Source organism: Lishizhenia tianjinensis (assembly GCF_900116425.1).
Classification (GTDB): domain Bacteria; phylum Bacteroidota; class Bacteroidia; order Flavobacteriales_D; family Crocinitomicaceae; genus Lishizhenia; species Lishizhenia tianjinensis.
In genome coordinates, this window is sequence record NZ_FPAS01000003.1 from 115,344 (window position 1) to 173,014 (window position 57,671).

48 protein-coding genes and 1 pseudogene (2 of these 49 cut by a window edge) are annotated in these 57,671 nt (G+C 38.0%); 27 read left to right on the forward strand and 22 right to left on the reverse strand.

Going from position 1 to position 57,671, the window contains the following annotated elements:
• From BM327_RS10255 to BM327_RS10300, 10 genes and pseudogenes are all read left to right on the forward strand, one after another.
• Nucleotides 1–538: the 3' portion of a hypothetical protein gene (locus tag BM327_RS10255; RefSeq protein WP_090249127.1), read on the forward strand. Its footprint begins 311 nt before the window's first position; 538 of the gene's 849 nt are visible here — the last part of the coding sequence; the start codon falls outside the window, past its left edge; its stop codon occupies nt 536–538.
• A gap of 250 nt (nt 539–788) precedes the next feature.
• Nucleotides 789–1,397: a 7-carboxy-7-deazaguanine synthase QueE gene (locus BM327_RS10260; RefSeq protein WP_244526212.1), complete on the forward strand. Its 609-nt coding sequence runs from the start codon at nt 789–791 to the stop codon at nt 1,395–1,397.
• A 5-nt stretch (nt 1,398–1,402) separates the two neighbouring features.
• On the forward strand, nt 1,403–3,391 hold the full coding sequence (locus BM327_RS10265) for an OmpA family protein (protein WP_090249129.1): 1,989 nt from the start codon (nt 1,403–1,405) through the stop codon (nt 3,389–3,391).
• Nucleotides 3,391–4,335, forward strand: coding sequence for a geranylgeranylglycerol-phosphate geranylgeranyltransferase (locus BM327_RS10270; protein WP_090249131.1), 945 nt, complete (start codon nt 3,391–3,393; stop codon nt 4,333–4,335). Before BM327_RS10265 ends, BM327_RS10270 begins: the two co-directional genes overlap by 1 nt.
• 2 nt (nt 4,336–4,337) lie before the next feature.
• On the forward strand, nt 4,338–4,907 hold the full coding sequence (locus BM327_RS10275; RefSeq protein WP_170853735.1) for a Maf family nucleotide pyrophosphatase: 570 nt from the start codon (nt 4,338–4,340) through the stop codon (nt 4,905–4,907).
• 237 nt (nt 4,908–5,144) lie between these two features.
• A pseudogene (locus BM327_RS10280) lies at nt 5,145–6,431 on the forward strand (MFS transporter); the annotation flags it as partial.
• A gap of 123 nt (nt 6,432–6,554) precedes the next feature.
• On the forward strand, nt 6,555–7,103 hold the full coding sequence (pyrR, locus tag BM327_RS10285; RefSeq protein WP_090249133.1) for a bifunctional pyr operon transcriptional regulator/uracil phosphoribosyltransferase PyrR: 549 nt from the start codon (nt 6,555–6,557) through the stop codon (nt 7,101–7,103).
• Nucleotides 7,096–8,025: an aspartate carbamoyltransferase catalytic subunit gene (locus BM327_RS10290; protein ID WP_090249135.1), complete on the forward strand. Its 930-nt coding sequence runs from the start codon at nt 7,096–7,098 to the stop codon at nt 8,023–8,025. The genes pyrR and BM327_RS10290 overlap by 8 nt, the downstream gene beginning before the upstream one ends.
• Nucleotides 8,026–8,082: 57 nt before the next feature.
• On the forward strand, nt 8,083–8,424 hold the full coding sequence (locus BM327_RS10295; protein WP_090249138.1) for an STAS domain-containing protein: 342 nt from the start codon (nt 8,083–8,085) through the stop codon (nt 8,422–8,424).
• A 4-nt stretch (nt 8,425–8,428) separates the two neighbouring features.
• On the forward strand, nt 8,429–9,343 hold the full coding sequence (locus tag BM327_RS10300; protein WP_090249140.1) for a ribonuclease Z: 915 nt from the start codon (nt 8,429–8,431) through the stop codon (nt 9,341–9,343).
• Nucleotides 9,344–9,346: 3 nt separating this feature from the next.
• Here BM327_RS10300 and murQ read toward each other — a convergent pair whose 3' ends face one another.
• Nucleotides 9,347–10,156, reverse strand: coding sequence for an N-acetylmuramic acid 6-phosphate etherase (gene murQ / locus BM327_RS10305; protein WP_090249888.1), 810 nt, complete (start codon nt 10,154–10,156; stop codon nt 9,347–9,349).
• A 157-nt stretch (nt 10,157–10,313) separates the two neighbouring features.
• Between murQ and BM327_RS10310 the strand changes: the two genes are divergently transcribed.
• A complete protein-coding gene (locus BM327_RS10310) occupies nt 10,314–11,549 on the forward strand; it encodes a hypothetical protein (RefSeq protein ID WP_090249141.1) in 1,236 nt (411 codons plus the stop codon).
• A gap of 318 nt (nt 11,550–11,867) precedes the next feature.
• On the opposite strand, the gene BM327_RS10315 is transcribed toward BM327_RS10310, so the two are convergent.
• The gene (locus BM327_RS10315) at nt 11,868–12,410 is read right to left on the reverse strand and encodes a hypothetical protein (RefSeq protein ID WP_090249143.1); all 543 of its coding nucleotides are present in this window, start codon (nt 12,408–12,410) and stop codon (nt 11,868–11,870) included.
• Between the two features lie 236 nt (nt 12,411–12,646).
• Here BM327_RS10315 and BM327_RS10320 point away from each other — a divergent pair, with 236 nt between their 5' ends.
• The 11 genes from BM327_RS10320 to BM327_RS10370 all read left to right on the forward strand — a co-directional run bounded on the left by BM327_RS10320 (nt 12,647) and on the right by BM327_RS10370 (nt 31,641).
• A complete protein-coding gene (locus tag BM327_RS10320) occupies nt 12,647–13,762 on the forward strand; it encodes an efflux RND transporter periplasmic adaptor subunit (protein ID WP_090249145.1) in 1,116 nt (371 codons plus the stop codon).
• Nucleotides 13,763–13,765: 3 nt separating this feature from the next.
• On the forward strand, nt 13,766–17,134 hold the full coding sequence (locus BM327_RS10325; protein ID WP_090249147.1) for an efflux RND transporter permease subunit: 3,369 nt from the start codon (nt 13,766–13,768) through the stop codon (nt 17,132–17,134).
• A gap of 2 nt (nt 17,135–17,136) precedes the next feature.
• Complete coding sequence (locus BM327_RS10330) at nt 17,137–18,474, forward strand: TolC family protein (RefSeq protein ID WP_090249149.1); 1,338 nt, start codon at nt 17,137–17,139, stop codon at nt 18,472–18,474.
• A gap of 78 nt (nt 18,475–18,552) precedes the next feature.
• Entirely contained in the window at nt 18,553–20,022 is a 1,470-nt protein-coding gene (gene guaB / locus BM327_RS10335) for an IMP dehydrogenase (protein ID WP_090249151.1), read from the forward strand.
• A gap of 144 nt (nt 20,023–20,166) precedes the next feature.
• On the forward strand, nt 20,167–22,110 hold the full coding sequence (locus BM327_RS10340) for a peptidylprolyl isomerase (protein ID WP_090249153.1): 1,944 nt from the start codon (nt 20,167–20,169) through the stop codon (nt 22,108–22,110).
• Nucleotides 22,100–22,963 carry a hypothetical protein gene (locus BM327_RS10345; protein ID WP_090249155.1) on the forward strand — a complete coding sequence of 288 codons (864 nt, stop codon included), beginning with the start codon at nt 22,100–22,102 and terminating at the stop codon, nt 22,961–22,963. The genes BM327_RS10340 and BM327_RS10345 overlap by 11 nt, the downstream gene beginning before the upstream one ends.
• The gene (locus BM327_RS10350; RefSeq protein WP_090249157.1) at nt 22,938–24,305 is read left to right on the forward strand and encodes a peptidylprolyl isomerase; all 1,368 of its coding nucleotides are present in this window, start codon (nt 22,938–22,940) and stop codon (nt 24,303–24,305) included. The genes BM327_RS10345 and BM327_RS10350 overlap by 26 nt, the downstream gene beginning before the upstream one ends.
• A gap of 33 nt (nt 24,306–24,338) precedes the next feature.
• The gene (locus tag BM327_RS10355) at nt 24,339–25,292 is read left to right on the forward strand and encodes an AAA family ATPase (protein ID WP_090249159.1); all 954 of its coding nucleotides are present in this window, start codon (nt 24,339–24,341) and stop codon (nt 25,290–25,292) included.
• Nucleotides 25,293–25,352: 60 nt separating this feature from the next.
• Complete coding sequence (locus tag BM327_RS10360) at nt 25,353–27,995, forward strand: TonB-dependent receptor (protein ID WP_090249160.1); 2,643 nt, start codon at nt 25,353–25,355, stop codon at nt 27,993–27,995.
• 553 nt (nt 27,996–28,548) lie between these two features.
• Nucleotides 28,549–29,127 carry a hypothetical protein gene (locus BM327_RS10365; protein ID WP_090249161.1) on the forward strand — a complete coding sequence of 193 codons (579 nt, stop codon included), beginning with the start codon at nt 28,549–28,551 and terminating at the stop codon, nt 29,125–29,127.
• 150 nt (nt 29,128–29,277) lie between these two features.
• Nucleotides 29,278–31,641 carry a T9SS type B sorting domain-containing protein gene (locus BM327_RS10370; RefSeq protein WP_170853736.1) on the forward strand — a complete coding sequence of 788 codons (2,364 nt, stop codon included), beginning with the start codon at nt 29,278–29,280 and terminating at the stop codon, nt 31,639–31,641.
• 333 nt (nt 31,642–31,974) lie between these two features.
• Here the strand turns inward: BM327_RS10370 and BM327_RS10375 are convergent, their stop codons facing one another.
• The 6 genes from BM327_RS10375 to BM327_RS10400 all read right to left on the reverse strand — a co-directional run bounded on the left by BM327_RS10375 (nt 31,975) and on the right by BM327_RS10400 (nt 38,737).
• The gene (locus BM327_RS10375) at nt 31,975–32,895 is read right to left on the reverse strand and encodes a transglutaminase-like domain-containing protein (RefSeq protein ID WP_170853737.1); all 921 of its coding nucleotides are present in this window, start codon (nt 32,893–32,895) and stop codon (nt 31,975–31,977) included.
• A gap of 107 nt (nt 32,896–33,002) precedes the next feature.
• Nucleotides 33,003–33,452: a DUF1569 domain-containing protein gene (locus BM327_RS10380; protein ID WP_090249167.1), complete on the reverse strand. Its 450-nt coding sequence runs from the start codon at nt 33,450–33,452 to the stop codon at nt 33,003–33,005.
• A gap of 1 nt (nt 33,453) precedes the next feature.
• A complete protein-coding gene (locus tag BM327_RS10385) occupies nt 33,454–34,326 on the reverse strand; it encodes a diacylglycerol/lipid kinase family protein (protein WP_090249168.1) in 873 nt (290 codons plus the stop codon).
• Nucleotides 34,319–36,202, reverse strand: a complete 1,884-nt coding sequence (locus BM327_RS10390; protein WP_090249170.1) for an LTA synthase family protein — start codon at nt 36,200–36,202, stop codon at nt 34,319–34,321. The genes BM327_RS10385 and BM327_RS10390 overlap by 8 nt, the downstream gene beginning before the upstream one ends.
• Before the next feature lie 107 nt (nt 36,203–36,309).
• The gene (locus BM327_RS10395) at nt 36,310–36,516 is read right to left on the reverse strand and encodes a hypothetical protein (protein WP_090249172.1); all 207 of its coding nucleotides are present in this window, start codon (nt 36,514–36,516) and stop codon (nt 36,310–36,312) included.
• Complete coding sequence (locus BM327_RS10400; protein WP_090249174.1) at nt 36,506–38,737, reverse strand: TonB-dependent receptor; 2,232 nt, start codon at nt 38,735–38,737, stop codon at nt 36,506–36,508. The genes BM327_RS10395 and BM327_RS10400 overlap by 11 nt, the downstream gene beginning before the upstream one ends.
• A gap of 66 nt (nt 38,738–38,803) precedes the next feature.
• Between BM327_RS10400 and BM327_RS10405 the strand changes: the two genes are divergently transcribed.
• A complete protein-coding gene (locus tag BM327_RS10405; RefSeq protein WP_170853738.1) occupies nt 38,804–39,199 on the forward strand; it encodes a Fur family transcriptional regulator in 396 nt (131 codons plus the stop codon).
• Here the strand turns inward: BM327_RS10405 and rmuC are convergent.
• The 4 genes from rmuC to BM327_RS10425 form a co-directional block, all read right to left on the reverse strand.
• On the reverse strand, nt 39,196–40,524 hold the full coding sequence (gene rmuC / locus BM327_RS10410; protein WP_090249179.1) for a DNA recombination protein RmuC: 1,329 nt from the start codon (nt 40,522–40,524) through the stop codon (nt 39,196–39,198). The genes BM327_RS10405 and rmuC overlap by 4 nt on opposite strands.
• A gap of 87 nt (nt 40,525–40,611) precedes the next feature.
• The gene (locus tag BM327_RS10415) at nt 40,612–42,159 is read right to left on the reverse strand and encodes a protein adenylyltransferase SelO (RefSeq protein WP_090249181.1); all 1,548 of its coding nucleotides are present in this window, start codon (nt 42,157–42,159) and stop codon (nt 40,612–40,614) included.
• Nucleotides 42,160–42,370: 211 nt separating this feature from the next.
• A complete protein-coding gene (locus BM327_RS10420) occupies nt 42,371–43,936 on the reverse strand; it encodes a sensor histidine kinase (RefSeq protein ID WP_090249183.1) in 1,566 nt (521 codons plus the stop codon).
• Nucleotides 43,937–44,045: 109 nt separating this feature from the next.
• On the reverse strand, nt 44,046–44,627 hold the full coding sequence (locus BM327_RS10425; RefSeq protein WP_090249185.1) for a methyltransferase domain-containing protein: 582 nt from the start codon (nt 44,625–44,627) through the stop codon (nt 44,046–44,048).
• Between the two features lie 130 nt (nt 44,628–44,757).
• Here BM327_RS10425 and BM327_RS10430 point away from each other — a divergent pair, with 130 nt between their 5' ends.
• The 4 genes from BM327_RS10430 to arsB are packed head-to-tail and all read left to right on the forward strand — an operon-like array spanning nt 44,758 to nt 47,260.
• A complete protein-coding gene (locus tag BM327_RS10430; protein ID WP_090249187.1) occupies nt 44,758–45,084 on the forward strand; it encodes an ArsR/SmtB family transcription factor in 327 nt (108 codons plus the stop codon).
• Nucleotides 45,085–45,127: 43 nt separating this feature from the next.
• Nucleotides 45,128–45,610, forward strand: a complete 483-nt coding sequence (locus BM327_RS10435; RefSeq protein WP_090249189.1) for a DUF6428 family protein — start codon at nt 45,128–45,130, stop codon at nt 45,608–45,610.
• A gap of 11 nt (nt 45,611–45,621) precedes the next feature.
• A complete protein-coding gene (locus BM327_RS10440) occupies nt 45,622–46,206 on the forward strand; it encodes an arsenate reductase/protein-tyrosine-phosphatase family protein (protein ID WP_090249190.1) in 585 nt (194 codons plus the stop codon).
• A gap of 1 nt (nt 46,207) precedes the next feature.
• Complete coding sequence (arsB, locus tag BM327_RS10445) at nt 46,208–47,260, forward strand: ACR3 family arsenite efflux transporter (protein ID WP_170853739.1); 1,053 nt, start codon at nt 46,208–46,210, stop codon at nt 47,258–47,260.
• Between the two features lie 244 nt (nt 47,261–47,504).
• On the opposite strand, the gene BM327_RS10450 is transcribed toward arsB, so the two are convergent.
• The 10 genes from BM327_RS10450 to BM327_RS10495 form a co-directional block, all read right to left on the reverse strand.
• On the reverse strand, nt 47,505–49,013 hold the full coding sequence (locus BM327_RS10450; RefSeq protein ID WP_090249192.1) for a DUF262 domain-containing protein: 1,509 nt from the start codon (nt 49,011–49,013) through the stop codon (nt 47,505–47,507).
• A gap of 4 nt (nt 49,014–49,017) precedes the next feature.
• Nucleotides 49,018–49,599, reverse strand: coding sequence for a hypothetical protein (locus BM327_RS10455; RefSeq protein ID WP_090249194.1), 582 nt, complete (start codon nt 49,597–49,599; stop codon nt 49,018–49,020).
• A complete protein-coding gene (gene dcm / locus BM327_RS10460) occupies nt 49,596–51,806 on the reverse strand; it encodes a DNA cytosine methyltransferase (RefSeq protein ID WP_090249196.1) in 2,211 nt (736 codons plus the stop codon). The genes BM327_RS10455 and dcm overlap by 4 nt, the downstream gene beginning before the upstream one ends.
• 167 nt (nt 51,807–51,973) lie before the next feature.
• A complete protein-coding gene (locus BM327_RS10465; RefSeq protein WP_090249198.1) occupies nt 51,974–53,200 on the reverse strand; it encodes a metallophosphoesterase in 1,227 nt (408 codons plus the stop codon).
• A 125-nt stretch (nt 53,201–53,325) separates the two neighbouring features.
• Nucleotides 53,326–53,742, reverse strand: coding sequence for a hypothetical protein (locus tag BM327_RS10470; RefSeq protein WP_090249200.1), 417 nt, complete (start codon nt 53,740–53,742; stop codon nt 53,326–53,328).
• A 70-nt stretch (nt 53,743–53,812) separates the two neighbouring features.
• On the reverse strand, nt 53,813–54,370 hold the full coding sequence (locus tag BM327_RS10475) for a PhnA domain-containing protein (protein ID WP_090249202.1): 558 nt from the start codon (nt 54,368–54,370) through the stop codon (nt 53,813–53,815).
• A 54-nt stretch (nt 54,371–54,424) separates the two neighbouring features.
• Nucleotides 54,425–54,805: a hypothetical protein gene (locus tag BM327_RS10480; RefSeq protein WP_090249203.1), complete on the reverse strand. Its 381-nt coding sequence runs from the start codon at nt 54,803–54,805 to the stop codon at nt 54,425–54,427.
• Nucleotides 54,806–54,877: 72 nt separating this feature from the next.
• Nucleotides 54,878–56,260 (reverse strand): TolC family protein, encoded by a 1,383-nt coding sequence (locus BM327_RS10485; RefSeq protein ID WP_090249205.1) that lies wholly within the window; start codon nt 56,258–56,260, stop codon nt 54,878–54,880.
• Nucleotides 56,257–57,609, reverse strand: a complete 1,353-nt coding sequence (locus tag BM327_RS10490; RefSeq protein ID WP_090249207.1) for an HlyD family secretion protein — start codon at nt 57,607–57,609, stop codon at nt 56,257–56,259. Before BM327_RS10490 ends, BM327_RS10485 begins: the two co-directional genes overlap by 4 nt.
• 1 nt (nt 57,610) lies before the next feature.
• Nucleotides 57,611–57,671, reverse strand: the end of a protein-coding gene (locus tag BM327_RS10495; protein WP_090249210.1) for a peptidase domain-containing ABC transporter. 1,610 nt of this gene lie beyond the right edge of the window; 61 of the gene's 1,671 nt are visible here — the last part of the coding sequence; the start codon falls outside the window, past its right edge — the gene reads right to left on this strand; the stop codon is at nt 57,611–57,613.

Consider the following 57,671-nt stretch of genomic DNA (forward strand, 5'->3'; position numbering starts at 1 on the left):
CTACCCTGTTCCTTTACTGAATTTAGGTAATGCTGAGCATGGGGATACTTTAAAGGGTATAATTAATAGGATATGGGTTCACCAACCTATTGAATCACCCTTTACAGGAATGAACTATTCTGTTGGCAATATGACCGTCAAGGTTGGTGATACAGTTTTTAATAGCAAAAACAAAGTATTGCCCGAAGCATGTATTCGTTACCTTCAATTATTAAATGATACTACCTTAATTCTAATTTCTGCACATTACAAAGGACCCTTCAGAGAAGAAGGAAATATAAGTTCTACCTTCGTGGCGCCACCCTTTCTACCTACATACATAAGACCAACCGATTCGCGATGTGAGGGAGTCCTAGACGATTTAGACCATTACAAGTTTAGATACTCATTGAAAGTTAACGCTGAGCTATATTGGATTTACAGCATAAAAAGTATGAATACCGAAGATCTTACTCAAATATTGAAACGCTTACAGGGCGACGCAGAAATTGAAACGCTTGAAAACCAATTTGAAGTTAAAATTAGAACTCTAGAATAATCTCTTCCGCCTGGATAGTATGGATAGCCCACAGCAATGAGACCTTTGAAAAACAAGTGGTGCCAGCGACTTAAAGAAGCTGAGCAATGCTTGCTTTTTGAAAAGGTGGAAGGGCGAGGACTAGGAAGGATAGCCAGATTAGCGGCCAAAAAATACGGATACACTTAATAAATACCCCTGCATTAAATGTTGGGATTTCACCTAAACAACTAGGGATTATTTCTATTTTTGAAGGATGCAAAAACAAGAGATGGAAGTAGTTAAAAGTTTTCCGGTGATGGAAGAGTTTTACACCATACAAGGTGAGGGTTCTTACAGTGGTAGAGCAGCTTACTTTGTGCGTTTGGGTGGTTGTGATGTAGGTTGTGTTTGGTGCGATGTGAAGGAAAGTTGGGATGCGGAAAAACATCCTGAAACTCCCGTTGCTGCCTTGCTTGAAAAAATTACTGCAACCAAAACAGACTTTGTGGTTATTACAGGTGGAGAGCCTGCGATGTACGACTTAAGCTATTTTGTTGATGAATTGCACAAACTTGGAATAGAAGTTGCCATAGAAACCTCTGGGTGTTACCCTCTGAAAGGAGACATCGATTGGTACTGTTTTTCTCCAAAAAAATTCAAAGCTCCCGTGGAAGATGCTTACGCAAAAGCCAAAGAATTGAAGGTTGTGATTTTTAATAAATCTGATTTTCAATGGGCCGAAGACCATGCTGCTAAAGTAAATGATGCTTGCAAATTGTACTTACAACCCGAATGGAGCAAAGAGGCGAAAATGTTGCCTTTGATTATAGATTACGTGAAGGAAAATCCGCAGTGGAGAATTTCTTTACAAACGCATAAATACATGCAAATACCTTAAAATGTATGCTTAAAAACTTTTTAATACTCACCTTGCTTTTTGCCTTTACAGCAGCGTGTGGAACGGCACAAATGCAATACAGCAGTAAGGATAAAAAAGCGGTAAAACTTTTTGAAAAAGCCAGAACTGCTCCTGATGCAGAAAAAATTGAAATTTTGAACGATGCCTTGGAAAGGGATCCGAACTTTTTGGAGGCGCACGATTTAATTAGTCAGATTTACGCCGACCAAGGTGAATTTGAAAAATCTGTATACCACGAAAAAGAATTGTTGCGCATTAACCCCGCGCAAAACTTTAACGGTACGCTTTACATATCTATAGCCCAGAAGCAATTTGCTTTAGGAAATTACGAGGATGCGGTGAAATACACAGACATGGTGATTAATTACCCGCGCAGAACTGTGGCCGATGCCGTGATGCAAGAGGCCTACGAATTACAGAAATCGGCAAAATTCTCTATAGAAGCCATAGAAAATGCACGTGCCATTACGCCGATTAATATAGGTCCGGGAATAAATACTGAATACGATGAATATTTCCCAACGATTACCGTAGATGGTAAAGTGATGTTGTTCACTCGTAAAATTCCGGCCAACAACATGATGGGATTTCAGGAAGATTTCTTTGTTTCTGAATTGAGCGATAAGTTTATTTGGCAAATGGCAACAGCTATGCCTCCCAATATTAATTCTCCACTGAATGAAGGGGCTCCTACCCTATCTTCTGATGGAAAGTCTTTGGTCTTTGTAGCCTGTGAATCTCCAGCCGGAATTAAGGATTATGGTCCGACCAAAAAAGGTTATGGTAGATGTGATATGTTCTACACCAAGAAAATTGGGAGTCGTTGGGTGGACCCGATTAACCTTCCCGGTTATGCGAACACATCAAATTGGGAGTCGCAACCTTCTTTATCTTCGGATGGAAAAACGCTCTATTTTGTAAGAAGAACCGGACATGGATACGAGGCAAATTCTGACATCTATGTTACCTACAAAGATGATAAGGGATATTGGTCGAAAGCAGAACGATTGCCGGAAAACATCAACACCCCTTTCCAAGAAACGTCGGTTTTGATACACCCAGATGGTCAGACGCTTTATTTTGCTTCAAATGGTCACACAGGTCTAGGGGGATCTGATATTTTCATGTCCAAAAAGAATCCTGATGGAACGTGGGGAGATCCTGTAAACTTAGGCTACCCTATCAACACAAAAGCCAATGAAAACTCATTATTGGTAAGTGCAGATGGTGAGATTGCCTTTTTTGCATCCGATCGCGACGGTGGACAAGGTGGCTTAGACATCTATTACTTTGAAATGCCAGAAGAGTTGAGACCTACCAAAACCTTGTATTTTGATGGATTTGTGTACGATGCTTCTACCAGAAATCCTTTACCAGGAAAATTTGAGTTAATAGATATAGCCAATGATGAAGTGGTAATTACAGCAGAGGCGGATAAGGTTACAGGAGAATTCTTGGTGGCCCTACCTACCAACAGAAAATACGCATTGAATGTGAGTTACCCGGGTTATGCTTTCTTTTCTAAAAGCTTTGATATGACCTCTGGTGAGGACAATGAAGGTGTACACATGGATGTTCCTATGCACCCCTTGGCGCAAGAAAATGCCATTGTTGAATTAGAGAATGTATTCTTTGATTTGAACAAAACTACGTTGAGGAAAGAATCATTTACAGAGTTAGACAAATTATACAAGTTGTTGGCAGAAAACACAAGTTTGAAAATAGAAATTGGCGGTCATACAGATACACGAGGTGATGCTGCCGACAACCAAAAACTATCAGAAGGTAGAGCGCAAGCTGTTTACGATTATTTAGTAGACAAAGGTATAGCAGCAGAACGCCTAAAGTTTAAAGGCTACGGTGAAACACAGCCAAAAATCTCTGATGAGGAAATTGCTAAATTAGCAACAGATAAGGAGAAAGAAGCTGCCCACCAACAAAACAGAAGAACGGAATATAAAATCATAAAATAATGCACTTCATTAAGCTATTACGTCCGATTAACTTGCTGATTATAGTGGCAACCATGTTTGCTTTAGCCGCTTATTTCGACGCCTATTTTACGCGTTATGAAGGCGAGAGCTTGATGTTTAGTCACACCTTTATTTTACTCGTTGTTTCAACAGTTTTAATTGCAGGTGCAGGTAACATCATCAATGATTATTTCGATGTGGTGGCCGACAGAATTAACCGTCCAGAACGTTTGATCATAGATAAACACATCAAAAGAAGGTGGGCCATCGTTTCACACTGGGTGATTAATGTAATCGCTTTTGCCATTGCAGTTTATTTGAGTATTTACTTTCAGTCATTTTGGTATGTTTTTATTCATTTGGTGAGCATCAACATCCTTTGGTTTTACTCAAGTTATTTTAAACGCACCAAAGTTTTGGGTAATGTTTTGATTGCGCTTTTAACAGCCCTAGTACCGTTTTTAGTGGGGATATTCTACCAACATCAGTTAACTGGCAACCATCCTTTCATCTACCCTTTTGAACCTTTGGGAGATACACATTACTTGATTCTATATATGGCTTTGACACTAGGTTTCTTTGCTTTTTTCTTGAATTTAGCACGAGAAATCATCAAAGATATTGAAGACAAAGAAGGAGATAAAGAGCTACATGCACATACCCTTCCCCTTACAGTTTCAACAAAAAAGACGAAGATCATTAGTACGGTTATCTTGCTGATTCCTGCATTTTTCTCGTGCGCACTTTATTTCATATTAGCGGATATTCAAATCAAATTTATAGATGTTATTCCACTTTTAATATCTGCTTTCTTTGTGATATTGAGTATAATTTGGTTGTGGAAATCGAGTCAGAAAGCCAACTACCACACCACTCATTTATTAATTAAAGTAGCCATGATTTCTGGTTTACTTACTCCATTTTATTGGTTAATTATTGCCTAGTTATGCGCAACAACATCAAAATAATCATAGGTTCAAAATCTCCTCGTCGTCAACAGTTAATTAGCGGTTTGGGATTAGACTTTGAAGTAAGAACAAAAGAAGTTGAAGAAATTTACCCAAAAGATTTACCGGCGCATGAGGTAGCGGAGTTTTTAAGTAAATTAAAGTCTACTCCACTTTTGGAAACTTTGCAAGATGGTGAAGTTTTACTGACCTCAGACACTACCGTTATCATTAACAATACTGTTTTAGGCAAACCCAAAGATTTGAACGAAGCCAAAGCGATGATCGCTTCCTTGAGCAACAACAACCACGAAGTGGTTACCGGAGTTTGTTTGAGTAGTAAGGACAAACAAATAAGCTTTAGTGTGAGCACGCGTGTTTTCTTTAACGAACTCACCGAAGAAGAAATCAATTATTACGTTGAAAAATTCCAACCTTTGGACAAGGCAGGAGCTTACGGTATCCAAGAATGGATAGGTCAGATAGGCGTACAAAAAATAGAAGGTTCTTACTACAACGTAGTAGGTTTACCCATTGCCAGAGTTTGGGCAGAGTTGAAGAAGTTTTAAGTTAGAAAGGATTGTTATCGTTTGTTGTAATTTGAAAGATTTGTCTCTCGGCTGCCGCTCGAGAACCTAAGTTGCAACTTTAAAATTTTACACCTCTTCCACACTCACTTCTCTCCTCCTTACTCAAAACTCAAACTCAAAACTCTTATATTTACCCCCTTATAAATCTAGTATATGCAAAAAGGAGATAAGAAAACCATACGCGGTTGGGTGTTTTACGATTAGGCCAACTCTGTTTACAACTTAGTAATCTCAAGTGCGATTTTCCCTATTTTCTATAGCAACGTAACCAAGAATACATATTTGGAACGCTTTCCGGAAAGAGATGAATTGTTACCTGGAGAAAAAGTAATGGTTGATTTCTTTGGAATGGATGTGGAAAATCAATTGTTGATTACCTACATTTTGAGCTTCTCTTTCTTGGTTGTTTCTGTGTTATCTCCCCTACTTTCAGGAATTGCCGATGTAGTAGGGAGCAAAAAACGTTTCTTACAATTCTTCTGTTACTTGGGGTCTTTTGCATGTATGGGCCTCTACTTTTTTAACCAAAATATTTCGTTAGGAATGATTTCCATCTTCCTAGCAAGCATAGGTTTCTGGAACTCTTTGGTATTCTACAACGCTTATTTGCCTGAAATTGCAGAGCCAAAAGACCACGATAAAATCTCAGCTCGAGGTTTCTCCATGGGTTACTTTGGTGCCATGATTTTGCTGATACTTTCTTTGTACATGATCATGTCTTCTGATGAGACGAATGGACTCTACAATGTATCCATTGCTTCTTGGTGGAGGGTAGAATATTCTTTCATCGGCGTGGGTATTTGGTGGTTAGGATTTAGTCAAATTACCTTTAAAGCCTTGCCTTTAAACGTTTACAACCGCAAGAAAGAAAAAGGATATATCTGGAAAGGTTTTCAAGAATTAAAAGTTGTTTTTCAAGAGTTTAGAAAGACCAAACGTTTGAAAAGATTTTTGATGTCTTTCTTCTTTTTCAACACAGGTGTACAAACAGTAATGTTAATGGCCGTTTATTTTGCCAAAGAAGAAATTGAATGGGGTCCAGGCGGTGGAGACACAGGACTCATTGTTTCTATTTTATTGATACAAATCTTGGCCGCTGTTGGAGCTTTTGTAATGTCTCGCGCTTCTGGTCTTTTAGGAAACATCAACACTTTAAAAATAGTGGTTGCACTATGGTTTGTACTTTGTGTAGTGGCTTACTTCATTACCACACCGGTAGAATTCTACTTACTAGCAGCAGGAGTTGGATTAGTTATGGGAGGTGTGCAAGCCTTGGCACGTTCTACTTATTCCAAGTTTTTACCTGAAACAAAAGACCATGCTTCTTACTTTTCTTTTTATGATTCTACAGAAAAAATTGGAATTGTACTGGGGACTTTCTTTTGGGGATTGGTGTATGGAATCACGGGAGATTTAAGAGACTCTGTGATCTCTATTACCATCTTCTTTGCCTTGGGTATGATATTTTTGTTTTTTGTTCCACAGAAAGAGAAGGAAGCTTAAGGGCTCTGAAATTTACTTCTTCTTCTATTTTTTAAATTTTTAAATAAACGACCTCGGTCGTTGGTCAAATTTTTAAATAAAATTGAACTCATTTTTGGAGCGAATAAACTATATTTGTCCCCAATGGAAAAGCAAGTCATTCTCAATTCTAAGCATTTCGAATTAACGCTTAACAGACTTTGTTATCAACTCATTGAAAGTCATAACGATTTCTCAAATTCTGTATTAATTGGACTTCAGCCAAGAGGCGTAAAAGTTCTGGATAGATTAAAGGCGATGTTGGAAAACATCACAGGTCATTCTATTGCCTGTGGAACGTTGGACATCACTTTTTACCGAGATGACTTTAGAAGAAGAGAAAGACCTCCCATCCCAAGTGCTACCAATATCGACTTCTCAATAGAAAACAAACGCATCGTATTGATTGATGATGTTTTGTACACAGGAAGAACGATCAGATCTGGTTTAGATGCCCTTTTGGCTTTTGGTAGACCAAGTGAAGTTGAACTGCTTACATTAGTTGACAGAAGATTTAAACGTCACTTACCTATACAGGCTGACTATGTAGGTAAAACGGTTGACACACTTATTTCTGAGCGTGTTTCTGTTGAATGGAAAGAGATAGAAGGAGAAGACAAAGTAGTACTATATACACCGAACAATAATGGATAATCTTAGTGTAGACCATCTTACTGGAATAAAAGACTTAACCCCTCGTGACATTGAAATCATATTCGAAACGGCGGATAGTTTTAAGGAAGTGATCAACAGACCGATCAAAAAAGTTCCTTCATTAAGAGATATTACGATTGCCAATTTATTTTTTGAAAACTCAACGCGTACGCGTCTTTCTTTTGAGTTGGCGGAGAAAAGATTATCTGCGGATGTAGTGAACTTTAGTGCAGCATCCTCTTCTGTAAAGAAGGGTGAAACTTTGGTAGATACGGTAAACAACATTTTGTCGATGAAAGTAGACATGGTTGTGATGCGTCACCCCAACCCGGGAGCTGCCAAATTCTTATCAGAAAGAATCAATGCACGTGTAGTTAATGCCGGTGACGGAACACACGAGCACCCAACACAAGCTTTATTAGATTCTTACTCTATTCGAGAAAAACTAGGAAGTGTTGCGGGTAAAAAAGTAGTTATCGTTGGAGATATTTTACATTCGCGTGTTGCTTTGTCTAACATCTACGCCCTGCAAAAGCAAGGTGCTGAAGTTATGGTTTGTGGTCCTACAACCCTTATCCCAAAATACATTGGAGAATTAGGTGTAAAAGTAGAGCACAACTTGCGCAAAGCTTTAGAATGGTGTGATGTTGCCAACATGTTGCGTATACAATTAGAAAGACAGGACATTAAATATTTCCCTTCATTAAGAGAATACTCTATGTTGTTTGGATTGAACAAGGAGCTGTTGGATTCTCTTTCAAAGGAGATCGTTGTGATGCACCCTGGTCCTATCAACAGAGGAGTTGAAATCACATCAGACGTTGCAGACAGCAAGCAATCTATCATCTTAAACCAGGTAGAAAATGGTGTTGCTGTTCGTATGGCTGTAATCTATTTATTGGCCTCGAAAATTGAACGTTAAGAATAGCCTCTTTACTAATTAAGAAAATTATTACATTTACCGAAAGCTAAAACACATATGAACTTCGAAACTGCAGATTTTGATAACTATTCCGTAATTACCGCTAAGGTAGATAAGTTGAATGCCAGCAATGCGCCCGAGTTGAAAAGCGTATTGGTAAAAATCAATAACGACAGTGTCAACAACATGATTATTGATTTAAGCGCTACAAAATACTGTGATTCTTCAGGTTTAACTGCTATTCTTACAGCGAATAGATTGTGTAAAAATGGAAGTGGAAAATTCATCCTTTGTGGTTTAAATGAAGCGGTAATGAAGATGATTTCTATCGCTCAATTAGACAGAGTATTTACCATTGTTGAAGATTTACCAGAAGCTCAAATTAAGATAAACGCATAAGCCTATGCGTTTTGAAGTAACTGTTTTAGGCTCAGGAGCAGCCGTTCCTACCCTTGAAAGAGGCGCAACTTCACACTATGTAAACTGCAACGAACGCCACATTTTAATTGATTGTGGAGAAGGTACGCAGCTACAAATGCGTAAATACAAGGTTCGCTTACAAAAAATCAGTCATATTTGTATTAGCCACCTACACGGAGACCATTTCTTTGGTTTAGTAGGCTATTTATCTACCTTACAACTGTTGGGGAGAAATGAAGGATTGACGATTTACGGTCCGGAAGGATTGGAAAAACTCATCAGACAACAACTAGAAATAGGTGGAGCTCACTTGAATTTCAACGTTAAATTCGTCACCACCAATCCCAAAGAATCAGAACTCCTTTTCGAAGATAAATTAATAGAGATTCGTTCTATTCCTTTAAAACACAAGGTCCCAACTACAGGTTTTTTAATTAAAGAGAAACCAAAAGAAAGAAACTTGATCAAAGAAGAGTTTGATAAAACAGGCCTGAGTGTAGCCTATATTCCTAAACTTCGACAAGGAAAAGATGTAGAAAAAGAAGATGGAACTATCGTTAGAGCTGAAGACGTTACCCTTCCTCCAAAACGCACAAGAGCCTATGCTTTTTGCTCAGATACAGCCTACAAAGAAGATATAGTTCCATTGATTAAAGGGGTCGATTTATTGTATCATGAGGCGACTTTCACCAAAGATAAAATAGAACGTGCCAAAGCAACCAAACATTCTACAACCGAACAAGCTGCTACGATTGCCAAAATGGCCGAAGTAAGAAAATTAATTGTGGGTCACTTGTCTGCACGTTACAAAACCGTAGAAAAACATGAAGCTGAAACGCAAGCCATTTTTGAAAACACGCAAGTGGTAAATGATGGAGATAACTTCATCATCTACTAGAATTTACTCAGCTTTTCCCGCCTCAGTAGCTTTACGTACAGAACCATGTTTCAACAATAATTCTTTCGCTGCATCGTAAGCTATATTCAAGTTGTTAGAGACCATACGCGCTCCTCTATCTACTAACTTATCGTTGCTCAATTGCATGTCCACCATTTTGTTTCCTTTAACGTGACCCAATTTAATCATCACGCTTGTAGAAATCATATTCAAGACTAATTTTTGAGCCGTTCCAGATTTCATACGCGTACTCCCTGTTACGAATTCTGGTCCAACCACTGGCACCATAGCATGTTGGGCTATCTCAGCCATTTTGCTTCCTGGATTACAGGTAATCGCTCCGGTTACTGCTCCTATTTCATTAGCAGCTTTCAAACCACCTATCACATAAGGTGTAGAACCTGAAGCGGCAATTCCTACCAAAGTATCTTGTGCCGTAAACTTGTATTCTTTCAAGTCTTTCCATGCTTGATTTACATCGTCTTCGGCAAACTCTACTGCTTTTCGAATGGCAGTATCTCCACCAGCAATAATTCCGATTACCGTATTGAAATCAACACCAAAGGTTGGCGGACATTCAGAAGCATCTACCACACCTAAACGACCACTGGTTCCGGCACCGATGTAAAACAACCTCCCTCCTGCTTTCATCTTCTCGGCACAAGACTCTACAAATTCAGAAATTTCTGGAATCACCTTTTCTACTGCCAAAGCAACTTTTTGGTCTTCCTTATTCATGTTCACCAACAATTCTGAAGTGCTCATTTTCTCCAAATCGTTGTACAAACTATCGCTTTCTGTAATCTTGCTCATACCTTGAATTTTGGGCCAATTTACAAAAGTTCCGGTCATGTCAAATTTGTAACGTTTAAATAAATAAACATCTCAGTATGAAGAACTCCTTGACTATCGTTTCAAGTTTTAGTGATTTATGTGCATTTTTGCACAACAAAACCATTTTTCTGTTAAAATGAGATTTTATCTACTTGTATTTGCGTTAGTTACCCTGCAGTCTGTTTTTGGTCAAGTTCAAGACAGTACGCAAACGGTAAAAGTGTTTATTGACTGTCCTGGATGTGATAAAAATTACTTCCGTTCGAATTTACCTTATGCCACATTGGTAAGAGATAGGTACGTAGCAGATTGTCATATACAATTCTTCTCTCAACGCACAGGTTCAGGTGGCTCTAAATATGAGTTCCATTTTATTGGCTTAAACAAATACAGCAGCATAGTAGATACCATTCATTTTTCTGTACCCAACAATACCACAGCCCACGAGTTAAGAGAAAAGCAATTGCATTATTTAAAAATTGGATTGGTTAGTTTTTGGATTAAAAACAACACTACCGATCACATCGCAGTTCTTTTACAAAACAGTCCAGTAAAGGAAGAAAAGCCAAAAGACAAGTGGAAAAACTGGGTCTTTTCTATTAACACGAGTATTTACACGGATGGACAAGCCTCCTACACAAACTTCAGCAATAACAATTCTATTTCGGCCGAGCGAGTTAGAGAACAAGACAGAATTGACGTTGGAGGATGGTACAATTACCAACGTAAAAAATACATCCTGAATGATCCAGACACGATAGTTTACAACATTCAAAAATCCAATGCAGTAGATTTAACCTACACGCGTGCTTTGGGTAAAAAGCTCTCTGCTGGTGCCTTCACCAATGCTGGTTCTTCCATTTACAACAATTATGATTTCTACGGAACGCTAAAAGGTGCACTGGAATACAACATTTATGATTATGCAGAGTCTAACAACAAACAAATTCGTTTAGGTTATAAATTAGGTCCGCGTTTTAACGATTATATAGATACAACGGTTCACAACCAAATTGAAGAATTGCTATGGCAGCAAACGCTTAGTACCGACATGAAATTTAAAAAGCCTTGGGGAAACATTAGTTACTCTGTGAGCTGGAACAATTACATGAACGATATACAGCTCAATTCTTTAAACAACTGGGTTAGTTTAAACATTCGAGTATTCAAAGGACTCAGCTGGCGTATGAGTGGTAGTTTTAGAATCATTAAAGACCAAGTGAACTTAGAACGTGGTGAAGCCAGTTACGAAGAAGTACTCTTGCAACAAACCCAATTGGCAACAGCCTACAATTATTGGTTAAGTACAGGTTTGAGCTTCACCTTCGGAAGCATCTACAACGATGTAGTTAACCCAAGATTTGGTTATTAATAACTTACCGTTAAATCAATCAAATTATCCCTTAAGAGTTTATTCAAAAAATGGAAAGACTTCTATTGTATATTTGAGTTATACACAACGAATATCTGTAGTAAGTAATTTTCGTTTGTTTTTGGTTTTTAGTACATAGTAGTGCTTTTCCTGATTTGAATCTTGTATCGCTCAACATTCAGATCAGGTTTTTTTATGCCCTATTATTTCACAAAAAAAACGTCTGCATGGCAACACAGACGTTTGATTATTTGAGACAAGTATAGCAAGCAATAAGCTAAGGACTTATTGTTCCGATAATTCGATTGAAGGGGTAAATTAACCCACCATTTTGTAACGCTTAAAGAAAGCGTCCCAGTTCCAAACAAAACTATCCATTACCTCATCCATTCTTTTAAGGAACAAGGGGTTTGGACATTTCATTTTTTTAAAGTATCCATCCTGATAATCATTCAATTGATACTTATGGAACATACCCTTACTCATGGCATAGTGCATGTTTTTAGAGGGATGATTTACACGCGCCATAAACTTCTTGTAGTTGTTCAAGTGCTCATCAAAAACATCCTTCGTCATTCCAAAAATATCTGCAAACTTTTCTTTGATTAAGTTTTCCAAATCCGCACATTGCTGTGCATCGAAATGATCACTTAAAAAGCTCAAGTTGGCTACGATTACGATCATCGTAAAATGACCATCAGAATAATTCTCTAAATTAGGAACTGTAACAAATGCAGGGTCTTCTTTGATGAGCTCTACAACTTCATCAAAACCTTTATCCACACAATCCAGCATGGCATTAACAAATACATTTGCTAACTGCTCGTCTGAAAGTTTTCTTCTGAAAAGTGTTTTTAACATTGTGCTACGTTTACCTACGATTAAGACAAAGTTAAAGAAGAATGAAGCCTTTAAAATAAGGGGTTCCGCAACTTTATTAACGAAGTTATTAACAACTCCAAACGTTTATAACACGTTTTCTGTGTATAAGCCTAAAACCTCTTGAAAGCACTTTTCACCTTTGATAGAAAAAAACTAGGCACTTCATCACCGAATGACTTATTTTTAACACAAAATACTCACAACACAGCTTGAACATGAAAGCAAGAAACATCGTCCTTATTATCCTTGGATTATTACTAGTCGTTCTTATTTACGGACCCATACTTAGTAAAGGACAAGGGCCAAAAACCAAAACAAACACAGAATCGGCAACGATAGTACCTGTGATTAAGGCAAAAAACCAAACCGCTCAGGTAGATTTTGAAGCCTATGGTCAAGTTACCCCCTACACCGAGATCAATGTCGTATTCGAAGTTCAGGGAAAACTATTGCAAGGAGATAAAAAGTTAAAGCCCGGACATAGTTTTAAGAAAGGAAGTGTTTTGTACAGCGTTGATCAATCGGAAGAATTGTACGCCATTTACGCCCGTCGCTCTTCTTTCAACGCAATGTTGGTGAATTTAATGGCTGACATTGAATTAGACTTTCCGCAAGAATTAGAAAAATGGAAAAATTTCATTCGCCAAATAGACGATAGAAAAAACCTTCCAGAGCTGCCATCTTTCAACTCAGATAAAGAAAAACGTTTCATTAACAGCAGAAATATTGCTACAGAATACTACAGCATTAAATCGGCCGAAACTCGTTTAAGCAAATACATTTACCGCGCACCTTTTGATGGTACTATAGTTGAAACTTATGCCGAGGAAGGATCTTATGTTTCACCGGCAACTAGTATTGCTAAAATTGTGAAGACAGGAGACTACGAAGTTAAGGTCCCGATTAAAAAGGAAGAGTTAAATCACTTTACAAATGCTCAACAACTATGGTTCTTGGCTCCTAATAAAGACACTGTTGGTACGGGGAAAATTATTAGAACCTCAAACGTGGTGAACCAACAAACACAAAGTATAGACACTTACCTTTCTATAACGCCTATAAACGGACACAAAGTTTACCAAGGAGATTTCTTAAATCTATCCTGTGCAGAAAAATTAGAAATGCAGACCGTTACACTTCCCCACACTGCAGTTGTAGACAATAACATTCAAATTTTGGAAGACAGTTTATTGCAAACGGTGAACGTTAGAAATATGGGGTATAAAGGAGACAGTTTACTCATTGCGGGTATTCCGGAAAATGCTCAAGTACTTTGCTCTTTCCTTCAAAACGCAAGTACTGAAACGAAATACGAAGCTGTAGAAAAATAAGTCATGAGAAATATCATTAACTTTTTTATCAAAAAACCAATATGGGCCAATGCCATTATTGCGCTTGTATTGATGTTTGGATTGTGGTCTCTCTTTAGCTTAAACAGCTCCTTCTTTCCAGAACTCGACCCCAATCAGATTAATATATCAGTAGCCTACCCCGGTGCATCTCCCAAAGAAATGGAAGATGGTATTACCATAAAAATTGAGCAAGCTGTTAAAGGACTCCAGGACATAGAACACATAGACGCCAGCTCTTCAGAAAACTTTGCCACCATAAGCATACAGGCATATTCTGATGCAAACATGGACGATTTGTTGAGTGATGTTGAAAATGCTGTAAACTCCATAAACAGTTTCCCGGCAGGTGCTGAAAAACCTATCATCACACGTTTGAAAACCAATGGTATGTCGAGCGTAGTGGCCTTTGTTGGTGTTACGGCAAAAGACCCGAGTATTAAGCGAACGGACCTGGCAGAAATGGCCAATAAAATTGAGCGCGACTTACTCAACACGAAAGTCATTACTCAAATCACCAAGCAAGGTTTTCCTGAAAAAGAAATAAGTATCAACATCAGAGAAAATGACTTGTTGCGCTACAATATTTCCATGGAAGAAATTGCCGCAAAAGTGGGTGCTTTAAACAACGACATTACGGCAGGTATGATACGTGGCGGTGCTGAAGAGATGTCTATTCGTTACAACAGTAGAACTACAAACGTTCGAGAACTTGGCGAATTCATCATCAGAACGATGCCCTCAGGAGAATCTGTACGCTTAAAGGATATAGCCGATGTTACTTTAGGGTTTGCCGAAGATTCTCAAACCTCAACCTTCAACGGTTCTGCATCTATTTCCTTTCAAATTGAAAAAACCCTGGATGAAGATTTATCCATGATAGCCGAAGAGGTATACGCCTACAAAGACAAATTCAACCAAGAACATGAAGACTATTCTTTTGAAGTTTACTATGAATTTGACTCTTTACTAAAACAACGTATTGACCTCCTTACCGAAAACGGAATGTTCGGTTTAGTACTCGTACTTTTAGCTTTAGGACTTTTCTTAAATGTCCGCTTAAGTGCCTGGGTAGCCTTTGGTATTCCTTTTTCTTTCTTAGGAATGTTTATCCTTGGTATGACTTACGGCATTACCATCAACATGATTTCTTTGTTCGGAATGATACTCGTTGTGGGGATTTTGGTAGATGATGGAATTGTAATTGCCGAAAACATTTACAGTCATTACGAAAAAGGGAAATCTGCATCTAAAGCGGCTATAGATGGAACCATGGAGGTATTGCCTTCTGTTTTCACTTCCGTACTTACAACCATAGTTGCTTTCTCTGTACTTCTTTTTGTAGAAGGATTAGAAATGATGCGAGAAATGGCCTTTGTTGTAATTTCTTGTTTGGTCTTTTCTCTCGTTGAAGCCTTCTTTGTTTTACCCTCTCACTTGGCTTCCAAAAAAGTACTTAATGATAAAAATGAAACCAGCATCAAACTTCCTTTTGGAATTCTTTTGATGGTATTAGGAGTTGTACTTATTTATTTCGGATCTTACCTTTTACCAAGTGAGGTAAGTTATGCAACAGGACTTATACCGTTTACCTTAATGATATTGGGTGCAGGTTTGTTCTATTATGCCTACACGAAATCGCCTGCAGAAAATGGTGTAAGAAAAGGAATCAACCTGTTTATTCGTTTTATCAGAGACAAGGCCTTTGCCGATATGCTACAAATGTTCATGGGTATGAAATGGAAAAAAGCCTATCGTTTAAGTTTCTTTTTCCCTTTCGCCTTTGTGATAAGCGTGATTATATTATTTAATTCAGGTAAAATTGCCTTTACCTTTTTCCCCAATATTCCACCCGACTTTTTTAATGTCGAGGTAGCTTATACTCCTGGAGATAATAAAGCACAAACCGATCAATTCTTAAAAACTGCAACACAAATTCTTTTGGAAGAAAACGAAAGAATCATTGCAGAAACTGGCGATACGATGTTAACCTATTACACAACCAATATAGGTGCAACGATGAACATCGGTCAAGCCGGTAACCATACAGGAATGTTGAGTATCTATTACGAAGGTGAGGATGCAAAATACCCGGTAGACACCCTTATGAATCGCATCACGCGCAGAGTGAGAGCAACAGACATAGGTAAATTAAGCAATGAAATCTTCGTAGGTTCCTTTGGGCGTTTTGGTGCTGATATAGAATTTGGACTTTCTTCGCAAGACAATGCTGAATTGGAAATGGCCAAAGAAATGTTCCGTACAGAATTGGAAAACAAAAAAGGAGTTGCCAATGTGAAAGACAACATGCCTCCAGGACGACAAGAGGTATTTATAGAGCTTCTTCCTCAAGCAGAAATTTACGGCATTGGAAAATCTCAAGTGATTGCCCAAATTAGAAATGGATTCTTCGGTAGAGAAGCACAGCGTATCATCATAGGAAATGATGAAGTGAAAATATGGGTGCGTTATCCTCAGCAAGACAGAAGCTCTCTTTCAGATTTAAAGAAAATGCGCATTAAAATGGCAGATGGAACAGCTGTGCCACTAACAAGCATTGCGAGTTTTTCTATGGGTAGAGGTCCCGTGAGTTTAAAAAGAAGAGATGGCCAACGCCAAGTTAAGGTGGACGCCAAATGTCTTTTTCCAGATAGTGTTGCTGTTTTTAACCAAGCCATCATTAAAGACATAATTCCTAAAGTGGAAGCTTTACACCCATCTGTTAGTTTTAGTAAACTTGGTCAATTCGAAAGAAGTCAGAAAACCGGAAACTCCATGGCGTATATGACTATGATCGTTTTGGTGGTGATGATTATGATAGTGATGTTACACTTCACCTCACTCTACCAAGCCTTTTTAATTATGTTGGTAATTCCTGCAGGGATAGCTGGAGCTATACTCGGACACGGAATCGTAGGCATACCGGTATCCATCTTAAGTCTTTTCGGAATGATAGCACTTCTTGGGGTATTGATCAACGATGCTGTCGTTTTCTTGGATAGGCACAATCAATTAATTGAAGAGGGATACACTTCGCGCGCCGCTGTTTATGAAGCTGCCATTTCTAGATTCCGTCCAATTCTATTAACAACCATAACTACGGTAAGTGGACTTCTCCCCTTGATAGCCGAGAAAAGCATGCAAGCTCAATTCCTTATACCTATGGCAGTTTCCATTGCCTTTGGAGTCTTGTTTGGAACTTTCTTCATCTTACTTTGCTTTCCTGTTGCCATCTTATTTGGGAATGATGTAAAACGAACTTTCCATTGGCTTAGAAAGGGAGAACTGGTGAGTCATGAAGAAATAGAAACCGCCAATAAAGTGAACAAACATATAGAAGCTCAAGAACTATAAACATGAAAAAATTAGCATATATATTCATCTTAGCTCTTCTTCCTTTTGCAGGTAAGTCACAAGAGAAATTAAGTGCACGAGAAGCGGTAATACTTGCTCTCGAACACAACTACTCCTTACAAATTGCACAAAGCAGGGTAGACATTGCTGAGAAAAACAATACATGGTCAGAAGCTGGCCTCTTCCCTACGGTGAGTTTAAATGCGGGGGCAAACATTGCCTTGCAAGATAATTCCAACAACCCCATTAGTTTCGTTCAGGAGTCCATCATCAACCAAAACTATAACCCATCGGTTAATTTGAGTTGGAATTTATTTTCTGGATTAGGAATAAAAATCACCAAGGAAAGATTAGCTCTTTTAGAACAACAAAGTAATGGAAATCTAATGGCAGAAATAGAAAACATTGCTCTGGAAGTTTTAAAAGCCTACAACAGCATTTTACTGGAAGAACAAAAACTAAAGGTTTATAAATCCGTACTTAATTATTCCAGAGAACAGTATGAATATTACCAGCTCAAAGAGGAATACGGCCAGAGCAGTAGTTTAGAAACCTTTCAGTTCAGAAATCAATTGTTTGCCGATTCTGTGAATGTTATCCAACAAGAGGTCAACATTAAAAATGCTAAGCGAAACTTAATGGTATTGATGAATGTTAGAGAGGAAATGAGTTTGGAGCAGTTTCCAAAATTGAGTGATTCTTTAAGCGCTCCTATGTCGGCCATAGATCAACAAGAAGTTATAAGCAATTTAAGCAGCAACAACCAAAACTTGCGCAATCAATTCTTGGCTTTGGAGTTACAGAAAAAGATGATAGACTATCAACGTTCCTTCCTCTACCCTGTGGTTTCTTTGCAAGCTGCGGCGAGTCCATCTTGGGGTAATGTTCGCTTTTCAGGGAGTCCAGACCAATCCATAGGTACTCAATCTATTGTCTACTCAACAGGCTTGAATGTACGTTACAACCTCTTTAACAACTACAAAGCAAAACGTGCCGTTGAGGTAGCTAAGATAGATGCCGAAATAGGTGAAATGACTTACGACCAAATGCAAATTGAACTCGAAAACAATACCCTGCAACTTTTCGACGCCTACCACGTGCAAAACCAGTTGGTGAATTTAAACCAACAAAGTATGCGTTATGCTCAGAAGGCTTATGAACTTGGAAAAGCAAAATATGCGCAGGGTATCATTAACAGTTTAGAGCTTCAAAATTTGAGAAACAATTTTCTTAATGCAGCCTTAAGCTATAACGACAGTTTATTTAACAGGATGAGCGTATATTTGGATATCTATAAAATATCAGGACAGCTCCAATTGTCGTATAACAACGAAAATTAAAAAATTAGATAAAAACCAAAATGTTCTAAAAATTATTCCTTACTTTTGCGGGAATTTATTTACCAAATAGGTTCGTTTATGTCACTTCAAGATATCAGTAAAGTTAGAGAGGGTTTAACCTACGACGACGTTTTACTAACTCCAGCATTTTCTCAAGTACTTCCTCGCGATGTAAAATTGGAAAGCAAAATCACACGTAATATTTCTGTTAACACACCTATCGTTGCTGCGGCAATGGATACCGTTACAGAGGCTAATTTAGCAATTGCAATTGCACAAACTGGAGGTATCGGAGTAGTTCACAAGAACATGAGCATAGAGCTTCAAGCTTTAGAAGTTCGCAAAGTAAAGCGTTCAGAAAGCGGAATGATCTTAGATCCTGTTACCTTAAAAGAAGATGCATTGGTACAAGATGCACTTTTCTTAATGAAAGAAAATAAAATCGGTGGTATCCCTGTAGTGGATGACAACGGTCAATTAAAAGGTATAGTTACCAACAGAGACTTACGTTTCGAGAAAGTAAAAAGCAGACCTGTTGCTGAGGTTATGACTTCAGAAAACTTGGTAACTGCAAAAGATGGAACAGACCTATCAGTTGCTGAAGGTATTCTTCAAGCACACAAAATTGAGAAGTTACCTGTAGTAGACGACAACAACAAATTGGTTGGTTTGATTACTTACAGAGACATCATAAAAGTTAAAGAACACCCAAATTCTTGTAAAGACCAATTCGGTAGACTAAGAGTAGCTGCAGCTGTTGGAGTTACTGCTGATACTATAGAAAGAGTTACAGCCTTAGTTGAAGCGGGAGTGGACGCTGTAGTTATCGATACAGCACACGGTCATACTATGGGTGTGGTAGACAAATTAAAAGAAGTAAAAGCTAAATTCCCAGATTTAGAAGTAATAGTAGGAAACATCGCCACAGCAGAAGCTGCTAAGTTCTTAGTAGAAGCTGGTGCAGATGCAGTGAAAGTAGGAATTGGTCCTGGATCAATTTGTACAACACGTATCATTGCCGGTGTTGGTGTACCTCAATTAACTGCTGTAAACGATGTTGCTAGAGCTTTAGAAGGAACAGGAGTTCCTGTAATTGCAGACGGTGGTATTCGTTACACAGGAGATATCGTTAAAGCAATCGCAGCGGGTGCTGATGTTGTAATGGTTGGATCTATGTTCGCAGGAACAGAAGAGTCTCCAGGAGAAACCATCATCTACCAAGGAAGAAAATTCAAAGCCTACAGAGGTATGGGATCTTTAGAAGCGATGCAAAAAGGATCGAAAGACAGATACTTCCAAGATGCTGAAGACGATGTTAAGAAATTAGTTCCAGAAGGAATCTCTGGACGTGTAGCTTACAAAGGACATTTAAAAGAAGTAGTTTACCAAATCATTGGTGGATTAAGAGCTGGTATGGGTTACTGTGGTGCTCCTAGCATAGATAAGTTGAAAGGTGCTGATTTTGTTCGCATCACCAACGCAGGAATGTTAGAATCTCACCCTCACGATGTTACCATCACAAGAGAAGCTCCAAACTACAGCAAATAAGCTTATAGAAAGACCAATCGTTTGATTGGTCTTTTTTTTGCAAAATAAATATTGATTTCGTTCGTATTTATCAATCGAAAATTTAATTTTGGTAAACCTTAAACCATAGGCCTTTTGGCACTTAATAAAACGATACGATAAATTATGAAGAAATTAGTAGGATTATCTTTTTCCCTTTTGTTAGCAGGACTAAGCTGGGCGCAAAACGATCCAGTGATCATGACTGTTAATGGTCAGAAAATTTATAAATCAGAATTTCTCCAGTCTTATTTAAAAAACAACGATGCACCAAGCTACGCGAAAGATTCTTTAGAGTTATACGCACAGCGCTACAGCGATTTTAAATTAAAAGTTGCAGAAGCTGAGGCGCAAGGTTTGGATACTATACCTGCTTTTGTAAAAGAATTAGAAGGATACGAAAAGCAATTAGCGCTTCCTTATTTAGTGGATTCTGCACAAAACGAATTACTTGTAAAAGAAGCTTACGAAAGAATGCAAAAAGAAATTCGTGCTTCTCACATTTTAATTCGTGTGGATGAAGATGCTTCTCCTCAGGATACCTTGGCAGCCTACAACAGAATAATGAACTTACGTCGTAAAGTTATGGGCGGTGAAGACTTTGCAAGTGTTGCCAACTCTAGATACGGTTCTGAAGATCCTTCTGTTGCGCAAAACAATGGTGACTTAGGTTATTTCACAGCCTTCCAAATGGTTTACCCTTTTGAAAATGCAGCCTACAATACACCAAAAGGAGAAGTTTCTATGCCCGTACGTACGAAGTTTGGTTACCACATTCTTCAAATTACAGACATTAGAGATGCCAGAGGAACAATTTCTGCCGCTCACATTTTAGTATTGGCTCAAAAAGAAGAAGAGCTTCAAGCTGCAAAAAATAAAATCGACTCTATTTACGCCAAATTAGAAAGAGGTGAAGATTGGAGTGTATTGGCAAGAAAATATTCTGACGATCAAAGTTCAAGAAACAAAGGAGGTTTACTTCCTGATTTCGGATCAAGAACGAAACAACGTATGGTTCCTGTTTTCGAAGATGAAGCTTTCGCTTTAACAGAAGACGGACAGTACTCTAAACCTTTCAAAACGCAATTTGGTTACCACATCGTAAGAAGAGTAAACTGGAAACCACTTCCTTCTTATGAAGAAATGGAACGCGAGTTATACAACAAAGTAAACCGCGACATGAGAGGTCAGCAAACACAAGCTTCTTTTGTTGTTAAATTGAAAAAAGAGTACAACTTTACTGCTGGTGCACAAACAGCACCTGCTTTATTAACAGGAGTTGTAGATTCTACGCTTTTCAATGGTACTTGGAAATACGATGGTACACATGCAGATGCTGTAATTTTCAACTACGCAAACAAAGACTACACCTTGAATGATTTCGCATCTTTCTTAGAAAAGACACAGCGTAAACAACCTATGAAAAACGTAGATGATTTCGTTGCCAAAGTATACGAGAACTGGGAAAAAACTCAAATCATTGCTTACGAGGAGAGTCAATTGAAAAACAAATACCCAGCCTACAAGCACTTGATGCAAGAATACCACGACGGTATCTTGTTGTATGAAATCATGAAGGATGAAGTTTGGGATAAAGCTTCTAAAGATACTTTAGGCTTAAAAAATTACTACCAAGCTCACAAAGAAGACTATATTTTGCCCAACAGAATAGACGCAAACGTGTATGAGCTTTACAACAAGAAAGACGCGAAACAAGCTTACAAAATGTTGAAAAAAGGAGCAACTATGGCCGACTTAGTAGCAGAATTTGGTAGTGAATCTGATTTACGCCTACGCGCAGATAGCTTGATTTTAGACCCGGCAAAAGATGCACGCATCAAGTCTCAAAATTTAAGTTTAGGTTTAAACAAGGCCTACGAAGTAAATAAAAACTTCTACGTGGTGGTTGTAAACGAAGAATTAGCGAGTAGACCAAAAACTTACAAAGAAGCTAAAGGTGCCATCATCCAAGATTACCAGACAGAAATGGAAAATGCTTGGTTAGAAGAATTAAGAAAGAAACACGAAATCGTAATTAATAAAGAGGTATTATTCAGCCTTGGAAGTTAAACAACGACATATCACATTTAGGGCTGTCATTTTCGGCAGCCTTTTCTGTTTTCTAGCAGCTTGTTCTTTTAACGCAAAAGAAGAATGGGCAGCTGTAGAAGATGTAGTCTTGACCAAAGAAGATGGTGAAGGCATGATGCGTGCTTTGCAGTTAGATCCGAAAAACAAGAAAGACAGAGATGCCTTTTTATTGGATTGGATAGCACAGCAAGAATACGCTCTTTACCTAAAGGAAACCCAACCCAACCTTTACTACGAAATCAAGGCGAATGGCATTAAGGAAGGTGCCGACCTCTATAAATTCCACATAGAAAGTAGCATCATTAAAAAGATGTTGGATGATCAAACTCCAATGGAAAAAGAAATATTAGCCTACTACAAAAAGCACAGAAAAAACTTTAGTGAAGAAATTTATTTGGTGAAAGCTCTCTACCTTAAAGTAGCTCTAAACAAATTGCGCAACACCAACATAGACCAGCTTTACCTGTTAAAAAATGGTAAAGACAGGGAGGAAGTAAAAAACTTTGCAAATCTTTACGCCACTAACTTTTATTTTGAGGAGAACAAATGGATAGTTTTCGACGATTTAGTGCGAGAAATGCCCATGGATGTGAACATCAAAGAGCTCATAGAAAGCAAGGGGAAAATTGTTTCTAAAGACAATCAATTTGCTTACTACCTCAACATTTTAAGTTACAACACCAAAGAGGCTTTAAAGCCCAATGTGCAGGAGCGCGAATTAATAGAAAAGAGAATTTTGTCGCAAAAGGCCAAAAACATTAGGGTTGAATTAAACGACTCGATAACACAATTGATAGAAAATAGATATGAGATCAACATTTATACTAAGTAGTGTAGCTTTATTCATTAGCTTTTTTGCAGCTGCTCAACCCACAAGCATTGGCGGTTCAGGTAAAGAAACGGTGGATAAAATTATAGGTCAAGTGGGAGATAACATCATTCTACTTTCTGAAGTCAAAAACGAAGTTCTCCAAAGTGAAATTAACGGTGAAGGTCTGGGAGACAACGCAAAGTGCGCCATATTCGAAGACATGATGTATCAGAAGCTCTTGTTAAACCAAGCGCAAATCGATAGTATCATCATCAACGACGAGCAGGTTAATGCCAACATGGAAAACCGTTTGAGAACCATAGAAACGCAAATCGGATCCCGTGAAAAGTTAGAAGAATTCTACGGTAAAACGTATGCTCAGATCAAAGACGAATTTAGAGAAATGATCAGAGAGCGTATGATGGCCGAAGAAATGGAAAGACAAATCACAGCCAACATTGTGGTTACTCCGAGAGAAATAGAAAAATTCTACAACTCTATTCCTAAAGACAGTTTGCCTTACATCAACCAGCAAATTGCCTTGCAACAAATCGTTGTTTACCCAGAGATTACAGTAGAAGATAAAGCTGAAACCATAGCTGAACTCAATAAGTGGAGAGAAGAAATTGTAAGCGGAAAGAAAAGATTTGAACTTATCGCTAAAATCTACTCAGAAGATCCAGGAAGCGCCCAAGACGGAGGGATGATTAAAGCCTCTAAAGGAATGATGGTAAAACCTTTCGAAGCGGCAGCCATGAGCTTAAAACCAGGAGAAATTTCTGAAGTATTCGAATCTGAATACGGATTCCACATCGTTCAATTAATCGAAAGAAAAGGAGATGATTATACCTGTAGACACATTTTACGTATACCCGAAGTAAGTAACGAAAGCATCACCAAAGCGGCAGAAGTGATTGATGAATGTTACCAACGTTTACAAGCTGCAGAAATTACTTGGGATGAGGCCGTAAAAATCTATTCGGAAGACAAGGAAACAAAACAAAATCATGGTAATGTTACCAATCCTTACACCGGAGATCAATACTGGGATATTCAAAACATTAATCAAATCGACCCGCAAATCTTTAGCATTATTCAAGGTTTGAAAGTTGGGCAGTATACCCAACCTGGAATCTATGTGAACTACCAAAGTAGAAAAGAAGGTGTACGCATCGTTCGTTTGGCCGATCAAACCAAACCGCACGTGGCAAATTTAGAAGACGATTATGCCTTCATTAAAAAAGCTGCACAAGCCAATAAAGAACAAGAAGTCATCAATAAATGGGTAAAAGAAAGTGTAGGAAATGCCTACATTAAAATTGATCCCGAATTCAAAGGCTGTAACTTGAATTATAACTGGTAATCGTTATATTTAAACCTTAACAATATCTATCATATGTCAGACGTACAAGCTATTAATAACCTCGTTGTTCAATACAAAGCATTAAAAGAAGAAATACACAAAGTCATTATCGGTCAGGATGAAGTGGTTGACCAGGTTTTGATCAGTATTTTTTCGCGTGGACACAGTTTATTGGTAGGTGTACCGGGCTTGGCCAAAACGCTTTTGGTAAATACCATAGCGCAAACCTTAGGCTTGGATTTTAACCGTATACAGTTTACGCCAGACCTTATGCCTTCTGACATCATTGGTTCTGAAATATTGGACGAAAGCAGAAACTTTAAATTCATCAAAGGTCCTTTATTTTCCAATGTAATTTTGGCCGATGAGATCAACAGAACTCCTCCCAAAACACAGGCGGCATTGCTAGAGGCCATGCAAGAAAAGAGTATAACTGCAGCAGGTACAACCTACCAGTTAAACAAGCCTTTTTTCGTATTGGCGACACAAAACCCTATAGAACAAGAAGGTACCTATCCTCTACCCGAGGCGCAATTAGACCGTTTCATGTTCAACATCTGGGTAGATTACCCGTCTTTTGAAGAAGAAATGGCCATCGTAAAGGCAACAACTTCTGATGAAAACATTCAATTAAAACAAATCTTAAGCGGTGAGGAAATTGTCAAGTACCAAGAACTCATCCGTAAGATACCTGTGGCTGACAATGTTTTGGAATACGCCGTTAACTTAGTGAGCAAAACGCGTTACAACAATCCGAAAGCACCACAAATTACCAAAGACTTTATTTCTTGGGGGGCCGGACCACGTGCTTCGCAATACCTTATTGTTGGTGCAAAATGTCATGCTGCCCTAAATGGAAAATACTCTCCAGATATAGAAGATGTAAAAGCTGTTGCTGTTCCAATTTTACGCCATAGATTGGTGAAAAACTACAGAGCGGAAGCAGAAGGTTATACCATGGAAAAAATTATCGAAGCTTTACTCTAAGAATTTCTTGCTTTCTATAGAATAATCTCAGGTTTTTGAAGTTATAGCTTCAGTTTTACTATGAAATTACTGCATCTTACTTTTTTCCTTTTGTTAAGTTCTCTGGTATGGGGACAAACAGCGTCTGTTGAAGGTCGTGTTGTTGATAAAGACAATGACGGGTTTTACGGAGCTACTATTTACGTTCAAGAAGACTCTTTAAAGTACCATACCCGTTCTAATTCTGACGGATATTACCAACTTCAAGTTCCAAGTAGCAAGGAAATTACACTTATTATTTACAGTGAGGCAGAACTGTTTAGCTACACCTTAAACTTAGCACCCAACGAAAGCAAAAAATTACCAAAGACTAAATTTTCCATACAAAATTATACAGAAGTTGAAATTGCAGGAACCAAAAAGGAAAACATAGCGAGTATCGAGAAAATCGACATCAATGCCATTCCAATTCCAGGAGGTTCAGTAGAGAGAAGTTTGATTTATAGCACCGCGGCTAGTTCTAACAATGAATTATCTAACAACTACAACGTACGTGGTGGTAACTATAACGAAAACTTGGTCTATGTAAACAACATTTTAATTTACAGACCTTTTCTTACGCGTAGTGGTCAACAAGAAGGAATGAGTTTTATTAACCCCGATTTTGTGGAGGACATCTCCTTTAGTGCCGGTGGTTTCTCTGCCAATTATGGCGACAGATTAAGTTCAGTCTTGGATATCACCTACAAAAAACCAAAAGAATTTAAAGCTACGGCAAATGGAAGTTTATTGGGAGCATCTTTTCATGTTGAAGATAAGATCTCTCCTCGTTTTAACTACATCGTTGGAGCAAGGTATAGGTCTAATGGTTATCTTTTAAATGCTCTACCAACAACAGGTGCTTATAATCCAATTTTCTTTGATGTACAATTCTTAACCAATTATGAACTCACAGAAAAACTAACCTGGAGCTTCTTAGGTCACCTCTCTTCTAACAACTACAGATTTGCACCCATCACCCAAGTTACCAACTTCGGAACCATCAATGAAGCTTATAGCTTTAGGGTATATTTTGACGGACAAGAGCAAACTAGATTTAGAACTTTTACAGGGGCAACTAGCTTAAATTGGAACGCTTCAAAAAGATTAAAAATGAATGCTTACGCCAGTGTATTTAACACAAACGAAAGCGAGAACTTTACAGTAAGAGGTCAATATTTTATTAACCAATTAGAAACAGACCCTTCCAAAGAAAACGTGGGAGATTCTATCGCAACCCTAGGTGTTGGAACTTACATAGATCACGGTAGAAATGAATTGAATGCAAGAATTTATGCCTTGGCCTACAACGGTGAGTATCAAATTAAAGAACTAATAGAACGTAGATACTTCGACGAATATAAAGACAAAGGGAAATTTACCTTTGGTATACGTGGCCAAGTAGAACAGTTCGATGATGTTTTAAGTGAATGGCGTATGCTCGATTCTGCAGGCTATAGTTTACCCCAAGCACCAAGTGATGAAATAGAATTGTACAACGTAATCAAAGCCCAAAACACCTTGCACACCTTCCGTGCTAATGGCTACATCATGTACAGTCAACGTTTTGAAAAATTAATATCCAACTACCCCGCTAAAATTGTTACCCGACAATTAGATTCTTTAGGTAAAAGGGTAAGGAATGTATATTACGATACGGTTGAAAGCAGTAAATCACGTTGGTCTTTCAACGCAGGTTTACGCGGAGGATACACCGCATTTAACAATGAGTTTTACATCACTCCAAGAGCCAACATCAGTTTCTTCCCGAAAAAATATTATGTAAAAAATGGTGAAACCAAACGAAGATATGTTCGCTACCATTTTTCTACCGGACTTTACTATCAACCACCTTTCTACAGAGAATTAAGGAGCTTTGATGGGACTTTGAATACAGACATCAAAAGTCAAAAATCTGCGCACTTTGTGGCGGGTATGGATTACCAATTTGAAATGTGGGACAGAGCTACCCCCTTTAAATTGAGCACAGAAGCTTACTATAAATACATGTGGGATGTCAACCCCTATGAAGTAGACAATGTGCGTATACGTTATTATACCACAAACAATGCGGTTGCTTTCGCTTATGGATTAGATTTCAACATGAACGGTGAGTTTATCCCAGGTATGCAATCCTTCTTAAAAGTAGGTTTATTGCACACAGCCGAAGATCTTTTAGATGATTTTTACTACGAATACATCAACACAGATGGAGATGTGATTACGGGAGCTTCAGAAAACCAAACCATTGCAGACTCTAACCGTGTAGAGCCGGGTTATATTCCCCGACCAAGCGACCAATGGGTAAACATTGCTGTGCTTTTCCAAGATAGAATGCCGGTTTACGAAAAATTCACGGTTTCTCTAGGCATCAACTATGGGTATAAATTGCCTTACGGTCCGCCAGACTTTGAACGTTACAAAGATGTCTTGCGCCAGCGTGCTTACTTTAGAACAGACATAGGTTTTGGTTACGATTTCTTATACAACTCATCCAAAGAAGACAGAAGAGGTGTATTTAGACATTTGGAAAAATGTAACCTATCTTTCGAAATCTGGAATCTTTTGGGTATAGAAAACGTGTTGAGTCAACAATGGATACAAGACGTAAACGGCAGGTACTACGCCATTCCAAATTACCTTACTTCAAGAAGGTTTAACTTAAAGTTGAATATAGCTTTTTAGATTTTTAGATAGTTAGACTTTTAGACCTTTAGATGAAAAAGTTTTGAGGGTGAGTTTGAGATGAGAAGCTAGATTTCTAGAATAGCCCTATACCCGGTCCAACACCAATTTTTAAAATCTCTCAAATCTTTCAAATTATCAAATCATTCAAATTTCAATAAACGCTAACAGGTTCTCGAGCGAGAGCGCTGTGGTGAGCTTAGTCGAACTATCGAGAGACAAATCCTTCAAATTGTTGAATTATTGAATCTTTGAATTGTTGAATCCTTGAATCTCTAAGGCCCCGTAATCTGGCTATACGCTCATAGTTGCAACGCCACACGCCAAGTTGCACAGGGCTTCAAGTTCACTTCCGGTGGTCGTAAACTTTCATCCCGTTCCACTATGCCTATGCCTTCACAAGCTATCCGCTGCTATCCAGCGTGGGAATTGAATCACCTATCTTTTGTTAAAAATCAACTTATAACTAATTGAAAATGTTTTTTTTTAGATTTTATTTTAAAAACTAAAACTATAGTTAGTAATTGCTTTTCAAATTAATAACTTAAATCACATGAAAAAACTTAACTTGGCTATATTAGCCTCAACCCTAATGCTTTCTTTTGGATGCCAAAAAGAAATTGAAAGTACAACACCAACCACACAACCCGAAAGCGAAACGCTGACAAATCTCACTCCCAAATGTACACCACCTACTCCTACATGGTACTGGTATGATAATGGCGGAACAAACTATTCTGCAGGTGACTATTGTTGCGTTCCAGATGCAGCATTCTATAATGCCGCATACTCTCCTTATTCATCTAATTGGAATCCGGTATATGCTCAATTGATTTCATTTGAACAAGTCCATGGAACCCCTGATGTAGGGTTATTGGTGAACTTTTTTGAAGCTATAGACAACAACCAAAATAACTATCAAGTTATTTCAAGTTTTATTAACTCTGAGGAAGCAGATTTAATTAAATACTTCGATCCATGTGTTCTGGACAAACTAAAAAATCACGATTTGCACCCAACAATGCATCTATACGGAAATATCGCAGGTGGAGGACATTTTGAATACCTTATGATTTATGAAAACTCAACTCTTCAAAACCTGAAATATGTTTATCCAGTAAATTTAAATTAAAATCTTTAATTTTATTTCCGACCTAACACTTCGATTAGGTCGGATAATTTACCTATGCGAAAACTAATAAACATATGTTTTTTATTTCTAACGTTACACAGCTTAGGGCAACCCCAAATTCCTGCCCCCAGCTGTTTTAAAGCCGTAGAAGTGTGTGATTCTGTTCTGCTTTACCCTAACAAGTGGGTAACTCCACCGAATAATCCAAATATTTTTAACTACACTACTGATCTTAATGCCTATAACCCGGGGAATTCTTCAAATATTTTCCCTCAAACAAACCCTTTAACTCCTTCTCACGGGACTTGTACAAACCATGGTAATACAAGATATTGGATATCTCTAACCGTGGACAACTCAGGTTGGTTAGAATTCTATTTTATCAGTGGCCCCCAAAATAGTCCGGATAATTTTATTTCATGGACATTGTATAAGAACCAAAATTACTTCAACAATACTGCATGCGACCAATTATTAACGAATACAACGCAATGTATCGCTTGTAATGGGAATCTATTCATTACAACATTTAATGGTAATACGGGTATGAGTCAAATAGCAGGAACCTTACCTAATACTTTACCAGTTAGGAGGGAACCTTCCATTTATGCTAATGCAGGAGACAAGTTTATTTTACTTATAAACGTAAGTACTGAAATGAATCTCTCTACCCAACAACCCGTTTACCACCCCCGCGCCTATTTCGGCAACGCCATCCCTGGGAACGAAAATTCTACCACTACAGCTACCTTTACCTGCGAACCTTGGACAGTGCCGCAAAACATCTGTTTGGGAGATAGCGCTTGGGTGGAATTAAGCAATACCTACAACGGTTATGATGATAGCTATACCTACACTTTTTTGAATAATGTAAATGATGTGGTAAATACTAACTATGCTCCCTGGTTTCAGGTGTTGCCTACAGATACAACTACTTATATGGTTGAGGTGTCTCAAAATGGAGTCATCTACGATACTTTGAGTTTTACAGTAAACATAGCTACCCCTCCAACGCCTAATGCGGGGCCAGATATCTTTTTATGTGAAGGGGATACAGCTCAATTCAATGCCCAACTCAGCGATACTTCCAATTACTTTTTATGGCACCCTTTGGATACCAGTGATTACATTTCAGCTACTGATACTTTAAACATCGCTTATGCCTCCCAGCCCGACAATGATCTTTTGATTTTGTTTGAGAACAATGGTGTTTGTCCCACAGGAATTGACTCCGTGTACATTTACACCCATCCCACCCCGCAACTTCAAGTTTTGCAAGACACCTCCATTTGTATCAACGGGAACGCGCAACTCGAAGCGGTGGTGAACAACACTGTGGTTCAAAACTATGCGTGGTCCTTCCCGTCTGACAGTACAGCCCTACAAACATTTTTAACAGACTCGAATACTTGGGTTAGCTGCATGGCAACAGATTCTATAGGGTGTAGCTCTAATGTAGATAGCGTACTAATTACCGTTTTAGACAGTATAAATGTCAACACCCTTTTAAATGTTGATTACTGTGAAGGGGAAACAATTACTTTGAACAATACGACTACAGGTGGATTAGCACCATACACCTACAGCTGGCAATATGGCGGGCAAGAAATTAGTACAGCTGCTTCAACTCCTTTTGCACCAATTGGAATAGACGAACTTACCCTCATTGTAAACGATGCTTGTGAAACCCCAGCTGACACCAGTATTTTAAGTTTCACACCCTACCCCATGCCGAGTTTGAGTCTGAATACAAATGATACTTTATTGTGTTATCCGGGGGAAATCAATTTAAGTTTTACACCTTCCCCCTTGGTGCAAAATTGGGTGTGGGATTTGGGAGATGGTAACCTTATCGATGATGTCAATCCACTTGATTATACCTACCACCAAACTGGAATTTTTGAGGTTGAACTGAGTTATACTACAACAGACAATTGTAAGGATACCCTGGCTAGTCTGCAACTAGAAATCATAGAAAACCCTGTTGCAGCCTTTGAATTTAACAACGACATTACTGAGTTTTCTACACAAGTTTTGTTCTCCAATACTTCGCGTTACGCTACCCATTACAGTTGGAGTTTTGAAAATGCACAACCCGCAACAAGTACTTTGGAAAATCCAACCGCTAATTTTGAAGAAGGTGAAATTGGTTTGTATGAAATAGAACTCATCGCCTTTAACGCTATTGGTTGTTCGGATACTTTGCGCAAGTCCATCAACATTGCCCCAGAGTTTAGCTTGTTTGCCCCCAATACCTTTACCCCCAATGGCGACCAAAGCAACAACAGATGGAGTGTAGCCGTAAACGGAATAGACACCGAAGATTTTCACGTTCAAATTTTCAACCGTCACGGTACACTAATTTTCGAAAGCTACGATTACAATTTTTCTTGGGATGGAACCTACAAAGGTCAGCGTGTACCCACAGGAATTTACACCTGGAAAATAGATTTAAGCACTTCTCAAAATGCCCAACGCGTAGTAAAACATGGTTTTGTAAATGTGCAGTATTGAGTGTAAGTAGTGAGGGTGAGTTTGAGTAGGGAGAAGGGGTGGTGATAGCTGTGTTAAAACACAGTCCAACGCGAAATCTTCAAATTTTCAAATCATCGAATCTTCGAATCTTTGAATCTTTGAATCCTTGAATTTTTAAATTTTTAAATCGTCCCACCCTTAGTGATTGCAATGGCACCCTGCAGGGATGAAGCTTAGTACAAGGCACTTTTTGGGGCGACCAAAAGAAGCCACGGAAAAGGGCAACTTGTAGTTGGGTTTAGACTGAAGCGTAGAATGAAAAGCACGGTGGCGGCCCAAGGGTTTGGGGCGACAAAGGGCCTAAAAATCCACTTAAACTTTTAATTCTGAAATACGAATATTGCTTTGGTAACGTCCACCCGGAAAGTGATCGTTGTAATCGAAATTGAGCCAAACCTCTCCTTTGTTATCTAGGAAATAACGCAGGGGTTTATTTTTAATTTCTTTAGGAAACAACAAATTTCTGAGGAGGTAGGCCACGTTTTCGAAATCCTTTTTATCGCCGATTTTAACCTCTGGATAAAGGTGCCCCACTGTTCTACCATCGTCTAGCAAAACATTGGTCCTCACCAGTCGCACCTCTCCACCAACGGCGCGTATACAGGCGGCAATAATAATGGAGTAATCATCACAATCTCCTTTAAACTTGTTGTTGTAACTCAGTTGCTTTGCCGTATTGGAAGCTTTGGAGAAAAATTCTTCGTAGAGCGGATCATACATGTAAATCCATTTATTCTCTATCTCTTTAAAGATGGAAAAATACTGTATCCAACGACTGTCCTTACTCAGTGCTTTGTATTCTTGAAAATGCTTGGTGGCTATATTTCTTGCAAAATCTATGAGCTCAGGATTGTTGTAATCAATGGCCTCTCGCAGCAATTCTTCTCGGGTAAAGGGTACGGTTTTCGTCACAAACTTAGAAGACTCACTAACTTTTTCGAGGTTGGTTAACAAACTCAGGTAATCGGCACTAAAACGTTGGAGGGAATAGAGTCCTGTAAAATGAGACAAACCTATGGCCAGTACCAAAGTAATACTGATGTAGAGGTAATATTTCTTTAAACTATAAATTAAAAAATACAGGAGCAAAAAGATGAACATGAAGAGTATCATCTGATCGAGACGTATGCCGGTACCCACTGGAATTTCTATACTTGGTATTCTGGGGTAAACTAGCATGAAGACGGGCAAGGTGAAAAAGAAGCTTAAGACAAAAGCCAGAAGGCGTTTCATCCATCTATATTCCCTTTTTTTTTCACCCGTTTCTTTTTGCATTTTAAACCTTGTTCTAAATTATGCCAAGCAATAAACTTGCCTTTGTTTTTAATTCTTAAAGTGAATTATAACAAGCCAAATTGCTTGAAGTGGTGGGTTAAATGCTTGCTGTTTAAACGTGTCCATTGTTCGTAATCTAAAGGACCGTAATAAGGGTGAATTTGAGTTAATCCTTCTTGCGCAGCATATAGTTCTTCGAAATAGATCAATTCTTCAATTAATTCATCCAAGGCCAATTCAATTTCTGAATGACGCAACGCTTCTCCTTCTTTAGCGAAAGGAACTTGTATGTCTTTGGCCATTTCTTTGTCTGAAGCTAAAAAGCGCAGCATACCCGGTAATTTCTCATCCGGTACGATTTGATCTTGCGGATTTTTACCCGTTGCTATTTGCACTGTATCGGTTAGGTGCTCTATCATGCGTTGGGCACTCATTTTTCCCCAAACCGGTTGCGTTTCAGGATCTAAAGTCCCTAAATACTTGATTACATTTTCTACAGTTGGTTCTACAAACATCTTAATATTTTTTTCCTACGATTACATTTAAACTTTTAGGATTCACCTTCACTTCTATCGTGTTTTGCCCCTCCAAAGGTTCACCGTCTAAGTGAAAAATAGGTGTTTCCAGTTTTAAATTTACATTTTTAATTGAGATAAACTGTGCGTATTTGGAGCCTTCTATTTTTTGTTTAAAAAAGCGCCAAACCAATACAGGAATGGCATAAAATGGAAAGGCTTTGAGCATGAACACTTCTAGCTCGCCATCTTCAACACTGGCATGAGGAGCAATGCAAAATCCATTTCCAAATTGCGAGCCGTTGGCTACCGTACACAAGAGTAAATCAGTATATTTTCTTTCGGCAATAGTTATGGCACTCGGACGGTAATTGAAATAGGATTTCACCACCAGTTTAACATAGCTCCACAAACCCCGTTGGTGGTACTCGTCAAATTTCTTGGCGATATAGGCATCAAAACCGAAGCCTGCAACGCCTATGAAAAAATTGCCGTTTGCTTGTGCGGTATCTACCTTTCTATACCTTTCTGCATTGATGCTTTTTAAGGCCTCTACCAGCTTTAAGGGGATTTTAAGGTGACGTGCAAAACCATTTCCCGACCCACAAGGCAAAATTGCCAAGGTACTTGCAGTACCTACTAAAGCTTTGCCTATTTCGTGTACAGAACCGTCACCCCCAACTGCACATACAAGATCTACGCCCTCTTGAACCGCTTCTTTGGCCAAGATTGTGGCATGCCCTCTATGCTGGGTATAAACAATACTTACCTTAAACTTGTTGGTGTCTATGTATTTCTCTATCAACCCTGGAAGTTGATTTTTCTTGCCAACTCCAGAAATAGGATTTATAATGAAGCGTAGGCTTTTACTCATCTTCTAGCTTCATTTGATTCGACAAAATATCGTTGTTATACACTTGTATACGTGCCTTCAAATCTGCGGTCATTTCCTCAACAATAGCTGGGTAAAAAGCTAAAGAATCATAACGGGCCAAGGTGTCTATCTGGTAATTGTACAAAGCCTTGGCTTCGTCTTGACTAAAGCTCAACATATATCCATTTTTAAGGTACATGTAAGTCCCTTCTAAATAATACAAAGCCTCTGCATTAGTGGTATCCGTATAGCTTTGGCCAAAGGCATACATTGCTTTTTTATTGGTAAGCACATCCATCAAGGAAGGATAAATATCAATTTGATCCATAATTTGAGGATGCAGTCCAGTACCCAATAATTTCTGTGGATGATAAAATACGATAGGAATTTGGTACATTCCTATTCTGTGTTTGTAGTAACTGGAACTACCTGAGGGGGTATGATCTGCCACCAATACAAAGAGGGTATTTTGGTACCAGGCTTCTTTTTGCGCTTGTTCAAAGAACTTGCGCAAAGCAATATCTCCGTAAGCTACTGCTCTGGCTATAGGATATTTCGAAGCTGGAATTTGCGCTTCATAGGCTTCTGGAATATAATAAGGATGGTGAGAAGATAGCGTGAACAATCCACTTACAAAAGGCTCTTTTAGCTCACTCATTTTACGCGCGGCCCATGGGTTAAAAAATTCATCTAAAATTCCCCAAGTCCCATCAAAGTGTTCGGGGTTAGGGTATTCTTTTCTTCCGTAATACTTCTGAAAACCGGCCAAACTTGAGAACTCATCAAAACGCATGGAGCCATTGGTTGCTCCGTGATAGAAAGCCGAGCTATAGCCTTTTTTACTGAGCTCTGTTACCAGTGTAGAAATGTTGTTATCGCCATAGGGTGAAGAGATGTATGGGTTATCGCTCCAACTTGGAATACCCGCAAAGATACTCGGCATGGCTTCTATGGATTTTTTTCCGTTGGCAAAGGCTTGGTTAAAATACAAGGACTCTTTCATTAAAGAATCTAAAAAAGGCGTGTATTTGGGGCCCACCCATTCCTTACCAAAGCTCTCTAAAATCAAAATGACCACATTGGTATTTTCGGGTAATTTTTGAGCATGCCTTAAGGGATATTCTGGAGAGAAGTATGCGTCAATTTCGTTTTCTGGGTAATATTCTTTTTTGGTGAAGCCTTTTTTACCGTAAGACTTGATCATGGTAAAAGGCGTATTTAACACCAAGGCTGTTTTTTGCATGCTTGTAAATTGAGCCGCACTTAAAATTCCTGCCGGGCGTAGACCAACTCCCCCTCTACCGAGAATGATTAATAGTCCGAGCATCAAGACAAAAGAGATGCTGTCTTTGGTCCAATTCACCTCTGTGATTTCTCGTTTACCAATGGTTTTGTTGTAGGTAAGGATGGACAAAATCAATAAAAAGAGGAAACAAAGTATGAGCAACCAAAAATCTTTGATGAAAGAAAAAATGAGCTGATTGAAATCGTTCCCTGCTCCCAGTATGCTGAATAAATCAACAGTAGACCTTTTGGAAGTAAACTTAAAATATTCTACATCCATGAGGTTGAAGGCCAAAATACCTACTACCAAGACCAGAAATAAAAAGTATTGAATGATTTTGTGCAGTCTGGAAGTTTTGAACTTGCGTTTGAGTGGAAAGTTACTCCACACAAAAAGCGGGAGAGACAAAAGCGATACAGAAATGATATCGAACCAAATTCCGTAGAGAAAGTCTTGCAATACCCACGAATCAAAACTCGCGTAATTGGCAAAAAAGAAAATCAATCGGGTAATGCTCAGAAGGACGAGGGCTATACCGAACATTTGGAAGTATGCTACTACCTGTTTGGGAAGAAATTTGTTCGCCTTCATACGGGCGAAGATAAGTAAAAGTTCGGCAAGTTAAAACGCCTAAAAAGGTTAAATGATTACAATTTTCGAGAAGAAAAAAGACCAGGTTTTATCCTGGCCTTATGGGTTTAGTGTCCGTGACAATGTACTTCATGGGTTGTACCATCTACGGTATACCCGTCTTTTTCTAACTTCTCCAAATCATCGTCACAATATTCTCCTAGCTCAACTTCTTGGTCTTGGGCATCTTCGTAATGACATTCGTGACATCCTGTTTTAGAGCAAGAGGCAAAAACGAAGGCTCCAAAAGCCAAGGCTACTAATTTACTTTTCATGGGTGTTGTATTTTAAATTTAACGTAATACTCAGGTAAACATTTCTCCCTTGAGAAGGGATGTTATAATTTTTCAATTTTGAAAGATGGGGCACATAACTTTCGTTCAATAAGTTTCTTACCCCACATTGAAATTGTAAATCTTGTTTTGTTTTCACTTTAAAGTGAAGGGCCATATCCACTAACAAAAAGGCTGGTGTGGCAAGTTCTGTTACTCCCGGTCTATTTTGCGCCAAAAATTGATCGAAGTTTACAACGAATTTAGACAAGGACAATTTACGCTTAGAAAAGAAGCTGTAACTGGCCATAAGGTTCAACTTATTCTGCGGTTGCAAAGGCAAAGCTTCTTGATTGCTAAAGGAAGCACGCAAATAACTAAAACTAGAAATGATGTGTAAATCATGCACGGCGTGAGGGTGAAAATGTACTTGCACATCTGTTCCATACATATCCACACGTTGTGCTTGTTGGTAGCGATACAAGGGAAAGTTATCTACCATTTCTCCCGTTGGTTGAGAGTAAATGAAGTCTTTTATTCTGTTGTAAAAAGGAACCAAGTTCAATTCTATATGTTTTCCTTTTACCGCCACACTTGCATCTATTTGTTGTGCTTTTTCACTCACCAAGTTAAGGTCTCCAAGCTCGTAACTCAAACTTCCATGGTGCACACCGTTGGCCAAAAGTTCAGAACTGTGTGGAGCTCTAAATCCTGTGGAAACATTTAAGCGCAACACCAATTTTTGCCACTGTTTGGCTATCCCTGCAGAGTAATTAAAACTCTCAAAACTTTTGTTGATACTACTATCTCCGTGGGTTCGCAAATTTCTAATATCACCACGCGCTCCAATTTGATAATCTATTCCTTTTACCTTTCCTTTTACCAAAGCAAAAAGTCCGAAGTCTTGTTGTGTGGCATTGGGCAGTATACGCTCAGAAGCTGCAGGATTGTTACTATTGGTTTGATACAAGGCCTGAGTACCCCACACCCAATTCATTTTTCGCCATTTGAAACTATAGTTCGCGTTTAAACTAGAGGTTTTCAATTGCATGCTCAAGGCTGGAATGGTAAACTTTTCTTCATACTCTTGTAAGTGATTTAAACTCTGCCCCAACTTTACTTTTAAGGTGGATTTCTTAAAGTAAAAAGCATTGTCGAACAAAAGGTAATGGTTGTTGATGACCTGTGCGGGTAAGGCCATAACACGTGAAGTTTCTTGACTAATGAAATCTTGATAGGTCACTAAACTGTCGTGGGTATGCCCCGGTATACCATAACGTGCATTCGAATAATTATAACGTAAATTCCCCACCCACTTTTTGGTGTTATAGCCTGTAGAAAATTTAATATTTCTGTTGTAGAATCTTGAGTTTTTAATGTAGTCTCCTCCAGGAATTTGGTAATCCGCTGCGTTGTTATAGTTGGCGTAAAAATTAAACCTGAGTTTCTCTCCTCCGTATTTCAAACCCAACTGATTCTTGGTCATGAGGTTATTGCTTTCAAAAGCAGTATTGGTCATTACCTCAACAGTATTGTGGGCTGCATAATTTTCATCTATTAAATAGATCACACCTCCTAAGGCATCCGCCCCGTAGAGAAGAGAAGCCGGACCTTTGATTACTTCCACAGCTCCTATCCCCAATTGATCTATACCCAAACCATGATCTCCACCCCATTGTTGGTTTTCTATACGCAATCCATTGAGGTAGGTCAATACCCTTGACCCCATTAAACCTCGAACAACAGGTTTACTAATACCCGCTCCTAATTTACTTTGGTTTACACCCGGAATTTTTGCCAAGGCATCCACTAAATCTGTACTGGCTATTTCATTGAGTGCTGCAATTTCTCTGCGTTCAACCTCTACAATGTTGTATTGGGCTACTTCACCTAAAGTACTTTGTATACTTACCTCATCAAAACTTAAATGTTCGGGTTGCAGCGCTATATTTAGCGGTTTATTTTCTTGAGGCTGAACACTTACAAGTTGCTGACTATAACTTAAAGCACTCACGCGCAGACTTAGGGTAGAGTTAAAATCATCAGAAAAGGAGAAATGACCGGCACTATCCGTTACCACACCTCTTTCGAGTTCCAGTACAAAAACCTTTGCAAAAGCTATGGGCAATTGTGTTTGAGCGTCTACTACTCTTCCCTCTATCGTTTGACCATTTACAATTCCCCCAAAAAAGAGAAAAAGTAAGAGTATGGAATATGCTTTCATGAAATCTTCTTATTTTCGCAACAGTGTTGCAAAACTAAAACTTAAATGCAACACTGTTGCAAATTTATGGACATTTTTTCAAAAAAAAATATTCGCCCCACGACATTTCGTAAAGAAATCGTAAGCATATTCGAAGCTAAGGACCATGCTATCACTACCAAAGAGATAGAGGAAGCACTAGGAAAGCACGATAGAATTACCCTCTACCGTACCTTAAAATTGTTTATTGAAAACGGTGTAATTCATGAAATCACACTTCCCAATGAAGAAAAAACTTATGCTTTATGTGAAGAAGAATGTGCCGACGGCGAGCATCAGCACGAACACCTGCATTTCAAATGTGAGGTTTGTGAGCGCATCTATTGTATAGAATTACCTCAAGCCCCCCAATTTGATTTAAAGAATTTCATTGTAAAATCCATGGAGATTAACCTAAGAGGGATTTGTGACCATTGTAATTAAAGCAATTTAGGTCCCTCAGCCTCTTCTTCCTCCGGGTTCAATTCTTTAATTTTTTTGAGTTTACTCAACATCATTTTGGTACGCGTTCCTACCAAAGTATCCAAATCATCACTGGCAGCGTTGAGCTTCTTCTGAGCTTTTTCCAAAACACCTCCAAAGGTATGGAACTCTTTTTTGACTGCTTCTAACACCTTCCACACCTCTGAACTTCTCTTTTGAATGGCCAAAGTTTGGAAACCCATTTGAAGCGAATTCAACATAGCCGCTAAAGTGGTTGGTCCGGCAATAATGATTTTATACTCTCGCTGCAACACTGCAATTAATTCAGGATGTTTTACCACCTCTGCATACAATCCCTCCATGGGCAAAAAGATAATTCCAAAGTCGGTAGTATAAGGTGGGTCCAAATATTTATCGCTCACATCTTTGGCAAATTTCTTAATGGCATTGAGCAAAGCTTTCGAGGCCAAATCTACAGCTGCAGCATCTCCTACTTCATAGGCTTGTTGTAAACGGAGATAGTCTTCTTGTGGAAACTTGGCATCTATGGGTAAGTAGACAGGTGTTCCGCCTTGTTTCTTTCCCGGAAGTTTAATTGCAAACTCCACATGAGCACCTGAGTTTTTCTTGGTTTTCACATTGGCTTCGTATTGCTCGGGCGCAAGTATTTGTTCCAAAATATTCCCCAATTGAATTTCACCCAATACACCTCTAGTTTTCACGTTAGTTAACACGCGTTTTAAATCACCTACACCGTGTGCTAAGCTTTGCATTTCTCCCAAACCTTTTTGCACTTTTTCCAATCTATCACTCACTATTTTGAAAGATTCACCCAACCTATTCTCTAAGGTTTTGTGTAGTTTTTCATCCACGGTAACGCGAATATTTTCGAGTTGTTTTTCTGTAGAAACCACCAATTTCTCCTGCTTTGCACTCATTTCTACAAACTTCTCTTTTTGCAGTTGAACCATTTGGGTAACCTGTTGCACAAACACCTCTCTAAATTCCTTCATTTGAAGATGATAACTTTCTCTCCCTTCTTTGGCATTGTCTTGCAACACTTTTTCAAGTTTATCCAAACGCTGTTGTTGTTGCTCTGCGTTCATTTTAAGCTGTTGTAACAATTGGTTTTGCAACATTTCTACATTGGCTCTCAATTCTTCTCGGTTCACCCTAAACTCCTGAAACAATTCCTTTCTGTTTTCCTGAAGCTCTTGGTGCATCCTATCCAAAGCTTCATCCTTACCTTTCGCTTTGCTTCTCATTAAAAGAAGGAGGTTAAGTAGCACCAAAACTCCTATTCCAATACTCGTGATGTATTCCATAATTTGCCGTTTGTATGAAAATAAAAAAGCAGAACGTATTTTTTTTATGTTCTGCTTTAAATCTTATTTATTTCTTTAACTCTACTCCTAACTGCTACAGGATAACATAGAGCATCCTACCTTGTTCAAGGCCCAATCCGGACGCTTGGCAAACCATTTTTCATATTGCTCTTGTTCTTCATACGGGTGTTGCAATATTTCAAACAATTCATCCACCAAACTAAAATCATTTTGTTCAGCAGCTTCTATGGCCAATTGTGCCATGTAGTTGCGCAACACGTATTTCGGATTTACGGCATTCATTTTTTGTTTACGCACACTGGCCGCTTCACCTTCTTGTAAAACAAGGGCACCGTACTTGGTTAACCATTGCTTCCACTCTTCTTGATACTGTTCAAACTCCTCTTTTTCCAAATAAGTTTGTTGTGCAAGGGTGTGAAGATGTCCTTCTGGAGAGTTTGCCTTAACATCTGCCAATCTCCTCCAGAACATGGTCATATCCATGCTTGATTTCTCCAATAAGATCAATATTTGCTCTACAAGTGCTGCAGCCTCATCCGAACCATAGGTAACTCCTAATTTCTCACAATACATTTTCTCGCGCTGCGTAAAATAAAGCTTTTTGAATTGATTCAAACTGTTTTCTAAAGGCTCTGCTTCTCCGATTAATGGATAAATGGCGCTTCCCAATTTGTTTAAATTCCACAAGGCAATCGCGGCTTGATTTCCAAACCTATAACGTCTTCCTTGGGCATCTGTAGTATTGGGTGTCCATGTCGGATCAAAATCTTCTAACCAACCGTAAGGTCCGTAATCTATGGTTTCTCCCAAAATAGACATGTTGTCAGTATTCATAACCCCATGCACAAAGCCTACGCGTTCCCAATGAATAATCATCTCTAAGGTACGCTCCATTAATTCTTGAAAGAATTTAACGTAGGTGTCCTTCGCAGGAGTTCCTAAATTTGGATAGTATTGTTCTATTACAAAATCTAACAAGCTTTTTAAATGATGGTGTTCTTTACGGGCAGCCAAGATTTCAAAACTTCCAAAACGAACGAAAGATGACGACACCCTACAAACTATAGCTCCGGGCTCCAAAGCTGGATTTCCGTTGTACAATACATCTCGCATCACTTGATTTCCACTTAAACTTAATGACAAAGCTCGTGTTGTAGGTACTCCTAAATGATACATAGCCTCACTGCACAAGTACTCGCGTATAGAAGATCGTAAAACAGCCAAACCATCTGCACTTCTCGAATAGGGTGTAGGACCAGCTCCTTTTAACTGAAGGGTCTTCCCACCCAATGGAGTTTCTATCTCTGCAATATTAATCGCTCTTCCATCTCCTAATTGTCCGGCCCATTGCCCAAATTGGTGACCACCGTAACACATGGCATAAGGCCTTTGGTTGGGGTAATCTTGCTGACCACTAAAAATGGCTTTGGCTTCCTTTTCTGAAAATTCAATTCCTAATTCCTTCGCATATTCGGCATTATAATGCACCAAACGAGGCTGCTCGGGTTGCAAGGGTTGTACCCAAGAAAAACAGGCATCGCTAACCTTACGGATTTCATTGCTTGTTTTTACATCTGCAGGTAGAACTTGGGAAAAGAATTTTGTCTCACTCATAATACGTTGGTATATGCTACAAAGCTAAAGCTAATATCATAGAAAGAAAGGAAAATGGAGACGAAACAAAAAAGCTGACTCCTGGTTAACAAGAGTCAGCTCAAAAAAGCAATTGAGTACATTTCACAGATTAAACGTTCTGTAACGTACTGGTATTTTATAGACGTTCATGCAAGCCAATATGTTGCATCTGTTTTAGGACTCTTTGGAATTAAATATGTGTATCTATATTCTTGGCTATCGTAAAATAAAAGGTAGAGCCTTTACCAAGTTGAGAATCTACCCATATTTCTCCGGCATGCAGTTCTACTACGCGTTTACTTTGCGCCAAACCTATGCCCAAGCCTTCGTATTTCCCTCTACCGTGTAGGCGAGAAAAAAGTTCGAATATTTTGTGTTTGTTTTTTTCTGCTATACCTATACCGTTGTCTTGTACCGTAAATAAATAGTGTTCGCCTTTGTCTTTACACTTCACGCGTATTTGAGGATCCTCACCATCTTTTCTATACTTGATAGCATTCGAAATCATATTCTGAAACAACAACCTCAACTCTAAGGGATACGCCACTAAAACAGGCATTTCTTCCACTATTATCTCAGCCTTATTGTCTATTATGAATTGATGTAAATCCTTTTGAATGATATTCAATATTTCACCAACATCCAAGCGCTCAGGAGATGAAAAGTAACCTATCTTTCCCTGTGTTTGCAACTGATTTACCAACTCATCCATACGACTCGCTGATTCTTTGATATAGGTAATAATTTGTCGGCCTCTATCATCCACCTCGTGGGCATATTTATCTTCAAAAATTTGCGTTAAGCTCGCAATGGATCGAATAGGCTCTTTCAAATCATGAGAAACAAGTGAAGCGTATTGTTCCAACAGTTCATTTTTATCCTTCAAACTTTTGGTTTGTGAGGCTATACCCTTTTTTAAATCTTCATTGAAAGACTTTAACCTTAATTCCGAAACCTTTAAGCTTTTGAAAATTCTGTCTTGGGAAATAAATACGAACCAAAAAGCAACCAGAAAAGCCATGAATCGCAACACGTGCCATGTCCACCAAGAAAAATCCCACACTTCAGACTCTTCAAACATCAAGGCTGCCAAACCGAAAAGCGCGCAGTGCAGAAAGAAAAGTAAATCATCGGTGTTCTTTGTTTTTCTGTAGGTCAAAATAAAACGTATGGAGGTTAATACTAAAAACACCCCTCCCACTAGATTTAACACTATGGCAACGGAAGTAAACTTCCCCTTTTCAACCATCATTGGAATAGCATCCACAAAGTACCATGATCCTGCGCCAACAAGTCCCGTAAATAAAACTACTCCTACCAAATATTTGTAGTTTAACCTATCTACAACATCACCTGATATCCAAACAGACAGGAACAAAAGTCCTCCTAAAAAAGTAGCTAAACTGTGAAACCATACAAAGAGATTTCCCACCTCAGTAAGGGCGTGAAAAGCATCGAGCATTGCCATCCCCATCAGGGCACCGGCTATACGGGTAGCGAAAACAGGACCTATACCTGCCTTGCGCAAAGTATATATCCAGTAGGCCACGATAATCGCTAAAGAAGAACCTGCGATTTCCATCGCTGTGTGCACGGTTTCTAATATCCAAAAACTGTCTTCATAAAAGGAAGTGGCCATCCACCATCCAGTAAGGTGCAAGAGTAAACTCACTACTATTATCCCCCACAACAAAGCTTTGTTTCCCCAAAGATTTTTAGGATTTTCTATAGTAGTACTTGTGTTCCAATTCGTCAAAATAACCTTATTTGTTCAACCCCTTAACTCAATACTTGTTTGATATTGAGTTGGCCAAATTTACGGAAATGAAAACACTGTATTCAAGAAAATAAAGAAAATTCACAATTTAATGCGGACCACTAATTTCTGCCCAGACTTCTTTGCCAAGACGAGGAGCTATGGAATCTGCTGCAGGACTAAATTCTACCTGATGAAAGGCCGTTTTAAAAAGCTGATGATAATCATCGGCACACCCGCCGAAAGGAGGTCCTTGCTTTTCAAATTCAGTATCAAAAAACAAGCCTACGAGTTTCCCATCTGGTTTTACTAATTCTTTCATCTTCGCCACATATTTTGGTCGCCAAGATGGATCTATAGCACAAAAGAAGGTTTGCTCTATGATTAAATCAAACTGCTGATCTACCGCAAAAAAATCTCCGCACAGCAAATGCTCTTTCGAAAAATCAGGAACGCGTTCTTGAAAAGCATCTATGGCACTTTGGGCAAAATCTAACACGTAAACATTGGTAAAACCAAGCTTGTGTGCGTACTCTGCCTCATGGGCTCTACCCGCTCCGGGAAACAAAATTTTCAAATCCTTATTTTCTAAAGCATCTAAATAATTTTTTATGGGTGTAGAAACATTTCCTATGTCCCACCCCGTTTGGTTCTCCTGATATCTGTTCTCCCAATATTGTGCGTCTAACATGTGCTCTGATTTTCCAACAAAGTTAAAAAGTGCTGCTCAAATCTGTGTAACCTAAGTTGCCCTTTTGAAAAATTCTTGAAAGAACTATTGGTGAATTCAAAGTATCATCGTAATATTGCAATATATAATTATGGGATTAACAAAAACAGATTTATTTACCGAAGAGCAAAACGAAATTGCGAACATGGCCAAGGTATTGGCCCATCCAGCTCGAATTGCTATTCTTCAGTATTTAATAAAAAGTGAGCAATGTATCAACTCCCACTTGGTGGATGAATTAGGACTGGCGCAAGCCACCATTTCTCAGCATTTGAAAGAGTTGAAAAACATAGGACTCATACAAGGAAACATTGAAGGTAAAGCCATGAATTACTGTATCAATACAGAAAACTGGAATGCCTTTAAAAACGCCCTCGGATTTTTCTTCGAGAGCATAGAAACTAAAAAGTGTTGCTAAAAAAATTTGACAGCACCCATCGTAATATTGCAATATAAAAAATATGAAATTACAAGAATTTAGAGCCTTATTGGGTACAAAAGAAAGATTAGGATTTGAATTACCGAACGGAGAATTAGTTCCTGCTCACTTCCACGTAACAGAAGTAGGAAAGGTAACAAAATCTTTCATCGACTGTGGTGGCGTTTTACGCGATGAAACAGTAGTCAACTTCCAATTGTGGGAGGCTGACGACTACGATCACCGTTTACACCCAGAGAAATTAATCAACATCATTGATTTGGCGGTGGATAAATTAGGTTTACCGAATGCTGAAATCGAAGTAGAATACCAAGCGGGTACGATCGGTAAATTTGGAATAGAAACCAAAGGTGAAAACTTTGCGTTGACCAATAAGTTAACCAACTGCTTGGCACCAGACAAGTGCGGAATTCCGGCTTCTAAGCCTAAAATGAGCTTACAAGATTTAACTGCCAACAAGGAGGAAAATACAAGCTGTTGTTCTCCAAGTTCGGGATGTTGCTAAAATCATACAGCATGTTTGAGAAAATAGAACAACTCATCAAAACATTAGCAAACAAGGAGGTCAAAAGTACGGACCTCCTTGACTTTTTACTGGCACATCAAGCAGGTGAAAATCACCTGGTATTTGTATGTACCCACAATTCGAGAAGATCGCAATTTGGACAAGTTTGGGCCCACGTTTTGGCACATCATTTCCAGTTGAATATCAAAGCTTATTCTGCCGGAACTGAAGTTACGGAATGTAACCCAAGAACACTACAGGCTTTACACGCACAAGGATTTGAAATTTTGAGCGAAGAAGGGGAAAACCCTGTGCACAAAGTATATTTTTCTAAGGAGGCTGACCCTATTCTATTATGGTCAAAAACCATAGAGGATGACAGTCTACCCCAAGCAAATTTTGTAGCCTTAATGACCTGCGATCACGCCGATGAAAACTGTCCGTTTATACCCGGTGCACAAGCCCGCATCCCCTACCGTTACGAAGATCCAAAAGCTTTTGACGGAACAGATCTCGAAGCAAAAATGTACCAAGAACGCAGTTTAGAGATTGCTACCGATCTCCACGCTTTATTCTCACAACTTTCAAACAAATAACATGGAAGCAAAAATCGGATTTTTCGAAAAAAACCTTACTCTTTGGGTAGCCATTTGTATCGTGGCAGGAGTAACGCTTGGTCACTTTTTTCAGGACGCTATCACACCTATTGCTGAGTTCAACATTTCTACCGTAAACATCCCCGTGGCTATTTTAGTGTGGTTAATGATTTACCCTATGATGGTGCAAATCGACTTTGCGCAATTGGGAAGAGTGAACGAACACGTAAGAGGTTTGGGCTTAACAGCTACCATCAACTGGGTGGTAAAACCTATTTCTATGGCCCTGGTTTCTTACCTTTTCTTTCATATCATTTTTAAGAATTGGCTAACACCAGAATTGGCGGATGAATACTTGGCAGGAGCCATTTTATTAGGTGCAGCCCCTTGTACAGCCATGGTTTTTGTGTGGTCTTACCTTACGAAAGGAAACGCCAACTATACCTTGGTGCAAGTAGCTTTGAACGATATCATACTCTTGGTGCTTTTCATCCCCATCGTTAGTTTCTTGTTCTATTTATTTGGTATAGAATTTACAGACACACACGGACAAGCTTTGGATATTCCTTACGATGCTTTGTTTAGTTCTGTGTTTATTTTCGTGGTTATGCCCCTTATAGCAGGTTATTTTAGTCACAAAAAACTCATTAAAAAACACGGTAAAGATTGGTTTGAAAACAAGTTCTTAAAGACCTTAAAGCCACTTTCTATCGTAGCACTTTTGGCTACATTGGTCTTGATTTTCGCCTTCCAAGGAGATAAAATCGTCAATGATCCATTTGCTATTTTATTAATTGCTGTTCCCTTGGCTATACAGACATACTTCATCTTTTTCGCCAGCTGGTTTACGGGTAAGTTTTTAAAACTTCCACACCAAATTTGTGCGCCTTCTGCCTTAATCGGGAGTAGTAATTTCTTCGAATTGGCGGTAGCTGTAGCTATTTCCATTTTCGGTTTAAACTCTGGCGCAACCTTGGCAACGGTGGTAGGTGTACTTATTGAAGTACCCGTAATGCTGAGCTTGGTTAAAATTGCCAACAAGCATAAATATTAAAGTACTTTTTAGGGAGAATAATTCCTTTCAACACTCATTACTCACTCTCTATACTGTCTTGCTCTATTCTGTTTTGGCAAACGTCCGCGCTATCCATTTTAGTCGGCTTGCCCTTAAAAACAAAACATAAAAAAACCCGCAGCTTCATTAGTCGCTGCGGGTTTTCTTGTTTTATATATTTTAAGCGCAGCACCTCGCTGCCATTACTATCGCTGTTTGGGGGAATTCAAAATTTAAGGTTTAATTAACTTTTAATTGTTTCAATATACTTTGAATAATCATATTGAGAAATATTTAATATTTTCAACCCTGAATTATTAATCAAAACCAATTCATCTCCTTCACTAGCAAAGTCTCTTAGATCTGAAAACCATATCCTATAATCACCTCTACCATTTGACCTGTATAGTGACACTTGTGCTGATTTTCTTTCTGATTCTGATTTTATAAAATAAGCTTCTAGAAAAATTTTATTCTCTGGTCCAAAATCCTGTTCTGAATAATTATGGAGACTTTCTTCACTTAAGAACAATCTCACGTTTTGCGTGGCATCCATAATGCTTTTGTTTAAACCCGTAGATGTTGGAATAAGTGTAGAATAGCTAATATTTCTTTCCTCTAACAATTGTTTTACTTTATTCCCATGCTGTTCTTCTTCAATTTTACATGACGCCAAAATCCCTGCAATAACCTTTCCTCTATGCTCTCTAGCACTTAACTCATGACTTCCTTGTCTTGCTACCTCAAAATATTTCATTTCATCAGCAGAAATAAGAGATATATTATCTTCATCTCCTACAAAATATAAATCAGCTTTATTTTCTAATTCATTTAATTTTGACTCAAGTAAAGTTAAGTCTAACTTAACATTCCCTAATTTGATTAACTCGATTATTAGTGTAAATAAATTCGCCTTGTTAAACCAATAGCTCTTTTCCGACAATCCAAGACTATCAATAAGGTTTATCGCTTTGTAAAGTTTTTCAAAAACAATTTTATATATCTCAAAATCATCATTATACCTCTCTAGGTAATCATTAATCTTGGTACTCCTTCCAAAATAATGTCCCTCCAATACAGTTGAACTCAACAACATAATATACTGAGAGTCAAACATCCTTTTAATATCATTATCAGTAAAAATTCTATTTTTTTCAAAAAATTGATTTACAAAAAATCTTTGTTCTTGAACTAAATCTATTGAAGTTTCACTTAACTGTGGTTCATAGGCTTTATCTGCAATCATTTTACTAAAAATCGCAAATTCTCCTCCTCCATATTGGGCATTTAATACTTCATTCGAATTTAAAGAATAATTTGTACTGTTAATTCTTTTAAAAACTTCAATTATATTTTCCTCCCCTATATCTTTTAAATCTTTAACGGGAATAAGATAATTTAAAAAATCCCTCTTATCCTGTTCGCTTAAATCATCAAAGGACTTAACAGTTCTTTGATTTTCAAAATCATTCACACCTTGTATGTAATCAACTATGGTTGTTAGCCTTTGTTGTCCATCAACTACAACTTCTTTAGCCTGAAGTTCATTTAAATCTAAATCTGCACTTGCTATATACACCTCTGGAAATGGAAAGTTTAATAAAATTGTTTCTATAAAAGCATACTTGTGTTGCTTTTTCCAAACTAACTTTCTTTGATAATCAGGCCCAGTAATTAAACTCCCTGAAACTATTTTATTGTATAAATCAATAAGTTTTACACTATTTGCTGGTATCGAACTTCTAAGTTTCATTTAATTATCTTAATAAATTGATTTGTATATTTTTAATATTTTCTCGATGGTAGGTCTCAAAATAATGCCAGGATTTGTAAATCTCTATATTAATCTCTCTCCCAAATTCCATTTTATATTTTTCTACTGCTTTTTTAATTTCATCCGTCAACTTAAAATCTATCGGTAAAAAACGAATAGCTATTCTTCCTTTTAACGTATACTTGGCGAAAGAATTTTTGTTATCCCAATTGTTTTTGTGAAATCCTTTAAAATCATACAAATTTTTCATTTCCTTGTCGAATAAACTTGAAGAGATAATTCCTACATCTAAATCCGATTTTTTCACACTATCAAATTCATTAAACAGATATAATCCTGCTTCTGCGTTATTTGGTTTCAAACTAAAACCTAACTTTCCTGATCCAACAATTACTATATCCCTAATATGTACATTTAGAATATTCGCTATATCCTTTTTAAAATCAAATTCTTTCTTCGGTACTACGTTGGTAAAAAAGAAAGTTTCATCCTCAATAATATGCTTCTGCACTATAATATCAGGTTTTTGAGACTTACAAATGGAAATGAAATCTTCTTTCTTCATTTATTTAGGTTTTTTAAGATTTCCATTCCAATTGCTCTAGCCAATAGTGGAGGAACTGCATTTCCTACTAATGTATATTGTGGTACCGTATTTTTACGATCTTCTCCTCCTGTGGTCCGTTTTCCTTGAAAAACAAAGGTATCGTCAAAAGACTGCAATCGTGCCATTTCTCTAACAGTTAAGGCTCTCGGCCTATTATAATGTATAAAATCGTCAGGAATTGTTAAAATTGTCGGACTTTGAGACTCTGGTTTTAACACGTTATAGTTTCTTTTGTTAGAGGACAATCCACAACTATTTAATTCTGGTTGTGCATTTTTATAATTCCCGTGCTTTAAAATTACATCTAAACGTTGAATTACTGATTTACTTTGATTACTGGTTTTATGATTATTGAGTAAGTCAAAATACTTCTCACCTTTTAAAAGCGCATTTGAATCCTTAACGTAAAATGGTTTGGTCTGTGGTTGAAAACGCTCAACTAAACGCCCGTTTCTTGACCATTCAGCATAAGTCTTACCATCTTTTAAACACACTTTCCCATCGATATCCCTGTTTTTCAGAAGATTCTTCTTTTTATTAGCGGATCCATTGTACTGTTTAGAAAGGTCAACAAGGTCATAACGATGTGCTTCTTGATTATTTCCAATAAAATCCAAATCATATAACGCTTCAAAAATAGTAACCTTTTCATCTTCTGAAACAGTTGAAGGTATTTCTGATATAAATTTTTGATCCTTACGACAACCGATAAATAGAACTCTTTCTCTATTTTGAGGAACTCCATAATTTGAAGCATTTGCAACAAAAGGTTTCTCAATTTTGTAAAGTCTAATTTTCTCTAAAATACCACCCAATTCATCTTTTTGCCCTACATTACAATACGACTTTAATATATCAATAGATTCATTAAAAGAGGTTGTGTATATTTTCAGAGCAGTTATTATATCATTACAAGCACTTTTATAACTCGCTGGAATTTTTAATAATTTAAATGAAGATTCGATTTTTGAAATAATTCTATCTGGACTAATTTCAGTAAGAAAATCTGTAAAAGCTTCTACAAAATCATCTCTATCAATATCACAGTAGTCTTTTTCTTTTATTATATCACGTTTTAATTTATCCCATTGTTTTGTTCTAGACAACAGCTTAAATCCATGACGAATGGTATTCATATTGACATCTGTTTTACTTGTTCTGTAATCGACAATTTTAGGAGTTATTTTTCTAAACCGATTATCTATAAAATTAACATAATCCTCTCTTCCAGCATCCTTTTCCTTTTCTAGTAACTTTTCTAGTTCTACCCTTTTAACTAAGCAATCGAAAATAAAGGAATTAGAATCTGTTTTGTTGTTTTTGATAAACTCAATTAACAAAGGTATTTCGTTGATATCAATGATAGAGTTAATTTCATTAATTATTAAATCCTTAATCTTGCCTCCTTCCTTTGTTAGTATTCCTTTGACATTTTCCATCACAAAATATTTCGGCTGCAACACCTTAATCACCTCCAAATAGTGAAAAAACAAGTCATCCTTCTTATCAAATTTTTTACGCTTTCCTGCTAAACTAAAACTTTGACAAGGAGGCCCACCGCAAACAACATCGATACTCTTTCCATCAATTTTTTCCAACAAATTGTCTAAAAAATCAGGCTCAGTAATATCCTGTGTTAAAAACTTCGTATCTAACCCTAATTGATGATTATATCTAACCACATGAGTCAATTCACAATTTTCATTGATATCATTAGCAAGAACAAAATCAAAGTATTTGCTATTATGCTCTACTTGTAAAAAACCTTCGCTAAAACCTCCTGCACCCGCAAACAAATCAACAAATGTAATTGGCTTACCATACAGAGTAATCTGCTCTTTTACCAAATTGACACTATTATTCAGTTTATAACTTTCAATATGTTCGTTTAAAAGATTTTTTATTTCGTTCTTTTCAAATACTTTTTTACTAGAATGATGTAATATCTCGTCAGCTCTTTCCTTAAGAAAATTTAGGTAATGATTTATCTCTCTTGTTTGGTAAGATTCACCAATTGCAAGCTGTTTATTTTTATCAAAATCACTTGATTTTATTTTTTGACCGGTCGCCAACTTCACTTGATCCCCATTGCAGTTTATTCTCAAATGAATTGGTGAAAAACCTTTTTTATCAGGTCTATCTAAATAAAAGTTAATTGTTGCCATATTTTTTAACGGACGCATTTACGTACACGGACAAATTTACGGACAATTAATTTACTATCACTATAATACTAATTGGAATTTTAATAAATATTTATTTTGGTCCTGAAAAGTGAGCATAGATTCAAAACCCAACACTACTTTACCTTTGACTTTTAAATCCTCCCCTGTTACGCTTGCTCCAACTCTAACACCGTAATCTCTGGTAATATTCCTACTCTCCCGGCAAAACCTAAGAATCCAAATCCACGGTTGACGTAGAGGTTTTGTTCACCCTCGGTGTAGAGGCCAGCCCATTGTTTGTAGATGTACTTAGACGGACTCCATTTGAAATCGCCAATTTCTACCCCCATTTGGGTTCCGTGCGTATGACCAGATAAGGTTAAATGTACTTTCTTAGGGAACTCTTTGACTTGTGCATCCCAGTGGGTTGGATCGTGCGACATCAAAATATTAAATTCACCATCATTTACACCTTCGTAGGCTTTGTGTATATCTCCACGTTGTATAAAACCTGTCCCCCAGTTTTCTACTCCAACTAATTTAATTTGCTCACCATCTTTTTCCAGGGTAACGTTTCTGTTGTGCAACATTTCGAACCCAGCATCTTCGTGGTTTTTCGTTACATCTTTCACACTTTGTGCAACTACAGCTTCATCTGCTCTCCCTCTACCGTGTATGGCATAATCGTGATTCCCCAAAACGGCAAACTTACCGAAAGGAGCACTCAAACTTTTCAACAAATGGTTGTAAGGCAAAATTTCTTTAGCATCGGAGTTTACAATATCTCCAGTAAATAGAATTAAATCTGCGTTTTGTTCCTGCATCAAATCTATACCGCGTTTCACACTTTCTAAAGAATCGAAAGATCCGGAATGGAAATCTGAAAATTGAACAATTTTAAATCCGTGAAAAGCTTTGGGTAAATCTTTGGCTGCGACTTTAACTTTGTGAATTTTGTAGGCGTATTTTCCTTTGGTAATTCCATATAAGAAAGAAGAAAAGGGAATGGCTGCTAAACCTAGTCCTGCCAATTTCACAAACCTTCTGCGCTCGGTAACCACCTCAACACTTTCTTTCGACGATAATTTTTCACTAACCCATCCAAAGAAAATAAGTACATCATCCAACAAGAACACGGCGCTCATCAATACTTCTACAACCGTAAAAGTAAACATCAACGCACTAAGGAAATTACTCCAAAAACTTGGTGCTGCACCTTGGGTAAACCAGCGGTAAAAAACATATATTCCTATGAAGAAAAACAGGGCCGATACCACAAAATAACTGCGCGTAAACCACACCGATAAACTCGCTTGGTACATCCCTCTAAATACATAGAGCTTCAATAAAAAAAGCAATACCAATACAATCGTAATTACAACCCCTGCCGACATTTTCACTTGAATAAATTTAGTGGCCGAAAATTAGTGCAATTTGAAAGAAATAAAAGGTTAGGAAAAGACATAAACAAAAAAGTCACCCAAACTGGGTGACTTTTCAATATTTTTCAGACTCAAACTTAGAATTTATCGTTCCAAGCTGGAAGTTCACTGTGCATATCAAAATATTCTTGCAATACTCTTCCTTTTACGAAATTGGGTATGTCAAAAAATTCTTTATCCGCGGTAACGAACCAATAAACACGGTAAGAGTCCGCATTATTTTTAGCGAACTGTTCTTCAAAAATGGCTTGCATATCACAAGTAGCATTTTTCTTGTTGAACAAATTTTTAAGGGTGTTTTTTCCAAAACCACCTTGTTTATCTACTTCTCCAGAAGAGGCGATAAACACAAAATTTTCTTTTCCACCAACGATGCTATATACTGAAATAACACCTGGTTCATTGGGTAGGTCATCTACAACTACGTCTAGATCATCAATGTCGTGCAAGTCAAACTCCCCTTGCTCAACGTAGTTTTCTAATTCTTCAATCATTTTATATTTCTAAAATTTGTTTCGAAAATACTAAAAAAGTATTTGCCTCAAACAAATAATTAAGATTTGATTATTTCTTAACGTACTGAGTCAGAATTACTATACGTTGACCTTCTACTTTTCCTTCTATATGCTCAGGGTTATCGTGTACAAGGGTTATGTTTCTTACGGCAGTACCACGTTTTGCGGTGAATCCACCCCCTTTAACTTTCAGGTCTTTGATCAACACAACTGAGTCACCATTCTCCAAAACAACCCCGTTACTATCCACGTGTTTCACTGCATTTTCATCTTCCACACCTTCTTTTGCCCAAGCTAAAACATCATCTTCCAGGTAAATCATGTCTATTAAATCCATAGGCCAACCCTCACCTTTCAATTGATGTAACATGCGGTAGGCAATTACCTTAACGGCATCCACTTCGCTCCACATGGCATCATTTAAAACTCTCCAATGGTTTCCATCCACTTCGGCAGCACCTGTTAACTGGTCGTTACACGTTGTACAAAGGTGAACATTTCCGTTAATGTCTTTGGCATCTTTAGGGGCAACAGTATATATGGCAGTAGCTTCAGCACCACAAACTTCACAATTTCCGTTGCTTCGCTTTGTAATTTCTTTCTTCATGATTGTGTGTGTTTTTTTTGCAAAGAAAGCAATTCTTGAAGCTTATTGCCAGTTTTAATTTACCCTGTGCATGTTAAAGCGCATAGTATCACCGTTTCCGTAGACGATAGCATGTATGGAATCTGGGGCAATTATGTAGTGGATATACTTAGGAAAACTGTTGTTTTCATTCTCCGCTAAGAACTCTTGTGAGCTGTAAGAAAGCACCTTAAAACTTGTAGGATCTGGATTTACATCTTCAACCACATAAAACAATTCCTTCCCCATTTTCTTGAGTTCTATGTGTTCTGTAAACACGAGCTCATCGTTTTTAAAACGTTGACCTTCTCCTAAAAACTTTTCGTCTTGGGTGTACCATTTCTCCCTAAAAAACAAGTTTCCATTATTGTCATAAACCTCCCAGGTTCCAGAAAGATTCTCTTTGAGTTGTGTCAATTTTGATTGTTCACACCCCCCAAGAAATAGCAGTAATAAAGTAAAATAGAGCGCGCGCATTTTCTTTTAAAGTTAAATGTTACATCTCACATAATCTAATTGTGCCTGCAACATATTTCGGGTATAATAAAGTTCTATCAATTTGATACGCGCGGCCAATAAATTTTGATCTCGTGTATTGATTAAAAATTGAGAAGATTCTCCAGCATTAAATAAATTTTGCTCCGCATCCAACAAAACTTGGTACATCTGCACGGCCCTTTCTTGAACACTTATCTGAGTAATCGCATTATTTAAAGCGTTTTGAACACTCTGAATTTTATAGGATAGTTGAGTTTTTTTAAGCACCAATTTACTTTCCTGCGTTTCGAGTTTGATTTCATTCAACTTCACACTTGCACGCTCTTTTCGGGTAAAAATAGGATAGGCAAATGTAGCTCCCCATTTGTAATTGCTCAAGGTATAATCTTGTACAATTCCATTTCCCGTTTGATCTCCTAATGCATTGTATTTTACTTGAAGTTGAGGCTTTAAAGCCTCTCTTTTCATACGCGTATCTATCATCACTCCTCTGATATCATTTTGAAACAATAGAATCTCTGGGTGACTATCAACGGTAGCGTCCACATCTATCAAAGGAGGAGTACTTACAGCTGACAATTGAGGAACAAGTGTACTGTCCATTTCCAAGGGTAAAAATCCATCTTGCCATAAATAGGTATTCAACCAAATACGTTTGTTGGTTAAATCTAAATTGGCTTCCATAAATTTCAACAACCTATCTTGCACTTGTATGCTTGCCTTTAAGGTGTCAACAGCAGGTATATCTCCATACTTTACACTTTCTCTTAAATTAAGTAAACGCAATTCTACCAACGATAAATTATTGGCCAACAAGTTTTGTTTTTCGTAGGCTTTGTACCAATCATAGTAGGCTTGAGAAGCTTGCAACTTCAATTCATTGAGCATTAATTTCTGCTCCTGAACTGTATTTTGTTGCATCAATTTAGCTTGTTTCAAATCTGCTCTACGTTGGTCTATGAACATGCCTTGACCTAGGTTGACAGAAATACCTGCATTCCACAAACCCAAATCGGGAGTGTAACTTTCATCATTTAAACGGTAACCAACATTGTTGTCGTAACCTGCCATTAATTCTACCCCAAACCAAGTTGGAATTTTTAAACCGCCGTGCAGGTAACTGTAATATTGTTTTCCATCGTAATACTTCTGGTTGGCATTTCCTTCTAATTTAGGATCAAAGCCTCCTCTACCTTTTTGTAGATAAGCATCACCACTTTCTAGCTTTAATTTCGCCTGAAAAGCCATGGGATGGTGTTGCATTACCACCTCCATATACTCCTCATAGGTAAAAACCTGTGCTGAATCTTGACGGGTTGACTGCCCCATTGAAACGAAGGGCAAGAACATCGCTAAAAAGATTAACTGTCTCATTTCTTCGTTTTTTTATCTTGTTGCTCTTTGGCTTTGTAATATTCTGGAGGGAAGCCATTAACGTTACGCCAGAGTTCGTACCACACAGGAACATCTCCTAACATAATTAAATTGGTTGCTCCAGATCCAACTCTCAAAGCATCTGGCCATGGAATTTGTTCAGGATCTTGTTTCACCAAAACTCTATATTTTCCATTAGCAGAAATAAACTGGTCTATGGCATATATCTTTCCACTGTAGGTACCGTGCGAAGCATTTGGCCAACCTGAAAAGATAATTGCAGGCCATCCATCAAACTGTATACGAACCTCTTCACTTACCTGAATTAACGGTAAATCTATAGGCTCTACATAAAGTTCTAGGGCCAGTTCGTAATCCATAGGCATGAAAGAAAGAATTTCCTGTCCTTCTTTTATTATTTCCCCTATACCATAAGTGGCAGTTTTGGTAACATAACCGTTTTGTGGTGCAGTAATGAAATAAAGTCCATTCCTAAACTCGTAATTACTGTAAGTGTTTTCTAATTTATTTACACTTCCTTCCGCTTCATACTGCTGGGTTAAAGCTGTAATTCTGTCGGATTGCAACTTGTTTAAATCGCTTTGAAACTTAACTTCTATATTGCTCAGTTCTATGCTCAAATTCGTTACTTCGTTTTGGGCATTGTACCATTTGTTTCGAGCAGAAAGAGCATAGGCTTGTGTTTGCTGTAATTTCAATTTACGTTGCTCGTAGTCGTATTTCGACTTCAAACCTTGTTGATACAAACTATCTATACGACTAAACTGCTGCTGAGCAATGTCGTAATTCGTTGCCTCTGCAGTAGCTGTGATACTATCGTTTTGAACTTTAAGTATAGCCTGTTGCAATTTATTTTTGGCTTGCGAGAGTTTTAAATCTCTTTGCTCCTTTAATACAGCTATTTGATTATCGATTACCGCAATTTTATCTGAATAGTTCGTAACCGACTGCTTCTTTAAGTTTACTTGATTTTTAGTACGGGCCAATAACTTATCATCGAAATAAGCGTCTTTGATTTCCTTTATCTTAAGGATGGTATCCCCTTTGGAAACAAAATCACCTTCTTGTACAAACCAGGTTTCTACTTGACCTCCGATAACAGAATTCAAGCGTTGTGGCCTGTGTTCTGGCTTAAGTGTAGTCACAAAACCTTCAGACCTTATGGTTTGGGTCCATGGCAAGAAAGAAGTAATGATAACCACGATAAATAAAGACAACAAAATGCGTCGTAACACCTTACTCGTGGTCTTTGCTTCTACGTTAACAAGTGTAGAATAATTTCCCTTCCTAACGTACTTATAAACTTTGTTATGAGATATGTTTAACATTTTACTTTAGGTCTTTAATCGTTTTATCCTTCACTTCTAATACGCGGTCCATCATCGTTCTA

Bases quoted from the DNA above. Each gene is read 5' to 3' on its own strand.
- guaB (WP_090249151.1), top strand. From the start codon at position 18,553: ATGTCACTTCAAGATATCAGTAAAGTTAGAGAGGGTTTAACCTACGAC.
- BM327_RS10295 (WP_090249138.1), top strand. From the start codon at position 8,083: ATGAACTTCGAAACTGCAGATTTTGATAACTATTCCGTAATTACCGCT.
- murQ (WP_090249888.1), bottom strand. From the start codon at position 10,156: ATGAGCAAGATTACAGAAAGCGATAGTTTGTACAACGATTTGGAGAAA.
- BM327_RS10265 (WP_090249129.1), top strand. From the start codon at position 1,403: ATGCTTAAAAACTTTTTAATACTCACCTTGCTTTTTGCCTTTACAGCA.
- BM327_RS10390 (WP_090249170.1), bottom strand. From the start codon at position 36,202: ATGAAGGCGAACAAATTTCTTCCCAAACAGGTAGTAGCATACTTCCAA.
- BM327_RS10380 (WP_090249167.1), bottom strand. From the start codon at position 33,452: ATGTTTGTAGAACCAACTGTAGAAAATGTAATCAAGTATTTAGGGACT.
- BM327_RS10425 (WP_090249185.1), bottom strand. From the start codon at position 44,627: ATGTTAGACGCACAATATTGGGAGAACAGATATCAGGAGAACCAAACG.
- BM327_RS10340 (WP_090249153.1), top strand. From the start codon at position 20,167: ATGAAGAAATTAGTAGGATTATCTTTTTCCCTTTTGTTAGCAGGACTA.
- BM327_RS10355 (WP_090249159.1), top strand. From the start codon at position 24,339: ATGTCAGACGTACAAGCTATTAATAACCTCGTTGTTCAATACAAAGCA.
- BM327_RS10385 (WP_090249168.1), bottom strand. From the start codon at position 34,326: ATGAGTAAAAGCCTACGCTTCATTATAAATCCTATTTCTGGAGTTGGC.
- BM327_RS10485 (WP_090249205.1), bottom strand. From the start codon at position 56,260: ATGAGACAGTTAATCTTTTTAGCGATGTTCTTGCCCTTCGTTTCAATG.
- BM327_RS10415 (WP_090249181.1), bottom strand. From the start codon at position 42,159: ATGAGTGAGACAAAATTCTTTTCCCAAGTTCTACCTGCAGATGTAAAA.
- BM327_RS10360 (WP_090249160.1), top strand. From the start codon at position 25,353: ATGAAATTACTGCATCTTACTTTTTTCCTTTTGTTAAGTTCTCTGGTA.
- arsB (WP_170853739.1), top strand. From the start codon at position 46,208: ATGGAAGCAAAAATCGGATTTTTCGAAAAAAACCTTACTCTTTGGGTA.
- BM327_RS10290 (WP_090249135.1), top strand. From the start codon at position 7,096: ATGGATAATCTTAGTGTAGACCATCTTACTGGAATAAAAGACTTAACC.
- BM327_RS10270 (WP_090249131.1), top strand. From the start codon at position 3,391: ATGCACTTCATTAAGCTATTACGTCCGATTAACTTGCTGATTATAGTG.
- BM327_RS10395 (WP_090249172.1), bottom strand. From the start codon at position 36,516: ATGAAAAGTAAATTAGTAGCCTTGGCTTTTGGAGCCTTCGTTTTTGCC.
- BM327_RS10375 (WP_170853737.1), bottom strand. From the start codon at position 32,895: ATGAAACGCCTTCTGGCTTTTGTCTTAAGCTTCTTTTTCACCTTGCCC.
- BM327_RS10490 (WP_090249207.1), bottom strand. From the start codon at position 57,609: ATGTTAAACATATCTCATAACAAAGTTTATAAGTACGTTAGGAAGGGA.
- BM327_RS10475 (WP_090249202.1), bottom strand. From the start codon at position 54,370: ATGAAGAAAGAAATTACAAAGCGAAGCAACGGAAATTGTGAAGTTTGT.
- BM327_RS10260 (WP_244526212.1), top strand. From the start codon at position 789: ATGGAAGTAGTTAAAAGTTTTCCGGTGATGGAAGAGTTTTACACCATA.
- BM327_RS10405 (WP_170853738.1), top strand. From the start codon at position 38,804: ATGGACATTTTTTCAAAAAAAAATATTCGCCCCACGACATTTCGTAAA.
- BM327_RS10440 (WP_090249190.1), top strand. From the start codon at position 45,622: ATGTTTGAGAAAATAGAACAACTCATCAAAACATTAGCAAACAAGGAG.
- BM327_RS10350 (WP_090249157.1), top strand. From the start codon at position 22,938: ATGAGATCAACATTTATACTAAGTAGTGTAGCTTTATTCATTAGCTTT.
- BM327_RS10435 (WP_090249189.1), top strand. From the start codon at position 45,128: ATGAAATTACAAGAATTTAGAGCCTTATTGGGTACAAAAGAAAGATTA.
- BM327_RS10455 (WP_090249194.1), bottom strand. From the start codon at position 49,599: ATGAAGAAAGAAGATTTCATTTCCATTTGTAAGTCTCAAAAACCTGAT.
- BM327_RS10325 (WP_090249147.1), top strand. From the start codon at position 13,766: ATGAGAAATATCATTAACTTTTTTATCAAAAAACCAATATGGGCCAAT.
- BM327_RS10300 (WP_090249140.1), top strand. From the start codon at position 8,429: ATGCGTTTTGAAGTAACTGTTTTAGGCTCAGGAGCAGCCGTTCCTACC.
- BM327_RS10315 (WP_090249143.1), bottom strand. From the start codon at position 12,410: ATGTTAAAAACACTTTTCAGAAGAAAACTTTCAGACGAGCAGTTAGCA.
- pyrR (WP_090249133.1), top strand. From the start codon at position 6,555: ATGGAAAAGCAAGTCATTCTCAATTCTAAGCATTTCGAATTAACGCTT.
- dcm (WP_090249196.1), bottom strand. From the start codon at position 51,806: ATGGCAACAATTAACTTTTATTTAGATAGACCTGATAAAAAAGGTTTT.
- BM327_RS10320 (WP_090249145.1), top strand. From the start codon at position 12,647: ATGAAAGCAAGAAACATCGTCCTTATTATCCTTGGATTATTACTAGTC.
- BM327_RS10450 (WP_090249192.1), bottom strand. From the start codon at position 49,013: ATGAAACTTAGAAGTTCGATACCAGCAAATAGTGTAAAACTTATTGAT.
- BM327_RS10275 (WP_170853735.1), top strand. From the start codon at position 4,338: ATGCGCAACAACATCAAAATAATCATAGGTTCAAAATCTCCTCGTCGT.
- rmuC (WP_090249179.1), bottom strand. From the start codon at position 40,524: ATGGAATACATCACGAGTATTGGAATAGGAGTTTTGGTGCTACTTAAC.
- BM327_RS10400 (WP_090249174.1), bottom strand. From the start codon at position 38,737: ATGAAAGCATATTCCATACTCTTACTTTTTCTCTTTTTTGGGGGAATT.
- BM327_RS10365 (WP_090249161.1), top strand. From the start codon at position 28,549: ATGAAAAAACTTAACTTGGCTATATTAGCCTCAACCCTAATGCTTTCT.
- BM327_RS10310 (WP_090249141.1), top strand. From the start codon at position 10,314: ATGAGATTTTATCTACTTGTATTTGCGTTAGTTACCCTGCAGTCTGTT.
- BM327_RS10470 (WP_090249200.1), bottom strand. From the start codon at position 53,742: ATGATTGAAGAATTAGAAAACTACGTTGAGCAAGGGGAGTTTGACTTG.
- BM327_RS10465 (WP_090249198.1), bottom strand. From the start codon at position 53,200: ATGTCGGCAGGGGTTGTAATTACGATTGTATTGGTATTGCTTTTTTTA.
- BM327_RS10330 (WP_090249149.1), top strand. From the start codon at position 17,137: ATGAAAAAATTAGCATATATATTCATCTTAGCTCTTCTTCCTTTTGCA.
- BM327_RS10430 (WP_090249187.1), top strand. From the start codon at position 44,758: ATGGGATTAACAAAAACAGATTTATTTACCGAAGAGCAAAACGAAATT.